The 57,671-nt window shown below is 60.4% G+C and carries 48 protein-coding genes and 5 pseudogenes (1 of these 53 running past the window's edge); 31 read left to right on the forward strand and 22 right to left on the reverse strand.

Going from position 1 to position 57,671, the window contains the following annotated elements; all coding sequences use genetic code 11:
* Positions 1-205: pseudogene (locus IEY43_RS02395) on the reverse strand (ISL3 family transposase); the annotation flags it as partial.
* Between the two features lie 179 nt (positions 206-384).
* Between IEY43_RS02395 and IEY43_RS02400 the strand changes: the two are divergent.
* The 4 genes from IEY43_RS02400 to IEY43_RS02415 all read left to right on the forward strand — a co-directional run bounded on the left by IEY43_RS02400 (position 385) and on the right by IEY43_RS02415 (position 4,546).
* Positions 385-1,449 (forward strand): nucleoside hydrolase, encoded by a 1,065-nt coding sequence (locus tag IEY43_RS02400; protein WP_188946986.1) that lies wholly within the window; start codon positions 385-387, stop codon positions 1,447-1,449.
* 133 nt (positions 1,450-1,582) lie between these two features.
* Positions 1,583-2,395: an ECF transporter S component gene (locus tag IEY43_RS02405; protein WP_188946987.1), complete on the forward strand. Its 813-nt coding sequence runs from the start codon at positions 1,583-1,585 to the stop codon at positions 2,393-2,395.
* A 4-nt stretch (positions 2,396-2,399) separates the two neighbouring features.
* Positions 2,400-3,131 (forward strand): energy-coupling factor transporter transmembrane component T family protein, encoded by a 732-nt coding sequence (locus IEY43_RS02410; protein ID WP_188946988.1) that lies wholly within the window; start codon positions 2,400-2,402, stop codon positions 3,129-3,131.
* Positions 3,128-4,546 (forward strand): ATP-binding cassette domain-containing protein, encoded by a 1,419-nt coding sequence (locus IEY43_RS02415; protein WP_188946989.1) that lies wholly within the window; start codon positions 3,128-3,130, stop codon positions 4,544-4,546. Before IEY43_RS02410 ends, IEY43_RS02415 begins: the two co-directional genes overlap by 4 nt.
* A gap of 104 nt (positions 4,547-4,650) precedes the next feature.
* On the opposite strand, the gene IEY43_RS02420 is transcribed toward IEY43_RS02415, so the two are convergent.
* Positions 4,651-5,883, reverse strand: a complete 1,233-nt coding sequence (locus IEY43_RS02420) for an MFS transporter (protein ID WP_188946990.1) — start codon at positions 5,881-5,883, stop codon at positions 4,651-4,653.
* Positions 5,884-7,153: 1,270 nt separating this feature from the next.
* Here IEY43_RS02420 and IEY43_RS02425 point away from each other — a divergent pair.
* Positions 7,154-7,697: pseudogene (locus tag IEY43_RS02425) on the forward strand (transposase); the annotation flags it as partial.
* A gap of 356 nt (positions 7,698-8,053) precedes the next feature.
* On the opposite strand, the gene IEY43_RS18535 reads toward IEY43_RS02425, so the two are convergent.
* Complete coding sequence (locus IEY43_RS18535; protein WP_188946991.1) at positions 8,054-8,680, reverse strand: helicase associated domain-containing protein; 627 nt, start codon at positions 8,678-8,680, stop codon at positions 8,054-8,056.
* A gap of 515 nt (positions 8,681-9,195) precedes the next feature.
* On the opposite strand from IEY43_RS18535, the gene IEY43_RS02435 reads away from it, so the two are divergent.
* The 6 genes from IEY43_RS02435 (at position 9,196) to IEY43_RS02460 (ending at position 17,211) form a co-directional block, all read left to right on the forward strand.
* Entirely contained in the window at positions 9,196-10,503 is a 1,308-nt protein-coding gene (locus IEY43_RS02435) for an ISL3 family transposase (RefSeq protein WP_188946992.1), read from the forward strand.
* A gap of 1,594 nt (positions 10,504-12,097) precedes the next feature.
* A complete protein-coding gene (locus IEY43_RS02440) occupies positions 12,098-13,186 on the forward strand; it encodes an adenine-specific methyltransferase EcoRI family protein (RefSeq protein ID WP_188946993.1) in 1,089 nt (362 codons plus the stop codon).
* A gap of 25 nt (positions 13,187-13,211) precedes the next feature.
* Positions 13,212-14,186 (forward strand): DNA adenine methylase, encoded by a 975-nt coding sequence (locus IEY43_RS02445; RefSeq protein ID WP_188946994.1) that lies wholly within the window; start codon positions 13,212-13,214, stop codon positions 14,184-14,186.
* Between the two features lie 2 nt (positions 14,187-14,188).
* Positions 14,189-14,740, forward strand: a complete 552-nt coding sequence (locus IEY43_RS02450; protein ID WP_188946995.1) for a hypothetical protein — start codon at positions 14,189-14,191, stop codon at positions 14,738-14,740.
* 9 nt (positions 14,741-14,749) lie between these two features.
* Positions 14,750-15,931: an AAA family ATPase gene (locus tag IEY43_RS02455; RefSeq protein WP_188946996.1), complete on the forward strand. Its 1,182-nt coding sequence runs from the start codon at positions 14,750-14,752 to the stop codon at positions 15,929-15,931.
* On the forward strand, positions 15,916-17,211 hold the full coding sequence (locus IEY43_RS02460; protein ID WP_188946997.1) for a 5-methylcytosine restriction system specificity protein McrC: 1,296 nt from the start codon (positions 15,916-15,918) through the stop codon (positions 17,209-17,211). Before IEY43_RS02455 ends, IEY43_RS02460 begins: the two co-directional genes overlap by 16 nt.
* Positions 17,212-17,495: 284 nt before the next feature.
* Here the strand turns inward: IEY43_RS02460 and IEY43_RS02465 are convergent, their stop codons facing one another.
* A complete protein-coding gene (locus tag IEY43_RS02465) occupies positions 17,496-18,932 on the reverse strand; it encodes an IS1380 family transposase (protein WP_188946998.1) in 1,437 nt (478 codons plus the stop codon).
* A gap of 236 nt (positions 18,933-19,168) precedes the next feature.
* Positions 19,169-19,507 (reverse strand): annotated as a pseudogene (locus IEY43_RS02470) (transposase); the annotation flags it as partial.
* A 100-nt stretch (positions 19,508-19,607) separates the two neighbouring features.
* Here IEY43_RS02470 and IEY43_RS02475 point away from each other — a divergent pair.
* Positions 19,608-21,057, forward strand: a pseudogene (locus IEY43_RS02475) (IS3 family transposase).
* 37 nt (positions 21,058-21,094) lie between these two features.
* Here the strand turns inward: IEY43_RS02475 and IEY43_RS02480 are convergent.
* Positions 21,095-21,786, reverse strand: a pseudogene (locus tag IEY43_RS02480) (IS110 family transposase); the annotation flags it as partial.
* An 823-nt stretch (positions 21,787-22,609) separates the two neighbouring features.
* Between IEY43_RS02480 and IEY43_RS02490 the strand changes: the two are divergent.
* From IEY43_RS02490 to IEY43_RS02510, 5 genes are read left to right on the forward strand one after another with little or no spacing between them, the layout of a single operon-like run.
* On the forward strand, positions 22,610-24,631 hold the full coding sequence (locus tag IEY43_RS02490; RefSeq protein ID WP_188947002.1) for an ATP-dependent nuclease: 2,022 nt from the start codon (positions 22,610-22,612) through the stop codon (positions 24,629-24,631).
* Positions 24,628-24,786 carry a hypothetical protein gene (locus tag IEY43_RS02495; RefSeq protein ID WP_188947003.1) on the forward strand — a complete coding sequence of 53 codons (159 nt, stop codon included), beginning with the start codon at positions 24,628-24,630 and terminating at the stop codon, positions 24,784-24,786. The genes IEY43_RS02490 and IEY43_RS02495 overlap by 4 nt, the downstream gene beginning before the upstream one ends.
* Positions 24,779-25,621 carry an SMODS domain-containing nucleotidyltransferase gene (locus IEY43_RS02500; protein ID WP_188947004.1) on the forward strand — a complete coding sequence of 281 codons (843 nt, stop codon included), beginning with the start codon at positions 24,779-24,781 and terminating at the stop codon, positions 25,619-25,621. The genes IEY43_RS02495 and IEY43_RS02500 overlap by 8 nt, the downstream gene beginning before the upstream one ends.
* A gap of 5 nt (positions 25,622-25,626) precedes the next feature.
* On the forward strand, positions 25,627-26,571 hold the full coding sequence (locus IEY43_RS02505) for an S-4TM family putative pore-forming effector (protein ID WP_188947005.1): 945 nt from the start codon (positions 25,627-25,629) through the stop codon (positions 26,569-26,571).
* Positions 26,568-27,440 (forward strand): SMODS domain-containing nucleotidyltransferase, encoded by an 873-nt coding sequence (locus IEY43_RS02510; protein WP_188947006.1) that lies wholly within the window; start codon positions 26,568-26,570, stop codon positions 27,438-27,440. Before IEY43_RS02505 ends, IEY43_RS02510 begins: the two co-directional genes overlap by 4 nt.
* A 140-nt stretch (positions 27,441-27,580) precedes the next feature.
* Here the strand turns inward: IEY43_RS02510 and IEY43_RS18315 are convergent, their stop codons facing one another.
* From IEY43_RS18315 to IEY43_RS02525, 4 genes are all read right to left on the reverse strand, one after another.
* Entirely contained in the window at positions 27,581-27,709 is a 129-nt protein-coding gene (locus IEY43_RS18315; RefSeq protein ID WP_268240050.1) for a hypothetical protein, read from the reverse strand.
* Positions 27,710-28,054: 345 nt separating this feature from the next.
* Complete coding sequence (locus IEY43_RS02515; protein ID WP_188947007.1) at positions 28,055-29,416, reverse strand: purine-cytosine permease family protein; 1,362 nt, start codon at positions 29,414-29,416, stop codon at positions 28,055-28,057.
* A gap of 283 nt (positions 29,417-29,699) precedes the next feature.
* Complete coding sequence (locus tag IEY43_RS02520) at positions 29,700-31,691, reverse strand: hydantoinase B/oxoprolinase family protein (RefSeq protein ID WP_229777234.1); 1,992 nt, start codon at positions 31,689-31,691, stop codon at positions 29,700-29,702.
* Position 31,692: 1 nt separating this feature from the next.
* Entirely contained in the window at positions 31,693-33,747 is a 2,055-nt protein-coding gene (locus IEY43_RS02525; RefSeq protein ID WP_188947008.1) for a hydantoinase/oxoprolinase family protein, read from the reverse strand.
* A 168-nt stretch (positions 33,748-33,915) separates the two neighbouring features.
* Here IEY43_RS02525 and IEY43_RS02530 point away from each other — a divergent pair, with 168 nt between their 5' ends.
* Entirely contained in the window at positions 33,916-35,499 is a 1,584-nt protein-coding gene (locus IEY43_RS02530; protein WP_229777235.1) for a helix-turn-helix domain-containing protein, read from the forward strand.
* Positions 35,500-35,649: 150 nt separating this feature from the next.
* Here the strand turns inward: IEY43_RS02530 and IEY43_RS02535 are convergent, their stop codons facing one another.
* Together IEY43_RS02535 and IEY43_RS02540 are read right to left on the reverse strand one after the other, a co-directional pair.
* Positions 35,650-36,126 carry a pyridoxamine 5'-phosphate oxidase family protein gene (locus tag IEY43_RS02535; RefSeq protein WP_188947009.1) on the reverse strand — a complete coding sequence of 159 codons (477 nt, stop codon included), beginning with the start codon at positions 36,124-36,126 and terminating at the stop codon, positions 35,650-35,652.
* Between the two features lie 663 nt (positions 36,127-36,789).
* A complete protein-coding gene (locus tag IEY43_RS02540) occupies positions 36,790-37,119 on the reverse strand; it encodes a hypothetical protein (protein WP_229777236.1) in 330 nt (109 codons plus the stop codon).
* A 750-nt stretch (positions 37,120-37,869) separates the two neighbouring features.
* Here IEY43_RS02540 and IEY43_RS02545 point away from each other — a divergent pair.
* Positions 37,870-38,526: a cyclodeaminase/cyclohydrolase family protein gene (locus IEY43_RS02545; RefSeq protein ID WP_188947011.1), complete on the forward strand. Its 657-nt coding sequence runs from the start codon at positions 37,870-37,872 to the stop codon at positions 38,524-38,526.
* Here IEY43_RS02545 and IEY43_RS02550 read toward each other — a convergent pair.
* Together IEY43_RS02550 and bcp are read right to left on the reverse strand one after the other, a co-directional pair.
* The gene (locus IEY43_RS02550) at positions 38,523-39,908 is read right to left on the reverse strand and encodes a cryptochrome/photolyase family protein (RefSeq protein WP_188947012.1); all 1,386 of its coding nucleotides are present in this window, start codon (positions 39,906-39,908) and stop codon (positions 38,523-38,525) included. The two genes, IEY43_RS02545 and IEY43_RS02550, sit on opposite strands and share 4 nt — an antisense overlap.
* Before the next feature lie 167 nt (positions 39,909-40,075).
* Positions 40,076-40,552 carry a thioredoxin-dependent thiol peroxidase gene (gene bcp / locus IEY43_RS02555; RefSeq protein WP_188947013.1) on the reverse strand — a complete coding sequence of 159 codons (477 nt, stop codon included), beginning with the start codon at positions 40,550-40,552 and terminating at the stop codon, positions 40,076-40,078.
* Between the two features lie 224 nt (positions 40,553-40,776).
* Here bcp and IEY43_RS02560 point away from each other — a divergent pair, with 224 nt between their 5' ends.
* The 4 genes from IEY43_RS02560 (at position 40,777) to IEY43_RS02575 (ending at position 45,471) form a co-directional block, all read left to right on the forward strand.
* Positions 40,777-41,832 (forward strand): acyl-CoA dehydrogenase family protein, encoded by a 1,056-nt coding sequence (locus tag IEY43_RS02560; RefSeq protein ID WP_229777237.1) that lies wholly within the window; start codon positions 40,777-40,779, stop codon positions 41,830-41,832.
* Complete coding sequence (locus tag IEY43_RS02565) at positions 41,826-43,199, forward strand: bifunctional PIG-L family deacetylase/class I SAM-dependent methyltransferase (protein ID WP_188947014.1); 1,374 nt, start codon at positions 41,826-41,828, stop codon at positions 43,197-43,199. Before IEY43_RS02560 ends, IEY43_RS02565 begins: the two co-directional genes overlap by 7 nt.
* Positions 43,192-43,935, forward strand: coding sequence for a glycosyltransferase family 2 protein (locus IEY43_RS02570; RefSeq protein ID WP_209550341.1), 744 nt, complete (start codon positions 43,192-43,194; stop codon positions 43,933-43,935). Before IEY43_RS02565 ends, IEY43_RS02570 begins: the two co-directional genes overlap by 8 nt.
* A 159-nt stretch (positions 43,936-44,094) precedes the next feature.
* Positions 44,095-45,471, forward strand: coding sequence for an NAD-dependent succinate-semialdehyde dehydrogenase (locus IEY43_RS02575; RefSeq protein WP_188947015.1), 1,377 nt, complete (start codon positions 44,095-44,097; stop codon positions 45,469-45,471).
* Positions 45,472-45,542: 71 nt separating this feature from the next.
* Here the strand turns inward: IEY43_RS02575 and IEY43_RS02580 are convergent, their stop codons facing one another.
* A complete protein-coding gene (locus IEY43_RS02580) occupies positions 45,543-45,800 on the reverse strand; it encodes a DUF4235 domain-containing protein (protein ID WP_188947016.1) in 258 nt (85 codons plus the stop codon).
* A gap of 39 nt (positions 45,801-45,839) precedes the next feature.
* Positions 45,840-48,296 carry an ATP-dependent DNA ligase gene (locus IEY43_RS02585; RefSeq protein WP_188947017.1) on the reverse strand — a complete coding sequence of 819 codons (2,457 nt, stop codon included), beginning with the start codon at positions 48,294-48,296 and terminating at the stop codon, positions 45,840-45,842.
* 175 nt (positions 48,297-48,471) lie between these two features.
* Between IEY43_RS02585 and ku the strand changes: the two genes are divergently transcribed.
* On the forward strand, positions 48,472-49,437 hold the full coding sequence (gene ku / locus IEY43_RS02590) for a non-homologous end joining protein Ku (protein WP_188947018.1): 966 nt from the start codon (positions 48,472-48,474) through the stop codon (positions 49,435-49,437).
* 8 nt (positions 49,438-49,445) lie between these two features.
* On the opposite strand, the gene IEY43_RS02595 is transcribed toward ku, so the two are convergent.
* Positions 49,446-50,618 carry a zinc-dependent alcohol dehydrogenase gene (locus tag IEY43_RS02595; RefSeq protein WP_188947019.1) on the reverse strand — a complete coding sequence of 391 codons (1,173 nt, stop codon included), beginning with the start codon at positions 50,616-50,618 and terminating at the stop codon, positions 49,446-49,448.
* Positions 50,619-51,118: 500 nt separating this feature from the next.
* Here IEY43_RS02595 and IEY43_RS02600 point away from each other — a divergent pair, with 500 nt between their 5' ends.
* Positions 51,119-52,180: a hypothetical protein gene (locus IEY43_RS02600; protein ID WP_188947020.1), complete on the forward strand. Its 1,062-nt coding sequence runs from the start codon at positions 51,119-51,121 to the stop codon at positions 52,178-52,180.
* Positions 52,181-52,244: 64 nt separating this feature from the next.
* On the opposite strand, the gene IEY43_RS02605 is transcribed toward IEY43_RS02600, so the two are convergent.
* Complete coding sequence (locus IEY43_RS02605; RefSeq protein ID WP_188947021.1) at positions 52,245-53,141, reverse strand: SDR family oxidoreductase; 897 nt, start codon at positions 53,139-53,141, stop codon at positions 52,245-52,247.
* A gap of 317 nt (positions 53,142-53,458) precedes the next feature.
* Between IEY43_RS02605 and IEY43_RS02610 the strand changes: the two genes are divergently transcribed.
* The gene (locus IEY43_RS02610) at positions 53,459-53,725 is read left to right on the forward strand and encodes a Rho termination factor N-terminal domain-containing protein (protein WP_047120290.1); all 267 of its coding nucleotides are present in this window, start codon (positions 53,459-53,461) and stop codon (positions 53,723-53,725) included.
* A gap of 18 nt (positions 53,726-53,743) precedes the next feature.
* The gene (locus IEY43_RS02615; protein WP_188947022.1) at positions 53,744-53,917 is read left to right on the forward strand and encodes a hypothetical protein; all 174 of its coding nucleotides are present in this window, start codon (positions 53,744-53,746) and stop codon (positions 53,915-53,917) included.
* A 276-nt stretch (positions 53,918-54,193) separates the two neighbouring features.
* Here IEY43_RS02615 and IEY43_RS18075 read toward each other — a convergent pair whose 3' ends face one another.
* Together IEY43_RS18075 and IEY43_RS18080 are read right to left on the reverse strand one after the other, a co-directional pair.
* Positions 54,194-54,430: a CBS domain-containing protein gene (locus IEY43_RS18075; protein WP_374189841.1), complete on the reverse strand. Its 237-nt coding sequence runs from the start codon at positions 54,428-54,430 to the stop codon at positions 54,194-54,196.
* A 6-nt stretch (positions 54,431-54,436) separates the two neighbouring features.
* Positions 54,437-54,583 (reverse strand): hypothetical protein, encoded by a 147-nt coding sequence (locus IEY43_RS18080; RefSeq protein WP_229777239.1) that lies wholly within the window; start codon positions 54,581-54,583, stop codon positions 54,437-54,439.
* Positions 54,584-54,724: 141 nt separating this feature from the next.
* Here IEY43_RS18080 and IEY43_RS02625 point away from each other — a divergent pair, with 141 nt between their 5' ends.
* From IEY43_RS02625 to IEY43_RS02635, 4 genes are read left to right on the forward strand one after another with little or no spacing between them, the layout of a single operon-like run.
* Positions 54,725-54,949, forward strand: coding sequence for a hypothetical protein (locus IEY43_RS02625; RefSeq protein ID WP_188947023.1), 225 nt, complete (start codon positions 54,725-54,727; stop codon positions 54,947-54,949).
* A gap of 47 nt (positions 54,950-54,996) precedes the next feature.
* Positions 54,997-55,203 carry a metallothionein gene (locus IEY43_RS18540; protein ID WP_082344863.1) on the forward strand — a complete coding sequence of 69 codons (207 nt, stop codon included), beginning with the start codon at positions 54,997-54,999 and terminating at the stop codon, positions 55,201-55,203.
* Positions 55,204-55,206: 3 nt separating this feature from the next.
* On the forward strand, positions 55,207-55,803 hold the full coding sequence (locus IEY43_RS02630; RefSeq protein ID WP_188947024.1) for a cysteine hydrolase family protein: 597 nt from the start codon (positions 55,207-55,209) through the stop codon (positions 55,801-55,803).
* Positions 55,804-55,813: 10 nt separating this feature from the next.
* On the forward strand, positions 55,814-56,146 hold the full coding sequence (locus tag IEY43_RS02635; protein ID WP_188947025.1) for a hypothetical protein: 333 nt from the start codon (positions 55,814-55,816) through the stop codon (positions 56,144-56,146).
* Between the two features lie 105 nt (positions 56,147-56,251).
* Here IEY43_RS02635 and IEY43_RS02640 read toward each other — a convergent pair whose 3' ends face one another.
* A complete protein-coding gene (locus IEY43_RS02640; RefSeq protein WP_188947026.1) occupies positions 56,252-57,568 on the reverse strand; it encodes an APC family permease in 1,317 nt (438 codons plus the stop codon).
* Positions 57,565-57,671, reverse strand: the 3' end of a protein-coding gene (locus IEY43_RS02645; protein WP_188947027.1) for a DUF421 domain-containing protein. Its footprint extends 349 nt past the window's final position; only the last 107 of its 456 coding nucleotides appear in the window; its start codon lies off the right edge, out of view; its stop codon occupies positions 57,565-57,567. Before IEY43_RS02645 ends, IEY43_RS02640 begins: the two co-directional genes overlap by 4 nt.

The raw sequence follows: 57,671 nt of genomic DNA on the forward strand, positions 1-57,671 counted from the left end.
AGGGTTGGTGGGCAAGTCTGCGGGTGACGGTATCCCTCGGTGTTCCTTCGCCCCCGCAGGTGCGGCGCCAGGGGTTCGGGGTGGTGACGTGGCAGAGGATCTCGGCTTTCGCTGCGCCCAGGTACTGCCCAATCGCGGTGAGTCCTAAGCCATCAAGTCCGGTGAAAGTGGTGAGGTCTGGTTCGGTGAAGGTAGAATTGAGCAACGTCGAGGTCTTTCAAGAATGTTTGTGTGGTAACTTCCATTCTTCTGGAAGACCTCGACTTTTTCGCGTTTTGGCGACATGCCCGGGGTCCCGGGTGTTGGTTTTAGGTGGCTACACTCTCAATCCTGAAGAGCCAGATTTCGGGTCATGCTGGCCATCCATGACGTAGGGTGACTCTGATGCAAAATAGGACTCAAAATCAAAAACAGATCCGCCTGTTAATCGACAATGACACAGGAATCGATGATGCGTTGGCGCTAGCGTACCTTTGCGCCTGTGACCACGTGGACATTGTTGCGGTCACCAGCACCCCGGGCAATGTGAGCGCTGACCAAGTAGCTGCCAACAACCGCGCACTGCTGACCCTCTGTGGCAAACCGGAAGTGCCAGTGCTGATCGGCGCGCGGAAGCCTTTGGAAATTCCGCTAGTCACCACGGAGGAGACCCATGGGCTCCAGGGCGTCGGTTATGCGACGTTGCCAGACGCCGGAGCGAGGGAAGGCGAAGACCGAGACGCTGTGGACTTCTGGATCAATGCTGCACGGGCGAACCCTGGCGAACTCACGGTGCTGTTGTGCGCACCATTGACCAATTTCGCCTTGGCGCTGCGTCGAGAACCTCGCTTGCCATGGTTGCTACGCAAGGTCGTGATCATGGGTGGGGCGTTCTACTACCAAGGAAATACAACCCCAACCGCCGAATGGAATACGCATGTGGACCCGCATGCCGCGACGGAAGTCTTTGCAGCCTACACCGCAGCCGCGGAGGCGGGGCTTCCAGAAGAACAGCTGCCGATTGTGTGTGCATTGGAAACAACCGAGCGATTTGAGATGCGACCGGGATTCGTCAACGACTTGGCCATGACCGCCGAGCTTGACGAAGAACATGTTCGGGAAACAGATCCAGAGGGTACCCGGAGTAAAGCGGAAAACCCGTTGATCCGGTATGTCTCCGATGCTTTGCGATTCTATTTTGAGTTCCATAGAAACTACGACCAAGGCTACATCGCCCACGTTCACGATTACTTCGCAGCAGGTGTTGCCGCAGGCACGTTGGAGTATCAAACCAAGCTTGCGACGGTGGATGTGGAAACCGAGTCCACGTTACTTTTTGGAACAACGGTCGCTGACTTCCGCGGACTGTGGGGAAAACCTGCAAACGCGAAGGTGGTCACGGAAAATAATCCGGCACGGGGGTTCGACGAGTTGCGCGAGAAGCTGGCCGATTTGGCCCTCCGAATGTAAAGAGAATCTTCGAGAAGACACTTCGTGAGCTAAACTCATGAACCGGGCCAAGGTGACATAGGTCCGGTAATCGGGCGTCCAGCAGTATCTGCGGGACGCGATCCATGCACTGCATCTGAGGATTCTCTTCACCATGTCACCCAATTTGCTCCTTGCCGACGAATCGACCGGCAGCAGGCTCCGTCGTAACCTCTTGGCTATTGCAGGCACACTCTTGCTCGTTACGACCTATACAGTCCTCGTGATTACCCAACCGACAGATCTCACCGGGGGGCTGGGCCAGGGCGTAGCCCTGGCAACGTTCGCCGCGTACCTGCTTTCTGCCTTGCTGCTCCTGGCGGCTGTCCTTCAGGACTTGCCTGTATCGACATTGACTTTGATTCCTGTAGCGCTCGCGTTGAATATCCTCTTGGGGCAGTTTGTCGGCTCGGTGATGGTGCCCCTGTATCTGGATTCGATGGGCACTGTGCTGGTCGGATTCCTGGCCGGGCGTCGCGCCGGTGCGGCAACTGGAGTCCTGGGAACCTTGATCTGGTCTTTGTTTGCCCCGACAGTACTTCCGTTCGCGGCAGGAGCGGCGCTCATTGGCTTCCTTGCAGGCACGGCAGCTCGTTTCGGTGCTGTTCGACGTGTATATCTGGCTCCTATTGCGGGTCTTGTCTCCGGTGTCCTCGTAGGGGCGATCTCTGCACCTGTGGCGGCATTTGTCTTCGGCGGGACCTCGGGTGTGGGCACCGGTGCTGTTGTAACTGTATTCCGTTCCATGGGCGACTCATTGTTGTCAGCGGTCACCAAGCAAGCGTTGCTCTCCGACCCAGGGGACAAGGCGATCGTTTTCCTCATTGCTGCGTTGCTCGTTTATGCCCTTCCCAACAGGATGTCCCAGAGCTATGAGTTCGTGCGTCGCTACCGGGTACTTGGACGGCGGGGCGGAGAACGAGATTAAGGGCATGAACTGGTTCCAACGGCTGCATCCGTTCACAGTTCTGGCGGTGGCTGCTGCCGTGGTGACCACTACGACAGCTGCTGGGCTCTGGTGGCTCAGCTGCACGGTGAATGCCGGCGCGTTGGTTGTGGCCTGGAGCGTTGGCAAGAGCAAAAAACTTATTGGCCTATCGAGCGCGATCGTGCTGCCAACTTTTGCCTCGCAGCTGATGATCCACGGGCTCGCCTCCAACGGGAGCTTCGGGCTGACACAAGCTGGCTTGCAGACAGCCGCAGAGCTGGGTCTGCGAACGGCTGTGCTGGTCGTGGTCGGGCTGCTGTGCTCCTTGGTCATTGACCGCCATCAATTGGTAGCGGCAATTGACCTATCGAAAGCACCTGCGCAACTTGGATATCTGGTGGCAGCGACACTCTTTCTGCTTCCCCAACTTGCTGAGCGGCAGCGAGTCATCAACGAAGCACAGATGCTGCGACAGGTGAAGTTTCGTCGTGGGCTACGAGGTTGGTTCCAAAAGGTCCGTCTGCAGGCCGTTCCCCTGGTGCTTTCGTCTTTGGAGGAAACGGCCAATCGGGCACCGCATTTGGCCGCCCGTGGCTTCCCTGCAACCCAGAGGATGACTCGTTTGCGGGAAGTCCCAGACTCCAATGGGCAACGTTGGATCCGCCATGTTTCAGTGCTTTGCGTGTTGCTATTGCCAGCTCTGCTGCTTGTTCCAAGCTGGATGGATTTCGCATGACCAGTGAATTGAGCATTGGAAACTTGAAAACGGGGTTAGGCCTCGACATTGATCTTAAGTACTTCAGGTATGCGCATGCTGAGGTCGACGTTCTCCAAGACATCAAGCTGAACATTAGTCCTGGGACCGTCACAGTTATTAGCGGTGGTTCAGGGTCAGGAAAATCTACGTTAGGTGCAATCCTGGCCGGAATATTGCCTAGAACTGGTTTGGACCAGTTTGAAGGCGCAATAACCGTTGGTGGCAGACGCATTGAATTCTCAGAGGACAAAAGGCCTCGAATCGATCCTTCTGGCTGGGCTCAGCACATTTCGTTCCTGCCGCAGGATGTCAATGACTATCTATCAGGAATCAGGGCAACTGTTGCTGAAGAGATGGCGTTCGCGCTGGAGAATCGCGGAGTGCCACGAGAGGACATGCTGACTCGTATACTTGCAATCGCTGACATGCTGGACATCAACCATCTGCTCGCGCAGGACGTTGGCAAACTATCTGGTGGACAAGCACGAATCGTTGCTTTAGGCGCACTTCTGGTCGATAACCCGCAAGTACTAGTCCTGGACGAGCCATTTTCAGGATTGGATAAGAACGCCCGAAAAATGGTGATATCCGCCACCCAGAAGTTGAAATTGCTGGGCAAAGCGATTGTCATCTTGGCCCGGAACTATGTACATGGCGCGGATCATGCCGACAAAGTCCTTAGGTTGGAACGCGGGGAACTATCATCGTTCGAGCGGAAATCTCTTCCATCGAATCAAGAACCAAGTCTAGACAAGAAGCCACCTCAACCCACTGGGAGAGAATGTTCATCGGTACTTCTGGAGCTTGCCGGAACAAATCTCGGCTATGGACCATCAACACCACCGACCATTAGTGGATTCAACTTCAAGCTTCACGCCGGTGAATGCGTGGGAGTCTTGGGACTCAACGGAGTAGGCAAAACGACCATCCTCAAAGCTGCCGTCGGATTGCTCAAACCAACAGCCGGAACAGTGCGCACGAGCGCAAAGCCGGGTCTCTTGCTGCAGAACCCGAATGACCAACTTTTCGAACGAACCGTGTTCAAAGAAGTCGGCTACGGACTTCGATCTGATGCTAAATCTCAACAGCAGGTGGCAGCGGTGCTTGACCGACTGGATCTGTGGGACAAAGCAGAAACGCACCCATACGAACTGTCCATGTCGGAACGCAAGCTAGTGGCTCTTGCTAGTGTTCTTGTGCATGAACCGGAGATCTTGCTGCTGGATGAACCAACAGAGGGGTTGGACGACAACGGAATAAAGGTACTTCGAGAAATAATCGAAGCCTGCACGTCAAAGGGCCATGGCATCTTGTTCACGAGCCACGACGATTCGTTCGTCGCTCAGGCAGCTAACCGAACAGTGCAACTGAACGCCAGTGAAAATGCGAGATAGATCAGTACAACCCCTCCACCCCATTCAAAATGAAGTCCAGAATCCTGCAGGGAATCAGCCTGGACGGTCTATAGGGATCTCCTCATTATGACTGTGCGCCCTCCTCAGCCTTGGTGGGAGTTCATCGCTTCGAACGGCGAATTCCGACGCGAAAGTCCGATGGTTAGGAGAATGCCGATCAAGGCGAATCCGCAGGTGATCCACCATGTCGAGTTCCATCCACCGGTGAGCGTTGCAGTGCCGGCTAGCAACATGGGGCCGGTGAAATTGCCGATGTTGAAGAGCTGCTGGATCAAGCCCATGGACGCTGGCGCAGAACCGCCGGCCGGGGCCAGATCGACGGCTACGCGGGTCATGGTGGTTGGAATGGTTGCCCCGCTGATCGAGAACAAACCGACGGCGATCATCTGGATCCACAAAAGATGCGTCGGGTAGCCGAAGACGAATGTCAGTGTTGACGTCACGGCCATCAGGATGAAGCCCACCAAGAGCATGGTTCTGCCGTTGGCACCCCTGTGCAGCAGCGAGCCGCTGATAATGGCGCCCACGGCGTTCAGGCCGCCGACCACTGCGGTGACCAGACCACCGGTGACGGGGGAGAGACCGAAGCCTTCGTAGATGGTGGGAAGGAATCCCACTACCGCCATCCACTGCACGGTGTAGCAGCCGAAGATCAGACCGCTGACCCAGACGCGTCCGGATTTGGCTGTGATGCCGATGCGGCGGGCGGCATCGCGCATTCCAGAGGCACCCGCTGGGACATCGGGAGCCACGAACTTCAGCACCAGTGGAATCGGCAGCAACGTTATTCCTGCCAAGATCCACCACCAGGTGCTCCATGACATGTACTGCAAGACCAGAGCCGTGCTGAAGACCCCGAGGAACGTCGCCATGCCCATGTAGGCTGCCCACCAGCCGACAGCCATGTTCAGGTTCTTCAACGGCGCGTGCAAGCGAACCAGCCCCGGGCCCATCACTGTCGTCATGATGACTCCGGCGCCTTCGATGATGCGGGTTGTCAGAAGGACATTGGCATCTTGGGAAGCTCCGCCGAGGGCTGAGCCGAGGAAGAGCAAGAGAAGTCCGAGCAGCAACGTCCTGCGCTGGGAAATGAACTCCGAAAGCAGCGATACCGCCAGGCCTCCAATCATGCCGGCTACCTGGACCACGCCAAGCAGGATGCCGGAAAACAGCAGGGAAAAGCCCAACTGCTCCTGGATCATGGGTAGGGCCGGGGCCAACTTCCAAATGTGCAGGCCAGCCACGACGCCGGAAGCCATGATGATGATCCAAGCGGCATCGGTGCGCTGGAGGGCTTGGTGCGGGGCTGCGGACATCTGCGGAGTTCCTCCTTCATTCGGGTCTACCGTCGAATTCTGCGGCGTGATAACCCCATGGGATTGTTCCATGCAATGACCGCGGCCTCTACCAATGTGTCATTGAACGATAAATATCGATCAGCATGGAGAACAGTGCATGAGCGCTAGCATTTCGGTATGTCCGCGGTAGGTAATTGCCACCGCACCTCTGGTGAATTACGAACCAAACGGGCGGCGGGCCAGGAGACACGAGCGGGAAGCTTCGGAACGGATCCAGTTATTGATTGGCGATGACACCGACACTGATGACACATTGGCCCCAGCGTATCTTTGTGCCTGTGACCATGTGAATATCGTCGCATCCACCACTACTCTGTCAAGCCCCGGGTTTGCTAGAGTCTCCTTATCTTGATTTTTCTTCGCGGTTTCCGAGACCGTGCCATTCTGTTCGGTCCATTGTTGATGGATCTGAGCCGGTGATCTGTATTCGAGTGCTGGATACAGCTTCTTCATGATGCATCAGCCAACCCGCCGGGAGGTCTCTGCCATGACTCCGACATGCCCTGACCACACATGTCGATCGATCGGCTCCGCCTTGTAGACCGAATCTAGAGCTTCGGCTATGGCCTTGTCGAGCGAATCGCCCTTTGAACCTATAGAGGTGACAACCGTGTACTCAGCCAAGGTTTTTCCACATCTGATGAAACGGAATTGGGCGGATTCAGCAGGTCCATGGCCCGCACGGTGTACTTGGTGCAGATCGTGGTCACGGTATGCTGGCCCGAGGCCAGTCCGTTCATTCCAGCGTCACGCATCGGCCGGTTCGCATTAGAGGACTTCCAGCATCGGTTTTTCAGTCTTGGGAGCGGGCTGCTGCCGGGCGTGCGGGACGTTGTGGATCTGAGCGTCGGTAATGTTCCTTGAGGCTGCTTGGCGTTGCTTCCAGCCTTGGTTAGTACGTGAAGAGACCTGCAGGCCTGATGCCGCCAGAGTTTGGAAGAACGCGCACGGCTTCGTAGCCGCACTCGTGTTGCGGGTTGATGAACTTGGTAGCTAATGCCGTCGCGGGGCGAGCTCCCCAAACTCAAGAAAGTTGATGACTGCCTGAAAATTTTGTTGGATTCTTTCGGTTCCCTGACCTGCTTTCTGCGTTTTGATTTCAGCGAGTCCCTCGTTGTTGGGCTCCGGGTACGGTCCGCGGCATCGACGTGGGTTGGGAAGACCCAAAGACGCAGTGCCACGGCGCTGATGCTCAACTTTGGGTCGCGGCCTTGGCATGCCCGAAGTGTTCCATTTAGTTAAACCGGGTTCCGAGGCCGGGATCAAACCCGACAGCGAGTCCAGTGCGAACAACATGGCCGGAGAGGACGTAGAGATGACCTGTTGTATAAATGCCGTCGGACCTTGACTACGGGGTTGTCCTTGGCCGCAGAGAAGCAGAAAACCAAGCTCGTGGACGTGTTCGAGGCGCCGGAGTACGAGCCAGTTCAACTGGTTTGGGGCGTGTCATAATAGATGGTTGGTGCCTGCCGGCAGCCGAAACCCGAAGTTGGAAGGTGGACGTTGGAGCAACTGATCGGTGAAATTGGTACGAAGATACCTCAGGGTTGACGGAGCTGAAGAAGCTCGGCGGGACCCTGCGGCGAAGGAAGACTGACGTCCTGAAGTATTTTGACCATGCGGACAGCTTGAATAGGTCTACCGAAGCTTTCAATGGCCGTTTGGAACACCTGCGAGGTATCGCGATAGGGTCTATGAATCGGGCGCAGTATGTCGCACGGTGGTTGTTGGAGATTGGCGGGTTTAGACGTCGATTACATCCTGAATCCTGAAGAGTCAGAAAACCGTTCGTGGAGGGCAACTTGTTTTCTAGTCACGCGTAGAAAGGGTCGGCTTGGCTAGCAGGCGTCCGCACATGCTATCCCAGGTTGTCGCGCCGCCGCTGGCAAAGAAAATTTCGGCTGCAGATGGCTACGTCAGCGGCACTGGTCATCATCGGCGATGACTGATCTGCAGATTCTTGTCCAGGAATTAGAGGCATCCACCAATGTATAATAGGTGCTATTCGACCGATGCATCACTGCTGCTGCTTCGGTATACAGGTGGTTTCAGATGCTTCTGTTGAACAGTCAGCGGACCGAATCCGGTGGGCGCCCCGGGGCATTACACCAGTGTATCGGATTCAGCCCTACATTTTACTTGTCCAACCCGGAATTGCCGCGTTGAGTGCTTCAAGTCGCCAATCCTGCAATTTTAGTTCGGTTCGCCTTTGATGCTGATTATGTAACCAAACCCCAAGCGAATGTTCGCGTTCAGAAGCGAAGGTCTTGTACCGGGGCATGGCTCCAAATTCAGACACGAAATCTTTCAGAGCAATTAGTTTCGCATTCCAACGTTCATCAAGTTCTTGTCGATGCAAGTCTGTCGTCCAATCGGCGACGTCGCCGAGCAGCGCTACCTTGGATTTAGACATGCCCCCTTGAGTGAATGACCGTCGCTGGACGGCTATCCACCGAAAAAGTCGTTGTTCCTGAGAATCTCCGTCGTTCCTTGGCAAACGCCCATGGATCGATTGGAACTGAATTATCTCATCAAGACACTTACGCCATTTGGTTGATGGGCGATCGGGACCTCGACCATTCAATGCAATGTCATGAGCAGAGCGTAGGCCTGGCTGATACTTTTCACGTACTTGCAAGTGTAATTGGACGGTGGCGACGTTTTGGTTGCAACGGTCAGCGATTTCCCGTACCGTCAATCCTGCTCTGTACATCATGTCCCATTCAGGGTGCCTCGACACGTCCCAGCTAGTCATGTCGAGAACGGTAGTACATGTTGCCGAGAATCGGAAGACCGAGCAATCCAAAACTTATTCCTAAAATTGTGTATCAATAGCTCCTTTTCTGATCTCACAATGAAAAAATGTGAATATTATCTTTAGTTGCGGCAATACTGCTTTTCATTCTCGACTGGTTATCATCCCAGTATTCGGTTTGAAGTTCTTTGGACTTCTTTCAAACTTAGGCTGAGTGATAGGAACGCGGCGCCTTGCGTCATGTCAATATGCTCGCCGAAATTACTCTTCGAGCCTGTCAGGTTGATTGTGTAAGACCCCTAGTCAATTGATAGAAAGAGACTAGGAAAAACACGATATGACCATCAAGAAAGACCAGGCCGAACAGAGCATGGAAAACGGGCTCTTCAGGATTGAGAGTGTAGCCACCTAAAACCAACACCCCGGATCCCGGGCGTGTCACCAATGCAGCAAAAAGTCGAGGCCTTCGCGAAGAATGGAAGTTACCACACAAACATTCTTGAAAGACCTCGACAGTGCACGAGTCTACCTTTACCGCACCGGATCTCACGACCTTCACCCGCCTCGACGGCTTGGGCCTCACCGCGATCGGTCAGCACCTCACCGCGGCGAAAGCCGAAATCCTCTGCCATGTGACCGCACCGGATCCGTGGTGCACCCGCTGCGGATCCGAAGGCGCCCCACGCGATACGGTCACCCGCCGGCTCGCCCACGCACCGTTCGGGTGGCGGCCCACCGTCTTGGTCATCAGGCACCGCCGCTACCGATGCCCCTCCTGCCGGCACGTGTGGCGCGAGGACCTCTCCAAAGCGATGGCACCACGCCAGAAGATCAGCCGCACCGGCCTGGCCTGGGCCCTGAACGGGCTGGTCTGCCAGCACCTGTCCGTCTCCCGCATCGCCGAATCTCTGGGCGTCACGTGGAATACCGCCAATGACGCGGTGCTGGCCGAAGGCCAACGGGTCCTGATCAGCGATTCGTCCCGGTTTGACGGGGTCAAGGTCCTCGGTGTCGACGAGCATGTCTGGCGGCATACCCGCACCGGAGACAAATACGTGACGGTGATCGTGGACCTGACCGCGGTCCGCGACGGCACCGGCACCGCCCGCCTGCTGGACATGATCCCGGGCCGGTCCAAGGCGGTATTCAAGACCTGGCTGACCGAACGCGAGGACCAGTGGAAGCAGGGCATTGAAGTGGTCGCGATGGGCGGGTTCACCGGCTTCAAAACCGCGGCCGTCGAGGAACTTCCTGAGGCGGTTCAGGTGCTGGACCCATTTCATGTGGTCAAGCTCGGATCGGACGCGTTGGATCGCACCCGGCAGCGGGTGCAACGCGAGCAGCACGGACGGCGCGGGTTGAAAGACGACCCGCTCTACAAGGCTCGCAGGACACTGACCGTGGGATTGGATCTGGCGATCGAGAAGCAGAAAGCCAAGCTGGAGGACCTGTTCACCGAGCCGGCGTATGAGCCGGTGCAGCTGGTGTGGAGCGTGTATCAGCGGATGGTCGATGCCTATCGGCAGCCAAAAGTCGAGGTCGGCAAGTGGGCCTTATCGACGCTGATTGACGAGATCGGAGCAAAGGTGCCTGCGGGATTACCGGAGCTGAAACGGTTGGGCACCACGCTGAAACGTCGCAAGAATGACATCCTGGCCTACTTCGATCACGTGGGCAGCTCGAACGGCCCCACCGAGGCCTTAAATGGGAGACTGGAGCATTTACGGGGTATCGCGTTGGGGTTCAGGAATCTGACGCACTATATCGCACGGTCATTGCTGGAGACCGGCGGGTTCAGGCCACGTTTACACCCTGAATCCTGAAGGGCCACTTTAGTTGTCGATCCAGAGGGCAACCACTGCACCGGTGTTGGTCCCGGATGACTCGTGGTCGTCGCGCCCGACGCGGACGCCCGACGTTTCCCCAACTGACTAGCGCCGTTTGGTTGTGATCGATTCAAACTAAAGCTGGAGGTGTTGCACTGTAGCGTCAACGACGTGCGTGGATCTCATCGCAACGGCAACCGCCACCGAGAACCCACTCACGATCCGCACCAGTGAGAAGTCGGGCTAACTTCTCGGCCCGTTCCCCTATGAACTTGTCGCCACTCTGGAGCCTGCGGTATTCAGCCAATCTTGCAAGGGATATCTCCCGGGCACTACCAGGTATCCGGATCAGCACTTCCATGTCGTCGGAACAGCACTACCCACTGACGCTGTTTTGCAAGGCCTGTGCCTCGTATATTTTTGCTCGCGAAATTTCTAACATCGATGTTTCATGAGTTAGTCCGACTGGCGATGCATTATCCCACACCGCTGAATGAACCAGGCCTGCGGTCGGCCCCTACCAGATACGACTAAGGCCCGGCCATTGGGCTGGGTGATCTAGTTGATGTTCTTCCACCGAACACCGGGATACGGTTTACTGGTATTTCCCAACTTGCAGAGGGCGGATGCGGTCTAAAACCCGGGCGTCCCGGTGGAGGACCTCAGTGTACGCCGCGCGTTCGCCTGCCCGAAGCGCGGCGTCCTAAGCATCCTCCCCTCTATGCCGATCTCCGTTGAAAGCTTTTGCGAACGCGACGTGAAATGTCGATCCGGAGCATGAGAGTCGAAGGATGACTTCACCCACCACGATCATTGAAAGCGCACTCCACCACCTGTTCGCTCTCGGTTCTCAGAAGGAGGTGTTCTGCAAGGGAACACCCTGGACCGATCGGCTGCGGCCTTCGCCATGCCGTGGACCCGCTCGACCTCTTCAGAAAGTGACTGCACTTCGGCCTGCCCTGCTGCATTACCTGGTTGGAGGAGGCGACCTGGCATGGCATGAAGGTGTCTCCGGGCTCCTCGACGTAGCCCGCGGCAAAGAGCAGGCGCACCGTATGTCTGCCGCTCATGAGAGGATGACACGAGGACTGCCCGCACCAGCGTCGCATAGCACCACCTCTACCAGCGCTCTAGCGACCTCCTGCCGTATTGCGGAACGACCCCGGGACTCGACGAGATCACGGGAAGCTGGCATGCTGGGCACGAGCGCGATCTGCTCATGAGTTGCGACTTATTCGGCTTGCCTTGCTGCGTCACGTGTCTGTCGCCGGTGGCTTCAAGCCGCTGATTCTCCGGGACAAGGAATGCGGCGTAGAGGTGTGTGCGGTGCTCGCTTTACGAGTTGGCACCGACGAATCCTATCGCGTTGATGCGTGTCGCGTCGGGAGCTCACGATCCATGCGAGCGACAGACGCTACTAGCAGGCTTCGGATAGGTCGCCCGGTGTGCTAAACAGCACAGCCTGTGCTCGCGGCGCGCAGCCGGAGGATCCCGAGGGCCTAGAGTGCTCGACGGTAGCATGGAAGCAAGTCGCGCGGAGATATTTCGTCGCGTGCCAGAAGCGCGAAATGACAAATGGCGAAGGAACAGCATGGCAAAGAGTGCGAGGAATCGTGACTTCCACGACGCCCGACAGGCGAAGAAGGACGAGTTCTACACTCAACTGTCGGACATCGAAAAAGAACTTGCGCACTACACCGATCACTTTCAGGACAAAGTTGTATATCTGAATTGCGACGATCCTAGGGTGAGCAATTTCTTCCGCTACTTCACGTCGAACTTCGAGAAGCTCGGCCTCAAGAAACTGATCGCTACGTGCTACAGGAACAGCGACCCCGGGGCCTTCAGCAGCGGTGAGTCCGAGAGCGCTGTATGGCTCGAGTATATTGGCGACAATAACAGCAACGGCGTACCCGATGCTGACGAGATTGGCGTGCGCCCACTCGCTGGGGACGGCGATTTCCGCTCTGAAGAGAGCATCGCTTTGCTCCAGCAGGCGGACATTGTGGTGACAAATCCACCGTTCTCACTGTTCCGTGAGTACATGGCGCAATTGATAGAGCATGACAAGAAGTTCATCGTGTTGGGCAATATGAATGCGTTGACGTATAAGGAGATCTTCCCGCTCTTCCAGAATGACCAGGTGTGGTACGGACCCAGCATTCGAAGCGGTGATCGCGAATTCCGTGTTCCAGAGGATTACTCTCTGGATGCAGCCGGCACCCGCGTCGACAATGAGGGTAATCGCTACATCCGTGTAAAGGGCGTGCGTTGGTTTACGAACCTGGACTACCAGGATCGGCACCAAGATCTGGAACTCACAAAGGAGTTCTGCCCTGAAGAGTACCCGGTGTACGCAAATTTTGACGCGATAGAGGTGGGCCGCACTGCTGATATCCCGCGCGACTATGCAGGACTCATGGGAGTGCCGATCACGTTCATCGACAAGTACAACCCTGATCAGTTCGAGATTGTGGGGTCGAGTAAGACGATGGGGCGGCCAATGTCAGAAGTCGCGGCGAAGGGCACCTACCAGCAAGGTGGGCCGCGGTTCTACCTGCCGGTTGGTAAAGATGGTTATAGACGCATGTACGACAGGATCGTCGTGAGGAACAAGCGACTGGCGTCGTCTTCCGAAGAACGGAGCTCCGACGGCCATGTCGTATCGATACCTCGGTAACAAGACGAAGCTCACTGACTGGATCGTGAGCGAGATCTCCGATGTCCTATCTGACGGGGCGTCCATCGCCGACCCGATGTGCGGCACTGCGTCAGTAGCAATTGCGCTTGCACGCGTCGGTTTCGATGTAGTGGCCTCTGACGCACTGACGTTCCCGGTTGTGCACGCACGGGCTCGCCTCCTAGCCAAGGAAGCGCCAGAGTTTGCCGCACTGGGCGGCTACCAGGGAGCCCTGACATGGATGCGGGAAATCGAACCCGTACAGGGCTACTTCTACAAAGAGTTCGGCGCTGAAGGAGCACCCGCGAATGGCCGAGCACCGCGGCTCTACTTCTCCGCGGAGAATGCGGCTCGTATCGACGGTCTACGCGTTGGGATCGCCTCGCTGCGAGCGACCGAGACGATTACTGAGCTTGAGCACAGTATCTTGCTGCAACATCTCCTGCTCTCGACGAACAAGGTGGCCAACATCAGCGGCACCTACGGCTACTTCCGGAAGGTGCTGTCGCGCCCTGCACTGCGTCCTATCGAGTTCGAGCCGCTGGAGTTTGAGTGGACGCCTGGCCAGCACCGTGTGTTACAGGGCGCGGTGGAGAACCTCGCTCCTACTCTCGGAACGAGCGCCGTATACCTCGATCCGCCGTACACGAAGCGGCAGTACGCAGGCAACTACCACGTGCTGGAGACGCTCGCGCGGGGTGATGAGCCGGTAGCGGCTGGCGACGGCGGCCTGCGACCGTGGATGGATCAGGCATCGGACTTCTGTTACCGGCGAAGCGCAGGACAGGCGTTCCGCCGGACGCTGGAACACCTCGATGCCGATCATGTCTTCATCTCGTACAGCGAGGACGGCCAGGTTTCGCATGATGCGCTGATGGCTATCCTGGAGGAATTCGGCAGAGTTTCCTTACATGAGCAGCCTCATGCGCGGTATCGGAGCAATGGTCGAGTGAAGGATGGATCAGTGCTCGAACGATTGTACCACGTGGAGGTTGTGTAAATATGAGTCAGCAGATCGATATTGAAAGCATTTGGTGGCGAAATGTTCCGGTTGGGGAGTTCTACAACGTCGAACGCCATCCAAACGTGACTCAGGGTGGCCAAGGCTCGCTTTATTTCGAGATCCCTAAGTCGCTGGTCGACAGAACACTGGACTTTCTCGGACTGCCGAGCACTGGCTCTCTGCCCTTCACGATCCAAGCCGGAGCAATTGGCGTTTCGGCCGCATCCGGGCCCATTGAGTTCCAGAGAAAAGCAGGAGGCCGGATGCGTATTGTCCGGCAAAATCGCCAGATGGCTGGCGGCCAGCGCCATCCGGCGTGGAAGGTGGACCGTGGTTTCCCGACCGCGCCCGATGATGTCCAAAGCAAGGAAGAAGCGGAGCCCTACTTCCCCGACGGCGGCCTCCGTATATACATCGCAAAGACTTTTGACGGTGAGTTTTACGCGGGCTTCACAACGGGCAGGCGTCCGGCCGCCATGGACAAAAACAACCCCGCGTGGGATCTATATACGCAAGGCAGAATAGTCGGCGACGTTATTTACGCAGGTTGAGGTAGACATATGGTTAGCAAAATCGACGATATTTTCTCCTCTTGGGGCGAGGGTAGAAACGTGTTGCTCTACGGCCCTCCGGCGACAGGTAAGACGCGACTGATCAGCGAACTATTTCAGGCGCTTCAGCAACCGCCACAAGCCAAACGCGGCATCCAATTGAACGCGGCCAATGCTGTGCAGCCGTTCAGTCGTCCCGCGTTACCTATCACGATCCCTATGCCAGCAAAGGTCGTGTGGACCACATTCCATCAGTCGTATGGCTATGAGGACTTCGTCCTTGGTCTTAGGCCGAAAATGAACGCGACAGGAACGAGCCTCGAACCATGGGCGGGCGTATTTCTCGATGCTGCCCTTGAGCTTGATGACCCGCACTCTCAGTACAAGTCTGTAGTGATCTTCATTGACGAGATCAATCGTGGCAACGCGGCGCGGATCTTCGGTGAGTTCATGACATTCTTGGACTTCGATTATCGGGCGGACGGTAAGGTCCCGCTACCGGTTCCGCTCCGTCAATTGGCCTTCAGCGGTGGCGTCAGTGAGGAGATCCACAGACCGGGTGGCGACTCCTCAACGATCGCAGAGGGGTTCGTTTTCCCCAAGGATGTCTATATCGTCGCGACAATGAATAGTGTAGATCGCGCAGCCGTGCCGATCGACAGTGCTCTGGCGCGTCGCTTCGACAGGATCGAGATGCGCCCAGACCTCGACGCGCTGGCCGAGCACTGGGAGCTCGATCCTGCAACGGTGCCGGTTCCAGACGACAGCAACTGGATGGGGCTCGAGCCACTTGAAGCAGGCTATCTTTTGCTGGACCGGCTCAATGTGGCGATCGCGTCCGATCTTGGTCCGGAGTTCGAACTCGGCCATGGCTTGCTGACCCCGATCTTGGCATCGCTCGTGGACGCGTCCGGTACGGTTCAAGCCAGGTCTGAAGACGATCTCTGGAAGAGCCTGGCGAAGACCTGGGATGATGTGCTGTTCCCGCAGTTGGAAGATCGCTACTCGGGTCGGCCAGAGCAGCTCATGGGCCTACTCCACGTTGACTCTCCACCGGCTTCCGGCGACTACGCGTGGCGACTCAGATCAGCTAAGAGCGCCTCGGCGTCGGCGCGAACTCTGTCTCCGGTCCGAGTGAGTAATCTGGATCTCGACATCATCAAGCGGTCGTTCAAGTGGTTGACGCGCTGACCGAGGTCCGGCGCATCCCCCTCCAAGAGTATGGTCCGCCGGTCATACGGAACGTCGATGAGATCGACCTCCAGGCATTGAACGAAGCAAATTCGCGCTGGCGGCGCGCCCTCAGCCTAGGCGACAACCCGATCCGTGCTGAAGATCTAGGCAATGGACAGATCCAACTGCGAGCCGAAGGCGTCACCGGAGTCGTGAGGGTCGGCGACACCGACATAGAGATCGCGCCGAAGTTCTTAAGCAATGCCGTAGGCAGCTGGCAGTCTGTGCTGTGGCGCATACTCTCAGTTGTCGAGGGCGGGTACGTCGATGATCACTTCACGACGGCCAACGAGATCAACTCGCTCTCAATGCCGGATTTGCTCGCTGAGATGTTCCTGGCCTCGTATGCGAAGGGCGGCGCGAGAGGGCTACCTCGTGGATATCTCGCCGAATGTGGTTCGGGTGCGACGCTCCGTGGTGCACTGGACACAACACGTCTCGGCGAATGGGCGGCGAAACCATGGAACGTTCCGTACGTCGCGGACACGCTCACTGACGACACACCTCTGGCCCGATTAATTCGCTGGACAGCCACCTGCCTCGCGACGACGGTGAAAGCGCCCGGACGCGCACGTGCTCTGCGCGAGATTGCAGCTGGCTTGTCCCATGTCAGAGGCCAGCCGCCGCAGGCTTTTGACGCTCAACGGATCGAGTTGGGCATACAGCACCGTGGACTCGAAGCAGCAAAAGTGGTCGGGCTGCTTCTCCTCGACGGCTCAGGAGTACACCACGCCGCCGGAATGCACGCTCTGTCGGGGTTTCTATGGAAATCCGATACGATCTATGAGAACTACGTCTACTGGCTGTGCGGACGCGCAGCGCAACGACGGGGCGAGCGGGTCAGCAAGCACTCGATTAAGTTTGGCGAGCTGATAGTCGGGAAAGGACGATTGCTGGAAACCGTGCCGGACGTAGTGTTCCGTGATACTGATGGAAAGGCAGTTGCCGTAACCGACTCGAAGTATAAGGTATTGGGCACGCGCCCAAAATCCACCGATACCTACCAGGTGCTCACTGCTGGGCATGTGCTCGGCTGTCGCCGCGTCTCGCTCACGTATCCTGTAGCTCAGTATCAAGACCCCACAACCTGGAGGGTTGCTTCAGAGCTCGGTGGACACGACATTGAGCTGACGGCACTTCCCCTGAATCTCATGGCGTTGACCGCTGCCACCGGGCAAGAACGCCTGATCGACTCAATCAGTGAATGGCTTACACGGCCGCTACCCGCGACTCCCTGAACATATCGCAATTCCGCACTCATCTCTTTGGCATACTGTCACTCTAGGTACGGCTGCGAGGTGCGCAATAACAGTGACGCACTTGTCACAGGTGTGGGTATTACGCTAGCCCAACTTTTTCATGATGGCTTGGAAACCCACCTACGACTGGCGTAAGCCACGCACTGGTGGGTTTCCCCGTTCCAGGGCACGACGAAGAGCGCCACCCGCTGGCGCACGCGCCGGCCACCACCCACCGAAAAAAGTATTGCTGTTGAAGGAACCAAGAACTGAACCCCAGCGGCTCAGGCTGCCAAATGCCCGTCCGGCCACCTGCCAGCCAGCCTGCTGATCCGCTCCTGCAGCAACAGCACCAGCCCTGCTTCAGGTGCGTCTTGGTTGACCAGTATTCGCGGCCTTCGGCTGCCGGTGACCAGTTTCCCGGCCAGCGCCCACACCCGATACCGCCACCGCTTCAAATCCCAACTGACGGTCGCATGCTCTGCCGGCAACACCGCCAGCTGCAGCCATGTCACCAGGTTCAAAGCGAACATCGCCAGATTCGCCCAGGCCTGGTTCGCACCGAACGCGAAAAACGGCAACTTGCCCAACCCGGCAGCCTTCAACGACTTGATCCGATTCTCGCAACGGCCCCGCGCCCGATGCCGCACGTCCAAGAACGCCGGATCAAACCGAGGAGCATTGGTCAAAAACGCAGTCACCCGATTCCCATCCGTATCGAACAAACTGGCCTTCGCCCCGGGATGCAAGGGCTCGGCCCGCAAATAGATCCTGGTGCTCGGAGGATAGCCCTTCAGCCCCAAGATCTTGGTCGCATCGATCACCCACGCGTCCTCACGTTGCTGCCCGTTCGCGGTGAGCGCCGGCTCCCAATACTTCTTCTCGTTGATCCACCCGATGAACCGCTCATTGATCACCGGCAGCGCGTACGAGGTGGAGAACTGCAAACCCAGGGCATGCAGGAGGTGCAAAAATTCGCGGGACGCCCCAGCTGAATCGGTGCGGACCAGGATCTTCTCACCGATCAGGCACCCGTCCTGGTCATAGAAATCATCGGGCAGCTGGGCCAGGGCCTCAGCCAGAATGCTGATGTGGTCAGCCGCGGAATTCGCTCCCTTATTGCCCGGGCGCATCCTCACCGCCAGCACCTCGCCCGTGCCATGGCCCTGGCCGTAATCAGCCATGGCGATCATCGGAGCGAACCCGTACCCGCGCTTGTAGGTGCCTTTGGCGCCTTCCTTGTCGGAGTGCACATGCACCAACGAGGCATCGATATCCAAGATGAGCGGATTGGCGCGGGTGGCCCGCACGGCCGGGCTGCGCCGGCCAGCAGCGGCCCAGAGCCGGGAACGGACCTCCCTTTGCATGGTCGCGAAGGCGTAGTCGAACGCGCCGGGATGCGCGGCGAGGCGGGTGAAGAAGCGGCTGAACGTTGATTCGGAGGCCACCGGCCCGAACACGCTTTGGGCAAGGCGTAGCTGGTCGGTGTCGGTGACGTGCTCCCCGCCAGCGGCGAGGGTCAGCACCAGGTCGCTGATCATTTTGCCTGGACGGTGGGTCGCGGTGGCGGGGACGAACTGGCCGAGCCGGTCCTCGGCCAGTTGCCGGAAGCCGAGGCTATTGAGCAGGCTGGTCAGCGTGGACAGCCCAGCATGGGACACCAGATTCTGGGATGTGGTCACGGTTGGGAGCTGCGGGTAAAGACCGGTATGATTATTCACTGAAAGAGTGATCCTTGAACTCATGGAATTTTGGCTTAGACACCTTTATTTTCCCAGTTCAGATCACTCTTTCGTCTTTAATGACAGTTAATTACGGCACCCATCATGAAACACCCGGGCTAGACATGTTTATCAACGCACAGCGCCCTGCTTCTGTGGAGATTAGACGAATCTCCAATGAGCAGGCGCAGGCCTCCGGCAATTCGTCAGACTGACAGACCCTTCTATGACCTTTGTCAAGCCATAATCACCTGCAACTGACGATAGATGCTCCGAGCGATATAGCGCTTGAGAATCCGTCTGATTTCCTTCGGGCTCAAATCGTCGGCCGTACGTTTCTCAACATAGCGTTTCGTCGTCTCATCATGTCCCATCCTCGTCCGCGCGACCACGTCCAACGCCTTGTTCACCTGCCGGTCTCCATGACGGTTCAACCGGTGACGTTCGTGGTTTCCGGAGGAAGCTTGTAACGGAGCAACGCCAGCCAGCGCAGCAAACGCGGCTTCAGAACGAACACGCCCATGGTGGGAATAGGCCATGAGAATCCATGCTGTGCTCACAGGCCCCAGACCAAAGACTTGCTGCAATTCCCCTGTCTGTCAGGGTTGAGTGAGACCACCGATTCATAGCAAGTTATCCTCCCCAGACAGGGCGAGAACAGGACCAACCTCCACCATGAGCATCGCCTCCATCCACCCAGCCACCGGGACCATGCCGGAGAATGGAACCATGGATTCCACCCAGCCCCGCCCGGACCAGCCACGCCGGCGCACCATCACCGCGGCGCAGAAACTCGCCTACCTGCAAGGCTACGAGCACGCGATCCAAACCGGCGAGGGCCGCGGCTACCTGCGCGCCAACGGGCTGCATTCCTCCCAGATCGTCGAGTGGCGCAGTCTGCGCGACGCGGGAATCCTCGGCGGGAACAACCCCGCCAGCACCAGCAGCAGCACCGGGAGCAGTAAGGGCAAGCTGGGCAAGGAGCAAGCGGAAATCGCCCGGCTGAAGAAGCAGCTGGCGGCCAGCGAGCAGAAGCTGCCCACCACGCAGACCGCCCTGGAAATCATAGGAAAAGCACACGCGCTCTTGGAACAAATCTGAAAAGAGCGCGGATTCCAAGTAGACGTCCGCAGCCTGCTCGCCGGCACCTACCTGCAGCTGCTCGACGGCGGGGTGCCCACCCGGCAGGCCAGCGCCCTGGCAGGGGTCAGCCGGGCCCCGCAGCCAGCGTCCCCGGGTCCCCGCCCGGCGCCGGCGAACAAGCTCACCACCCAGGAAGAAGCCCTGATCCTGGAAACCCTGAACAGCGAGCGGTTCGTGGACCAGGCTCCCGAGCAGATCTACGCGGTCCTGCTGTCCGAGGGGACGTACCTGTTCTCGGTGTCGGCCATGTACCGGTTGCTGCGTCGTGAGAAGCAGATGGCCGAGCGCCGCCGGCAGGCCCGCCAGCAGCCCGGAAAATCCCGGAACTGGTCGCGCACCAGCCCGGAGAGGTGTTCACCTGGGACATCACGAAACTCGCTGGGCCGGCCAAGGGGACCTACTTTGACGCGTACGTGATGATCGATATCTATTCGCGCTACATCGTCGGTTGCCAGGTCCATGCCCGTGAATCAGGAGAACTGGCGCGTGAGTTCATCGCGCAGGTATTCGCCACCGACCAGATCCCCAAGGTGGTGCACGCCGACCGGGGACCTCGATGACCTCGAAGCCGGTCGCCGCATTGCTGGCAGATTTGGACGTGCTCAAATCGCATTCCAGGCCGAAGGTCAGCAACGACAATCCGTATTCGGAGAGCTGGTTCAAGACCTTGAAGTATCTTCCGGTGTTTCCCGAGCGGTTCGGTTCGCTGGCCGATGCCCGGGAATTCATGGACCGGTTCGTGAAGGCGTACAACGGTCAGCACCGGCATTCGGGGATCGGGTTCCACACTCCTGCGGACGTGCATTTCGGGATGACCGGGCATGTTGAGGACCAGCGGCTGGTGGCGTTGCAGAAGGCATGGGACGCGCATCTCGAACGGTTCGGTCAGCGTCGCATGCCGAAGAAACTACAGATGCCTGAGGCCGCGTGGATCAACGAACCGGTGAAGCAGGAAGAAGGTGAAGAAATGCAGGCTGCTTAGCACCCTTTGGTCTCACTTGACTTGAAAATTTCCGTTCCGGAGCCAGTTGCTCATCGAGCTCAGACCTCGCTCGGCTGTTCTCCTTCAGCATCTGATCAGCAGCCATGATGCTTGTCGCCAAGAACTTCGCTTCGTCCCGGGCGAGCTTTTGATCGATCGTGTCAGCTTCATGCTCTCTCCACCTGCTGACCTGCTTGATCGGACGGACGCTCAAAGGCTTACGGGCATCCATTCCCAGATCGTAGGTACGCAGCAGCGCTGAGAGCGCGTTGCGGTTCACGGTTCGTTGGGCATCGATCCGTGCGCGACTGGCCGAGAGGATGCTCAATGCCGCTCTTGCGCCTTCATCACGTGGTTGCAGCAGCTTGGTAATGTCTTTCGGCAACAGGCTCATGGCCGCGGCGGTCGCGTCGATAGTGTCGGATTTTCCTCGGCCGGCCTGGTCTTTTCTCCGTGGCGGTTTCGCCTCGACGACTGCTACCTGGTGCTCGGTCAGGGCGTGGGTGATCGTCGCCCCGTAGGATCGGGTTCCTTCGACTGCGGCGATGCATTGCCCTTGGGTGTTGCGCTGGATCCAGGCGACGGCCCTGTTCATCCCCGGGGACTGACGGGGAAGGTTTGGCAAGCTTTCCTGCTGCCGGTTCGGGTGTTGATGATGGCGTAGGTGTGGGTTCGCGCGTGGGTGTCGATTCCGATGACGTAATCGTATTTTTCTGCAACGATGGTCATGACGGTTTCGCCTCCTTCTCCGGTGTGTGGCCGTTACGGTTGGCACCGGTCCGGGAGAAGTACTTGGCAGGCGGATCTCTAATGAGTCACACGCCCAGCCAGGGTGTGGACGACCTTCTATGAAGCCATATCAAGTGGCCGGATTGGTGCCACCCACCATGACGGACAGGTCATGTCCAAGTCATCCACTCACATGTGAAGACAATGTTGTGATGAGTCACATCGTGGTGGGTGGCATCTATCTTGCCAGCGGGTCCCAGACCTGCCAAGAACCATTAGAGAAGTTGCGAGATTACACACCAACTCGCCGGAACATTAGTACCTTCAACACCTATTCGGCAAGCGGGTCGGGCAGGCCTGGTTCTTAGCTTGCCAGCTGATCCCAGACCAGCCACTACAAGACTCACAGTTTCTAATTTCCGCTGGTCGTTATCATTGAGATGAAGCTCAGGTTTTCGGAGTTTAGATAGCTGATGAACTCGTTGACCCGTGCGTTGGTATCTCCGAAGATTTTTGACGGTGGTTCGATAAACCTCGCCAGGTGCCACGGATTCCACACTGGGACTCTGGCGTCCCATTTTGTGAGGTCGACACCCGCGGCACGCTTGGGGGCGATACCTCCTGTGGCCTGCTTCTTCCAACACAATGCTGCTTGGTAGTGCTGATGGTCCGTCTGGGAGGTTAACTCGCGTTGAATCGGTGGTCTTACTTAACTCTGACAGGCAGATTCTTAATGCTAGTTGCTGAACCAGTTTATGTCGGAACAATATGCCATACTGAGGCAAAGTAGCGCTAAGGAAGGCGCGGAATTGGGGGGGGAGAGATGAAGATTAGCCAAGTCAAGATCAAGAACTATCGTAGTCTCAAGGATCTGGATCTTAAGGTTGACGACTACACCGCTCTGATTGGATCCAACGGCTCCGGTAAGTCGTCCGTACTTTATGCGCTTAGTTGGTTTTTTAGCGGTAAGGGACTGGAGCAAACGGATGTCCATGAAGTCATGGAATCGAGTAGCGCCGACGAGAAAGCTGCCAATTCATTAGTCTCTGTCTCGGTATCATTCTCAGATCTGACGGATGCGGATCGACAGCGGTTGGCGGAGTACGGGCGGGGTAAGTCTGTGACGTTCACTCGATCTTGGTCCGCCAGCGATGGAAAGTCGAAGGTCGTCGGTAACGCGTTGGCCGGACCAGGATTTGCTCATATCCGACAGCTCAAACTAATCAAAGAAATTCGGGACGCCTACAATGGCCTGCGGGTGGCGGGCGTGGAACTTCCAGACTTAGGCGCCAAAGCGGCCAAAGATGCGATGCTCCAAGCTTTGGTGGATTGGGAAGACGAGCCAGCGAACAGTTCTCAGCTTGAACTTGTTGATGGCGCCGATGCAAATCATATGTTTGGAATCAATGGTGCAAATGTCATCAATGAATGTGTCCGGATCGTGCTTGTCCCAGCCGCCACCGACATCTCTAGCCAGGTGGGCGACACCGGTAAAGGCTCGACGCTAGCCGATCTGATCGGTGGTCTTATGGCCAATGCGGGCGCGGCGGCTCGAAGTGAATGGCAGGTAAAGAATGCCAAGCAGATTGAGGAGCTCAACGCCGCGGTGAGGACCAGTGTCGAGCAGTCAACAGGCCTGCAGGCGAAGCGGATAAACGCCCGATTGGCTAGCCTCATCCCCACCGCCAAGGTTGAATTCACTCCGACGGTGCCTGACTGGTCACCGAAAGGCGAAGCATCAGTTTTAACGAATGTCAGCATTGATGGCTTAACAAACGACGTGAGTCGTCAGGGGCACGGCGTGCAACGTGCTGTCATGATCGCTATGTTCCAATCCCTTGTTCCAGACGCTGAGCTGATGTTGGCCAGTCACGAACGACAAGAAGACGAATCTGAAGATGAAGCGCAGCTTAGGCTCGCGGAAGAACTTGAAAAGTTGCCCTGTCTTATTGTTGCCATCGAAGAACCGGAAATTTATCAGCATCCGATTCGTGCGCGCGCTTTCGCACGGGTGCTGGCTGAACTATCTGCTCAGTTCAACGTCCAAGTCTTGGTTGCGACACATAGCCCGTACTTCGTCAGGCCTGACCAGTTTGAATCCCTCCGGCGATTCACTTTGGCCAAGGGCGTCTCAGAAGTGAATACTGCGACGCTTTCAAGGTTGGCGGTAGCAGCAGGCTGTGACGAGGCTCGGGCACAAAAGACAATTCAGCTCAATCTGCCGACTGCTTTTTCGGAGGGTTTTTTTGCCGACTCTGTTGTGCTGGTCGAAGGCGAGACAGACAAAGTGGTTCTGGAGTCCCTTGCCGAACTGTTGAATTCACCACTCGACGGACTAGGTATTTCGGTTCTGGATATGTCGAGCAAAGACGCAATTCAGGTACCATTTGCCATGCTTTCGAAGGAATTGGGCGTTCCGGCGTACGTCATGGTTGACGGCGATGCATTGGGCGCGGCTCGGAAGCATTCAGATCCCGCAAAAGCGGCAAACGCCCGGAATAGCCACAAGAAGTCGACGGAGACGATTTGTGGATGGCTTCCCGATGCGACTGCCTGTTATGGAACTCTTCCGTACACCTTTGGCTCCCCAACAGTTGTGACCGACAATTACACGATCTGGGAGGACGACATTGAGGAGGAGCTTGCCAAGTGGCCATCATTTCTCACCGTGCTGCAGGCCAACGGCGGAGCCCTCCGCGAAAAGAATGTCTTAGCTTATCGGGCGGCTCTCCTTGCTTCAGACGTGGATGAAATGCCAGCTTCGCTAAAAGAGAGCTTGGCTGCGATCATCCGGTTCAGGGAGAGTGCCCTCGAACTCGATTTCGTCGAAGGAGTAGCGTCATGAGCCGGGCTGACCAAACTCAAACAGAGAAGCCTATGAACAAGATCGTCTACCTCAATGAAGATTCGGCATCTGGATACTTAGATGTGCTATCTGACAGTCGAGAAGCGAAAATTGTTGGAAATTTAAACTTTGCGAAGGAGCCGATTGATGGCTGAGACTGTCTCCTCTTGGTTTGCCAGTCTGAACTCGCTCTATACGCCTCTATCGAGTCACTTCGATGCGGCGAAGAGTCACAAAGACTCGGTCGAAGCCCGACTGAATTACGTGATTGGTGTTTACCGCATGTTTGAGATTGGGTCGCTCCGGCATGGAACGGGTATCTGGCGACACAGTGACGCGGACTACCTTGCTTCCTTAAAAGGTGGCCGACCTCAATCGTCAACGACGATGCTGAATAAGGTTCGTGACGCTTTGATTGGTCGTTTTCTGAACACCACAATCTCTGTTCGGAGTCCCGCAGTCGTTTGCAGGTTCTCGGATTGTGAGGTTGAAGTTGTCCCGGGATACGTGGCTGATACAACTAATGGACCTGGGTATTGGATTGCCGACCCGGCGTCAACCGGTGGATGGATGAAAACCTACCCCGAAGCGCACAACGACTTTGTGAATAGCGTGAACAAGAAAGTTGGTGGTGGGGCAAAAACGCTCGCTCGTCAGCTCAAGGTCTGGAAGTACGAGCGGGATGTGCCGGTCTCTTCTTGCTACCTTGAGATGCGAGCAGCCAAATATATGGAGGGGCAGCAATCGTATGTGTCGATCTTTGACTTATACCTTTCTTTGAGTAGCATCTATTCGGCTAATTTGGCTGCGATGAACGACCCAACCGGGCTCGGCTCGAGGTTTACGGCTTGCTCTTCGGACGCTGCTAAAACTGTCGCTCTGTCGAAGCTTTCGACTGCGGTGAGCCGGTCTTACAGGGCCTTCGATCACTACCAGGCGGGCGACCATGCTAAATCCATTGGGCAGTTGAAGCTGCTCTTCAACAGGTAGGCGAAATGACGGAGTTAGCTTATCAGCCCCCATCGGCAGAGGACGTTGCGAAGGCTCAGAACACTGACGCCAACTTGAAATTGTTGCTCGCCCAGCGGCGACTTTATTCGAGGGCAAAGGTCTGGACTAGTATTCGTGGCACAGGGGTCGGAGTGGTCGCAATAGCAGCTCCGATCCTCACTGCTATTTGGCCAGGGGCTGCAGTCCCTGTGGCGACCACTGCTGCAGTCTGGTACGTCTTTAATCACGTCTTATTCAAGTTCTTGGAACGCAGGGGTGCGACTCGTGCAGCAACTGTTCAGGAGCAATTCGACACAAAGATCTTCGGAATGCCGACGATCGTAGTGCGAGAATTTCGGGTGTCTCCCGAAGACATCTCGCAACTCACTGGTGCCGGAACAGGCGTAAGAGCGGGCAGGCGCCATGCCTACGCTGTAGAAAAGCTCCGCGACTGGTACTCGATCCAGGAGAACGTTCCTGGAGCTGTTGCCATCGCGATCGCGCAACGCGGGAATGTCGCGTATTCACGGCGACTCCTCGATCGGAACGCTGCACTATGGCTCAGCTTGTTGGTTGCGTGGTCTGCTATGTCGGTGACGATATCCGTCGTCAATGGTTTCAGTTTGGCAACTTTCTTGTTGGTTGCTGCCATCCCGGTCCTGCCGCCTCTAGTGGATGCTTGGGACGAGTTTCGAAAAGTTCGTGCCGCTGGACGTGAGCGGGAAGCGCTTGCTAATGAGATGCAGGACGCCATTCTAGCCAATAGCACTACACCGATTCAGCCGGAGCAACTCGTCGCATGGCAATCCCAGCTCTTTGCACTTCGGAGAGATGCTCCACTCGTCCCTGACTGGCTCTACCAGCTACTGCGTAATCGGAACGAAGCGGAAATGTCAGAGGCGGCCCAAGCAATTGGGATAAGCGTCCAACAAGATATAGGAGAAGGATGACTCGTACAACCGCACAGGCACTTGCTCAGTTCCTCGGCGATGTCTCAGCCACCGATTACCACAAAAATACGCTGATTCCAGCCCGTAAGAGCAGCGTAGATGAGAAGTTGCTGGAGAAGTTCCCATCGACCTCGGACATGCCCTTCTGGAAAGGCATTCTGATGGGATCAGCTTCGAAATCAACTATCATCCGGCCAATCGACGACGTGGACTTCCTCGCTGTATTCTCAAACGAGAACAAGGCCTGGGATAAGTATGCTTACGACTCAAAAAGTTTCATCTACCGCATCCGAGATGCCTACAACGGGATATCCGTCCAGCAGGTAGGTACCCGCGGACAAGCCGTTCGCGTATTCTACAAAAATGGTGGTCACGTCGATGTAGCGCCGGTCTTTCACATAGGAAACGATGTTTATAACCTTCCCAACGGTTCCGGTGGGTGGATCAGCACGGCTCCTACTATTGCCAATAGATGGTTTGCCGAACGCAATTCGAAGCTCGGATACCACCTTGCTCCCATGGTTCGGTTACTCGAATCGTGGAACCGTGCCCACTCAAAGCGCATGCGTTCCTTCCACCTGGAAACTGTGACAGGCCATGTATTTTCATCTCTCGGCGGCAACTATCGCGACGCTTTACATAAGTTCTTCCTCTGGGCTCCGAACTATTTGGACGTCTTTGACCCCGGAAGTCAGGGAGGAAGCCTCAGTTCATACCTCACGTGGGATGGCCGGCAAGGTCTACTAACAGCTCTCGCTTCGGCAGAAAATCGCTCACAACTAGCTTTAGATGCGGAGGCTCGTGGAGATCACGCTGAAGCAAAGCGGCTTTGGCGCATTATTCTTGGCAACGACTTCCCAGTCTCGTGATGGGGCGACTTAAAACTTGATGAGATGGTCGTAGGAACTCCACATTGCCACCCGAGTTTCTAATAATCGTGACCGTACCATCTGGAGCTGACACCCATCCTTTTACCGATCGTTGCCAGTGAATCGCCCTGCTCGTAGAACTAGACCGCTTCGGCGATCTGTCGCTGGTCCAGGTCGACTTTGCGTGGCTTGATCGCCTCTCGGCGCAGGCGCTTGCTGCTGGCTTCACCGCTGATTCCGTACTTGGCTGCCAGGTCTTTGACGCGCATTCTTACTTAGTACTCGGTCGCCATCATCTTGGGTTGCTCGTCACTGATTTGAATGATGCAGCGGGGGATTAGCTACTTCGGTCAAACCTCCTGGGACTTCGCTCAGATATTATTCATCAAGCAACGAACCTTGACGGGTTGGCCACTTGCCGTCGAATGGCGTGTAGGAGACCCGCCAGTGCGAAGAGTCGAGAGTTCTTTAGCCAAAAGCCACAATCTGAATATTGGATCTGTTGTGCAATCTCGAACGGCTGCACGGCGAAACGGGCTTTGCCACCAGCTGAACTGCCGGTGGCAAGGCCTAAATCGTCCCAGAGCCGCTCAGTTGGTAACCTGCGCGGATTATTACATCTGCTCTGCTGATGCCAGCGCATCATGGTGCCGCTTGGCGCGGGCGCCTGGATTCCAGATCGCGTAGATCGTCGCGGCCAGGACCGGGGTGATGAAGACGCCGAGGTTTGCGCCCCATGCACTTCCCGACTGAACCATGGCGATGCCCACCGCTGCGGAGATCACCCAGGCGCTGACGCCTGCGGCGTTGAATGCCGGGAATGCGCGGTCGGGCAGGCTCGGGCTGTCCGGCTGGAGCGAGAACTTCTTCTCGTAGCGGATATGCACCAGGGCGATGGCGACCCAGCCGGTGACCAGCGCACCCTGCCAGGACAGTGCCAACAACAGGTACTGCACGACAGGCAGCAACATGAGCAGGTAGATGATGACCGCACCGATGAATACCCAGGCCAGGCTCGGCAGCTTCAGTCCCAGCGCCCGGGAGCCGAATTCCTTCAGGTTGGAGATGCCCAGGGCGTAGTTCGCGGTGTTGATGCGAGTCTGGGAAACGAAGATGACCAGCAGGCCCAGCGGTCCCATGAGCTGCACCAGAGCGCCGGCGACTCCGGTCTCGGTGGCTTCTGCACCTGGGATGGTGAAGGTCAGGTAGATGCCGATCAGCGAGTTGGCGCCGAAGGCCAGGGTGTAGAAGAGCCAGCCGAAGGTGTAGCGCTGGTGGACTTTGACGTCCTTGGCGCGTCCCAGCGAGGCGAAGTCCACGGTGTACATCATCAGGATCCATACGCCCATGAAGGCGGCGCAGGTGGCCAGCCAGCCGGGGCCGCCGGCGGTGAAGGGCAGGGGACCGGTGGAGTGGGTCAGCCAGGAGCTGCCGCCCGGGTGGGCAATCGACGCCCAGATGACCGCGGTGAGCAGGCCGCCCCAGTAGATCGGCAGTAGCCAGCCGTTGATCTTGTCCAGCCAGCGCTGGATGCCTCCGGCAATCAACGGGAGCGTGTAGAGCACCACGAGCGCGTACCAGAGCTGGATCGGGCCGCCGAACTGCGCCTGGAAGGCGTAGCCCAGGATGGCTCCTTCGAAGACCGCATAGTAGATGGCGGTGGCTGCGAAGATCAGGGTGGCCAGGACCGCGCCCTTGCGGCCCAGCAGCGTGCGGGAGAACTGCGCGACGGTCAGCCCGCTGCGCAGCGCGTAGCCGGCCAGGATCCGGTTGATGGCGCCGTAGATGACAATGGTGATGGCCAGGCCGATGAGTGTATCGATGGTGCCGTAGGCCTGGGCGAGCGAGGCCCCGATGTAGATGAAGAACATGGCCGATACCAGGCCGTACCAGGCCATGGACAGCGAGCCTGCGCTCATCTTCTCCCCGGTGGGCTGCTCCACCTCGGGCAGATCGGTGGACGAGTTTGTTGACATGGAACTTCTCCTTTGAATATGGCGCGAGCCATCACATCCCGAAGCGAGTGCGCGGGTATGGCCTGGGCCTGATGTGGGTGATGCAAGGAAGAACTGCCGGGGCCGCGGGGAACCAGGAATGTCCGGGCGGGGTGGCCGGGTGAAGCGTGTCGAACGGTGTGCCGCGAGTGTCGGCGGGTGTTTGAGGCGGTGAGGGGAATGATCTTCGTGGGATCTTCCCCGCACCGCCTCGGCTGCACCTAATGGTGCAATGGGTGGTGCAATGTTGCGGATTCAGCTGAGGCTAGGCGTCCCAGTGGGCGGCCGAGCGGCGCTGCATCAGCTGGCGGTACTGGGTGGTGGAGTTCTCCAGCAGTTCGCCGGTGCCCCAGTGCAGGATCACGCCGTGGCGGCGGATGACATCCAGCATGTCCACGGTGCCTTCGCGGTAGCGGGCGGCCACCGCTTCGGCGTCCTCTTCCAGCCAGCCGCGGCGGCTGGCGCGGATCTGGGTGCGCAGCGCCTCGGTGTCCTCGGCCAGGATGCGGTAGTCATCCAGCTCTGCGTCCACTTCCTCGATGACCACGCCGTAGTCGGCCGCGGCGCGGTCGATGGAGACATAGCCGTCAATGATGTCCTCCAGCACTTCCTCCGGGGTGCGCTCCAGCGGGTCGCCGAAGCCTCCACCGCCGGCGGACGGGCGGGTGAAGACGTCCCCTGGCTGGATCGGGACCGAGGAGAAGATGGAGCCCAGGAAGCGCTCGTCCTCGGTGCCCTGGTTCAGCCACACGCCGTGCGGGATGGAAGGCAGGCCGCCCTCGATGCCCCAGGTGATGGAGCGCGAGCGGTCGCAGCAGTAGCTCATGACGGTGGAGTGCGCATCGGTGAGCATGCCGCCCTTTTCGATGCCCAGTCCGCCGCGGAAGCGTCCCGGTCCGGCCGAGTCGATGGCGATCTCGTGCTTGGTGGTCAGCACGGGGGACAGGCGCTCCTGGCCTTCCACCGGCTGCACCGCCAGGCCCGGGCCGAAGACCGGCGCGGTGGCGGACGAGCCGTCCTTGGAGGAGCGTCCGCCCCAGCCGCCGGCCATCCAGTCGTACCACATGAAGTAGTTCTCCTCGCTGGTGCGGGCATCGCGGCCGCCCACCAGCAGGTATTCCAGGTTGAACGCGCAGGCCATGGCGCGCTCCGGCATGATCTGGCTCCACAGCTCGAAGATGCCGTTCATGATCTTCTCGTACGGGCCCGAGCAGAAGCCGGTCACCGCGTGCGGCCAGCCGGCGTTCACCACCGAGCCCTCCTCGCCGATCTCCGCCTGCACCGCGGCGTAGAAGCCGGAGTTCAGCGGCACCTCGGGGAAGAAGGTCTTGGTTCCCGCGTAGATGGCCGAGTGACTGGTGCCGTAGCCGGAGTTCAGGAAGGTCGCCACCGCCGGGGCGGAGTCGGACAGGTCGTAGTGGATGCCCGTGCCGTCCAGGGTCAGCTTGATCTTGATGGGCACCAGGCCTTCGCCCTTGCCCGGGTCCACGTCCAGGTAGTCGGTGGTCTCCCAGGTGCCGCGCGGCAGGTCCTCCAGCTGGCGCAGCACGATGCGCTCCACGTAGTCCTGGGTTTCCTGCATCGCGGTGACCACGGTGTCCTTGCCGTACTTCTCCACCAGGCGCAGGATCTCGCGCTCGCAGACCGCGGTGGCCTCCGACTGCGCGTGCAGGTCTCCCATGGCCTGTTCCGGGGCGCGGGTGTTGGAGACCAGCAGCTGCGCCACGTCGTGCAGGAACACGTGCTTGGAGTAGACGCGCACCGGGGTGATGCGCAGGCCCTCGCCGAAGTGCTCCTTGGCGTTCACGTCGAAGGAACCCGGCACGTTGCCGCCGATATCAGCCCAGTGCCCCTTGTTCTGGGCGAAGCCGATGATTTCCCCCTGGGAGAAGATCGGGCGGATGAAGGAGACGTCGTTGAAGTGGGTGCCGCCGCGGTACGGGTCGTTGATCGCGAAGACGTCCCCGTCGTGGATGTCGGTGCCGAACTGCTCCAGCACTGCCTTGCACTGGAAGTGCAGGGTGCCCACGTGCACCGCGATGTCGCCCGAACCCTGCATCACCGTGTTGCCCTGCGCGTCGCACAGCGCGGAGGAGAAGTCGCGGGAGTAGATCACGAACGAGTAGCAGGTGCGCAGGATCTGTTCGCTCATCAGGTCCACGGAGGTGGCGAACGCGTTCTTCAGCACCTCGAAGGTGACCGGGTCCAGCGCCGGACCGGTGCTGCGGACATCTGGGGTCTGGATTATCTGAGTCACTTTAACCCTCCGAAGAATTTTCTAGGTTGTGCAGGTGGATGCGGATGTTGCCCCAGCCGTCGATTTCCGCGGTGGTGTTCGGTGGAACCACGGTGGTGGAGTCGAGCTGGTCGATGATGGCCGGGCCCAGGAAGGTGGCGCCGGCGGGAAGCAGGCTGCGCTCGTAGACAGGGGTATCCACCCAGCCCTCGGCGCCGAAGTACACTTCGCGGCGCGAGGCCGGTGCGCCCGGATCTGCGTTCAGCTCGGTGGCCGGCACGAAGCCCGGCTTGGGGGTCTTGCCGATGGCGCTCAGGCCCAGCTGGTAGATCTCCACCGGCTGGTCTTCCTGGCTGAAGGCGAATTCCTTCTCATGCTGCTGGTGGAAGGTTTCCACGGCCTGCGCCAGGGCGCCGGGGCCCTGGCCCATCGGCACCGCGAGCGAACGCCACTGGCCGGCGTAGCGCATGGAGATCTCGCGCTGCAGCAGGGCGTCCTCGTCCGCCACGCCCTCGTGGCGCAGTCGGGCGGAGGCTTCCTTCTCCAGGGCGGCGAATTCGGCTTCCACGTCCTTCGGGTCGACCTGGTTGGCCGGGGCGTTGAACATCAGCGACAGGTCGTGGCGGATGTCCACCAGCAGGCAGCCCAGCGCCGAGGTGACACCCGGGTTGGCCGGGACCACAACGGTCGGGATGGACAGCTCGCGGGCCACCTCCGCGCCGTGCAGCGCGCCGGCGCCGCCGAAGGCGATCAGGGCGAAGTCGCGCGGGTCGTAGCCGCGGCGGATGGAGACCAGGCGGACCGCGTCGGCCATGTTGGCGTTGGCGACCTGGACGATGGCGTGCGCGGCCTGCGCGGTGCTCATCTCCAGCGGCTTGCCGATGACCCGGTCGATGGCTTCCAGCGACAGCGAGCGGTCCAGCTCGCGGGCGCCGCCGGCCAAGGTGGTGCCCAGGCGGTTCATCGCCACGTTGGCGTCGCAGTTGGTCGGCTGGTCTCCGCCGGTGTTGTAGCAGGCCGGGCCCGGGGCGGCGCCCGCGGACTGCGGGCCGTTGCGCAGCGAGCCTGCGATGTCCAGGTGGGCCAGCGAGCCGCCGCCGGCGCCGATGGTCAGCACCTCGATGGACGGGAAAACGATCGGGTGGCCGTATTCGACCTGCCATTCCTTGGTGATGCGCAGCTCGCCGCCGGAGACCAGGCAGATGTCGGTGGAGGTGCCGCCCATGTCCAAGCCCACCGCGTTCTCGAAGCCGCACTGGGCCGCGACGTGCTTGGCGGCGATGGCGCCGGCCGCGATGCCGGAGGCCGCCAGGCGGACCGGGTAGCGCTTGACCATGCGCGGGGTCATGGAGCCGCCGCCGGAGTGTAGCAGCAGCAGGTCGCCCTGGTAGCCGCCGGCCTTCAGCTCGGTGGCCAGGCGGTCCACGTAGCCGGTGACCAGCGGGGCCAGCACGGCGTTGGAGACGGTGGTGTTGAAGCGGTCGTGCTCGAAGATCTCCGGGAGGATCTCCGCGGAGGCGGAGACCGCGGTGTCCGGCAGCTCCTCTTCGAGGATCTCGCGCATGCGGATTTCGTTGGCCGGGTTGGCGTAGGAGTTCAGGAAGCAGACCGCCACGGTGGTGACCCCGCGCTTGCGCAGCAGGGCGGCCAGCTGGCGGGCCTCGGTTTCATCCAGTTCGGTCAGGACGTTGCCGGCGTAGTCGGTGCGCTCGGTGATCTCGAAGCGGTCGCGGCGGCGGATGTACGGGCCGGTGACGTCGTGGTAGGCGTCCCACAGGTCGTCCTTGGTGCCGTCGCCGATTTCAATGGCGTCGCGGAAGCCGCGGGTGGTGACCATGGCGGCCTTCGGGAAGCGGCGGGTGATCAGCGCGTTGGTGGCGACCGTGGTGCCGTGCGAGAACAGCGAGACGTCGGCCAGGTTGACCTCGGCGCGGCGCACGCCGCTCATCACCGCTTCCATCGGATCATGCGGGGTGGAGGGAACCTTGGTGACGCGCATGCTCTGGGTTTCATCATCAAAGATGCAGACGTCGGTGAAGGTTCCTCCAACATCTACGGCGACTCTTAGGTTGGCCATGATCTCTCCTCTGGGTGACGCTTGGAACGTGTGCTATCCACTGTGGGGTGTGACGCGCATCTCTGTCATTGGTGGAATTCAAAGCTCGGCACGCGTAGATTGTAATTTCTACAACAGCCCCGGAGCGCCGGGAATCCGAAGAGTCTGAACGACGAGAAAGTTGGTGCGGTGGGCGAGCGCGAACCCCTGACGGTGCAGGAATTGCTGGATGTCAGGTCGCTGGGGCTGCAAGCGGTGGTGCTCCCGCATCCCGAGATCGAGGTCAGCGGCGCGCACACCAGCGAGATCCACGAGCCGGGGCGCTGGTTTGATCCGGGGAACATCATGCTCACCACCGGACTGCGCCTGGAGGCCGAGCAGGGCCGCGACCAGGTGGTCGCGGATCTGGCCGCGGCGGTGCGCCGGGCGCGGGTCTCCGCGCTGTGCTTCGGGCTGGGGATCTACTTCGAGCAGGTGCCGCAGGAGCTCGTCGAGGCCTGCCGGGACGCGGAGGTCAACCTGCTCACGGTGGCCCGGGACGTGCCCTTCACCCACGTGGAAAAGTACGTGAATGCGCTGGGGCCGGTGGCCGAGGACTACGGCATGAAGCGGGCCATGTGGCTGACCAACGACCTGCTGGATTCCATCGCCTCGGACCAGCCCATCGCCTCGCTGATCCAGCGGGTGGCCGCCAATTGCCGCGGCGCGGCGATGCTCTACGAGGACACCGGCAAGCTGGTGGAATCCAGCGGGGACGGGCCGGTGCATCTGGTGCTGCAGGCGATCACGAACCACGGGGTGCACTACGAGAAGATCGCCATCGGGCGCTGGCAGGTCATGTACCGCACCATCGTGATGCGCGGGCGCGGCTACCACCTGGCCATCGCCAGCCGCAACGAGCAGGTGCTCGCAGAGGTGGGGGACGTGCTGCTGGACACCACGCAGAAGATGCTCGGCGCCATCAAGGGCCTGCAGCACCTTGACGCCTCGCGTCGCCGGCATGAGAATTCGCAGCTGCTCACCAGCCTGCAGGACGGCATCGAGGTCTCCCGGGAACTGCGCTACTGGGAGCTGGTCAAGCCCTTCGGCTTCGAGGCCTACCAGCCGGTGCGCAGCGTCGCGGCCGTGGTGCTGCATGACGGCAGCCTGGGTCCGCGACGCGTGGACATGATTCTCGCCTCGGCCCAGCGCGCCGGGGTACCGCTGCTGTTCGCGGAGAACGGGCGTAGCAACGACATCCGCGCGGGTTTCAACGCGCTGATCCCTGACACCCGCCAGTGCATCGCCTGGCTTGGGGAGCAGTGCGAGAACCTTGCCGTAGGGCTGGGCGAGGCCTCGGGCTCGCTGTCGCGGATCCCGGAGCTGCTGCGCGGGGCGGAGCTGGCGGCGAAGGTGGCGCTGCGCGACACCGAGCACCAGCCGGGAGGCGAAGGACTGCTGCTGCGGGCTGATGACCTGGACCCGGCCACTTGGATGCTCGCGCGCATCGACAGCCCGCTGGACCGGCAGCGGCTGGTGCGCTTCATTGCGCCGCTGCGCGAAGAGCCGGAGCTGGAGGACACGCTCGTTGCCTACCTGGCGCTGGACCAGGATATTTCCAGGACCGCGAGCCAGCTGTTCGTCCACCAGAACACCGTACGCTATCGGATCAAGAAGGCCGCCGAGCTCCTGGGCGGAAACATGGCCGAAGCGCGACTTGTGGCCGGCCTGTATTTGTCCTACGAACGGCGGATCATCGATATCCGCAATCGCCAGCGCACTGGCTCCAACTGAAACGGGCCGTGCTCGGTAGCTATGGCGAGGTGCCCCGGGGAAGCGATCCGCGGGACATGCTGCACGGGGCAGCGGCCCGGGTGAATGACCCGGACCGCTGGATCTGCGAGGTGGACAGGTACCTCACCCTGAAGGTGGAACCCGCCAAGGTTAGAGGTCAACCACCCCTGACTTGCCTGGATGGGCCTGTTCCCCGGTCAGTTTGTGCTTTACCCAGCTGGCCGCCAAGCTGACCGGCCCGCCAGGGTTCTCCCAGTACTCAGCCGATTCAGAACTTACATGAAGCAGCGCGACGCTGGGCGACTTGGCGCCGCCCCGGGCAAAGGCCTCCACCGCGGGGTTCCACAGTTCTTCCTTCTTGCCGACATCCCGCACGACCTCTGCGGTGCCGCGCACCGAGACCCAACTTGTCTTGTCGGAGAAGGAGACATTGATGTTCTCGTCCTTCGCGACTTCCTGGGCGATCTCGGATTCGGTGGCGATGAAGAACCACAGGTCGCCGTCGTCGGTGACCTGCACCGCGGTTAAGGGCCGGCTGAGCAGGTTCTGGCCCGACCGGGTGGTCAGCATACCCACTTTGATGTCCTCGATGATCTTGACGACTTTGGCTACGTTGTTGGTGCTCATATATCCCTCCAAGAAAATTGTTGAGTGGAAGTTTTGGTGACGGGCTCGCGATGCCGGGTAGATCGCGATTCGTTGCGTCCCGTGCTTTCGACCTGTTTTCCCTCCTGTAGGAAGAAGATTGGTCGTGGCCAGCAATGGTTTCTGAAGTTTCTTGCCGGCGCCCGCACGGTGCATTTCGTGGCTTTCGATTAAAACCCTGGCAACCGACTTGCGCCGGAGCGCATCGGCGTAAGGTCGAACCCATGACCAACCGCTGAACTTACAGGACCTCGTGATGAACCCCCGACACCGTAAAGATCTGCATCTGTCTCTCTCCGACGACCAATTCGATGATCTTCTCAGCGCCTTGGAGAGCCATCGGAATTATCTCCAGAGGTTGGCCGAGGAAGCGGCCAACGGGTTCGGGCTAGGCGCACCTTATTGGGGCGGCCGCGTTAACGAAGTCCAAGAGCTGATCGTCATGGTCCAGCACCTCGGCAGCGGGGACGAAACGCGCTAAGCCGACACGTGGTTGGGGCTTCATTGAAACGGGGATCCGCGGCGGCCCTGTTCTTCCGATCAGGGCCGCGTCGGCATGTTCCCAGGTGCCGGCATGGCTGAGCTGCCGAATACTGGCTTCTGCCCAGCAACCAAACACCGGGAACATCCCGCGCGGAAGCATCTTTAGTTGCCGAATCGCTGAGCGTAGCCCTGTGCCACGGGAGCCCCGCTGAACGCGGGAATTGGGTGCGTTACTGTGCTGGACTCCCAGTACTTCGATCGGAAAGTCACCAGACCGTTCAGTTCCGCGCGCTGGAAGAGGCTCGAAATCAGCTCAGAGTCCTTCTCGCAGGCGACGGTTTCAAGGGCCGGGTTAGGCATGGCGACATAGAGGAACTTCAGCTCGTCCGTCACGGGTTCGATCATGGCGACAAGGACCGACCGGCCATGCATACTCACCAGCCCCATCACGTCGTTGACGGATTCAGTCGACACCGTCATGACAATGGGCATGCCTTGCACCCATCCATACTCTGACAAGTGCTTGCGGCCCTCGCGAGATCCGAGAAGTTCCGAGACCCGCTCGGCCGTTTTCGTCCTGACAATACGTCCTGGCATCTGTTTTACCTCCACCTTGTTCGTACACGTCGGGGTGATCCCGTACTCCTTGGAACACAATGCAGTCTCAACATGAGTCCATAGTTGGGCCCAGCCCACTACACCTCGAATTCACTGCATTTAAGTCACATGAAAGTTCTAACCTATTTGGAGCGGGTTGTCTCGGAACCTGAGGAAAAATTCGGATTCGCTGGTAGCCGCCCAAAAACTGCGCCGCTGATTTGCTGTTTCCGGGGACCTGTGATTTCGGTTAGCAGTTGAAAATCCCCTAGTCATTTCGGTGAATTCAATTTCATGATCACCTTTCCACGCTTGATATTGAATCCTTAGGACTTTGGCAAGGCCTCCCGGGATATTGTGAGATTCGGTGTTGCCTGAGTCACGCCAGCTCGAGTCCATGTCTTCCCAGCGGGGCAAGCGTGTAGGGTTTCCGGGAGGAGCCGGGTGGATGCCAGATTCTTGGTCGTGATCGGTACTGGCAGCGGATTGGGCTGCCGTAGTTCTCCAGATTTCCCATCTAGGGGCGTGAATGGTCCGCCGGCACCTGCATCCTTCCCGACCAGCAGATCGAATCACTGCCTGACCGGAACCCAGCCTTCGTTCAGGGTGCGGCTTACGTCAGGGGATTGTGCGCACACTGGTGGCATGGAAAATCAAGAGTACGTATCCACGGATCGCCTGACAGTCGCGCAGTGGACGCAGAAGCTTGCGCAGGCCACTGGGCGGCCCGGCGGCGGGGCGGGAAGCGGCGTCATGCTGTCCATGGCGGCTGCACTGACCTCCATGGTGGCGGGCTACAGCGAAAGCGCTGACTCCGGTGGCGAAACAGAGCGGATCAAACTGCGCGCGGAAGTTCTCCGCGGGCAGTCGTTGCGCCTGGCTGATGAGGACGCAGCCTGTTCGAAAGCATTCGGGGAAGCCTTCAGCACTCCGCAGGGACCTGCTCGGTCGGCGGCGATCCGCGAGGCGGCGCTCACCGCCGCCGAGTCCTCTGCCGCCATAGGCGAGAAGGCGGCGGAGGTGATTCCCGATCTCCAATGGCTTGCGGAACATGGAAACCCGGCGCTGGTTGCTGACATTGTTGTCGCTCTCGGGGCATTGCGGGCTGCGGTCTCAGGTACCCGCGCCAACGTCCGCTATGATCTGTCGATCGTGCGGGCGCATCGGACCGCAGCGCAGGGCGCGGATGAAAGTGCGGACCTTCTCGAGGCCATTGAGCGTTTCGATAGTTCCCTGCGTCGGATCGACGCACTGTCCGCCGAAATCGACACGCGGATCGTCAACAGGCTCTCAGGCGACTAGCCTTTCTGGCGGGCCTTCATGTGGTCGTAGGATTCCAGCGCCTGGGTGCGAGACTCTTTCAGGTCGACGATGGGTTCATGAGCCACCGGAGCGAACCGCGCCGCATAGGACCCCTGCGGATCGAATTTCTTGGCCTGCAGTTCCGGGTTGAAGACGCGGAAATACGGCGCTGCATCCGCCCCGCTGCCGGCAACCCATTGCCAATTGGCGCTGTTGCTGGCCAGGTCGGCGTCCACCAAGGTGTCCCAGAACCATTGCTCTCCCACGCTCCAGTGCACCCCGAGGTTCTTGACCAAAAGGCTGGCTGTCACCATGCGCACGCGGTTGTGCATCCATCCGGTCTGCCACAGTTGCTGCATGCCTGCGTCCACTAGGCGGAAACCGGTTTCGCCGCGTTGCCACGCACGAACATGCGCCGCAGTTTGTTGGTCTTGCTCCGGCCACGACCAGTCGAACCCATCGAATTCGGCGCGCAGGTTCTTGATGGGCAGAGAAGGATGGTGGTACAGCAGGTGCCAGCAAAAATCCCGCCAGGCCAGCTGGCGTTGTACCGCGGCGGCACCCTCTGACGCGCCCGGGGATGAAGCAGCATGCCGGCCCAGGGCTTCCCAGACCTGATGGGGACTCAGGTGCCCCCAGCGCAGGGCGGGGGACAAGGCGCTGGTTCCGTCCAGATCAGGCCGGTCGTGATGCTCCGGGTAGCCCGCGGCGATGGATTCCACCACCTCTTGGAGCCGTGCCTGCGCTTCGGTTTCTCCGGGCGTCCACCGCTGCGCCAAACCACCTGACCAGTCCGGCGAGGTGGGCAACAGGTGCCAGCTTTCCAGGTCCTCGCTGTCCAAGTCGCAGCGCACGACATCCTGCGCTTCGGGGGCCGGCAAGACCGGGCGCAGCTCGAGGTCGCGCAGCTTGTTGTAAAAAGGGGTGAAGACCTTGTAGGAATTGCCCTCTTGGGTTTGCAGCTGCCACGGCTCGTGCAGCAATGCGCCGGCATAGCTGTGCGCTTCGCGCCCCGCGCCCTGCAGCTGCTGCTTGGCCAGTGTGTCGACTTCCCGTTCGGCTTCGCCATAGCGCCGCATCCAGTGGATGCCCCGGGCGTTGCTTTGTTCGGCCACGGCGGCCACCGTTGCAGAGCCCGGCCCGCTGCGCAGGATCAGCGGAACTCCCAGTTGCGAGAGCGACTCGTGGAGGTCGAGCAATGCATGGTGAAGCCACCATCGTGCGGCACCACCGACGGCTCGAAGACCCGGGGACTGCTCGTCGAAAATGTAGACGGCAATGGTCGGGCCTGCCGACAGCGCGGCCGTCAGTGCTGGGTGATCTGCGGTGCGCAAGTCATCGCGGAACCAGACCAGCTGAGGCGAATCGGTGGTGCGTGGCATGCGGGTCCTTTGCAGTGGAAATAATGTTAGCTTAGCTAAATTTTAGCTGAGCTGCGATATTCCTTGGGCATGCGCAGGCGGAACCGTTGGTGCGCACCGCAATGGCGCGGGGCCCCCATCCCCGCGCCATCGCCGGGCAGTTCCCCCGCGCTTCGGCCGCGCGTGGCTTAAGCGCCCAGCTTGTCACGCAGGCGGGCCACATGGCCCTTGGCGTCCACGCCGTACTCCGCATGGCTGATCCGGCCCTCTGGATCCACGACGACCGTCGAACGCAAGGTGCCCACGAAGATCTTGTCACCGAAGGTTTTCTCGCCGAAGGATCCATAGGCCTTGGCGACGGCATGGTCCGGATCCGAGAGCAGCGGGAAGTTCAGCGACTCGTCTGAGGCGAACTGGCTGATGGCCTCCGGTTCATCCGGTGAAATGCCCAGGACCGAGTAGCCTGCCGAGCGCAGGGAATTGAGGTTGTCGCGGAAATCGCAGGCTTCGGTGGTGCAGCCGGGGGTCGCCGCCTTCGGATAGAAGTAGACAATGACATTCTTGCCGGCGTAGTCGGACAGCGAAACGATCTCGGAATCAGCGTTGCGCAGGGAGAAATCGGGGGCCTTCTGGCCCGCGGTCAAGGCAGTGGAGTGCTCAGTCATGATCTCTACTTTCGTATTGCGGTAATTTCTTTTCATTCTATGCACCTCCTTCTGCTCCCGCTAGCGGAAGTCCGGAAGAATTTCATTGTTTCGTGCTCGACAGAAGCGGGGAAGGGCGCGGCGCGGACTTCACGACAGGGTTCGGCATTGCGGAAATTTTCAGGTTGACCAGAGATCGCATGAAGCTCGCCTACACTGATCGGCAAAGACGGAGAGGAGCAGCTATGGAACCGTCGCTGGTCGTTTTCCCCCAGAGCGGGATCGACTCGGACCAGGCACCAGATGGAGGGGACTGGCCAGATGCATCCCGCCTCCTGCGCGCGGCCGCCGAATGCCAGGGGCATCCCGGCCCGATCCTCCGTGCCTTGGAACAGGCCGAAGAAGCACTGCCGGTTCCAGGTGCCGGGGCAACAAAGCAACTGTGGGAATTCTTCGCCTCGATTGCCGCGGTGGACCTGGTGGCGGCGCGCACCCTTGAACCGCACTTCGACGCCGCCGCCATTTTGCAGCAGGCCTCCATGCCCTGGCCTGCGGCCTCGACCTGGGGTGTTTTCGCCGCGGAGGGCCCCGGAACGCGGATGGAAGCCAGCCAGGTCGCGGGGCAGTGGAGCTTGACGGGGACCAAGCCGTGGTGCTCCCTGGCCGGGCAGCTGACCCATGCCTTGATCAGCGCCCACACGGAGCAGGGGCGGCGGTTGTTCATGATCGAGCTGGGGCATCCGAGCGCTGAAGTCGTCGACGCCGAGTGGGCCAGCCGGGGCTTGAGCCAGGTGCCCAGCGGGCCGCTGCACTGCCAGCAGACGCCAGCCCAACCCGTCGGAGACGCCGGCTGGTACCTGGAACGCCCCGGCTTCGCCGTGGGAGGAGTCGGCGTGGCCGCCTGCTGGTTCGGGGGCGCGGTCGGGCTGTTCCGCCATCTGCTCGCCTCGGCGCGCAGGCGGGAGCCGGACCAGCTGGCCCTAGCCTGGCTGGGGGAGGCCGACCGTTTGCTGGCCTCCGGCGCCAGCCTGCTCGGCTGGGCGGCGGGGCTATCGGATCGGGAGGAACTGGGGCCGCGCGAGGCCGCGCAAACCCGGGGAGAAATCGCCCGGATTTGCGATCGCCTGATCCAACTCAGCGGGCACGCCACCGGTCCCGGCCCGCTGGCCATGGATGACGAGCACGCGCGCCGGGTGGCCGACCTGTCGATCTACATCCGCCAGCACCACGCGGCCCGCGATGATGCGGCACTTGGCCGCATGATCCTGGAGAACCACAGCAAGGAGTACGCACCATGGTGACTTTCAGCCATCGCCAGCAGGGGACTTCCGCCCGTACCTGGCGTGACTGCGGCATCGGGGATTTGGAACCCCTGCCGCTGGACCAGCTGTTCGGCTCCGCGCAACGGCTGCTGGTGCTTGCCGCCCACCCCGATGACGAGACGCTCGGCGCCGCGGGAATCATGCTGGAGGCGCTGCGGCGCAATATCCCGGTCGACGTGGTTCTGTGCACCGATGGGGAAGCATCGCACCCGGACTCGCCAACCCATGCTCCCGCGCAGCTCGCCCGCCTGCGCGAGGAAGAAGTCGACCAGGCCATGCGGCAGCTGCACCGGAACGCCGGAACCGCTGCCGAGATCACGGTGGACCGGCTGCATTTGCCGGACGGCCGATTGGCCGAGCATCGGGAAGAACTGCGCGAGCTCCTGCTCGAACGTGCCCGCCGGTCGCGGTGCGTGCTGGCCAGCACTTACCGCGGCGATGCCCACGGGGACCACGACGTCCTCGGGCTCATTGCCGCGGGCATCGCCCACCAGCTCTCGCTCTTCCACCTGGAATTCCCCATTTGGTACTGGCATTGGGCATCACCGCTCGAAGACGGACGCTGGTGGCATTGGAACAAGCTGGAACTGGACGAAGCCTCTCTGGACGCCAAACGCACGGCCCTGTCTGAACACCGCTCGCAGACGCAGCCGCTCTCCGAAAAACCCGGCGACGAGGCGATGCTCAGCGCGGAAGTCATGGAGCTCTTCCTGCAACCGCAGGAAGTCTTCCGGCTGACCCGCCCGGGGGAGAAGGACACCGCGATGTCCGCCGCGGTCTTCGAGGATCTCTACCTCGAACGCCCCGATCCGTGGAATTACCGGGACAGCGGATACGAGGAGCGCAAACGCCGGATCCTGCTCAGCTCGCTCACCCGGGAACGCTATGGCACGGTGCTGGAACTGGGATGCTCCATCGGCATCCAGACCGCGGCACTGGCCGAGCGCTGCGACTCCCTGCTGGCCATCGACTCAAGCCGGACCGCGCTGGAGCAAGCCGCACGGGAAACCGCGCGCTTCGAGCATGTGCGGCTGGAACAGCTCCTGCTGCCGGGACAATGGCCGCAGCTCGGCCAGGGCACGGTGGACCTGGTGGTGATCAGCGAAATCGGCTACTTCCTGGCCGCCGACGAACTTGAGGAATTGCTGGGCCTGTGCGCCGCCGCACTGGCCCCCGGCGGCGAACTGCTGCTGTGCCATTGGCTCCACCCCATTGAAGGATGGCCCCTGGACGGCCGCACCGTGCACCGGATTGCGCACCGCCGCCCGTGGGAACGCGCGGTCATGCACGAAGAGCGGGACTTCCTGCTGGAAATCCTGGGCAAGCCCGGAACGACCCATGGATAGGAAACTGCGGGGCATGCTGGTCGTGATCCCCGCCCACGACGAGGAGGAATACCTGCTCGGCTGCCTGCACGCCGTGGAGCGCTCCAAGGCGAGCCTGCACGCCTCCCATCCCGAGATCACCGTGCACGTCATGGTGGTGCTCGATGCCTGCACCGACCGGACCGCCCAGCTGGCCAACGGCTTCAGCGCCGAGCACCCGGGCTATTCAGTGCTCCAGGTGCCGTTCGGCAATGTCGGCCGAAGCCGCGCGTTCGGGGTTGCGCAGGGGCTCGCGCAGCTGCCCGCTTCCTGTTCTCCCGCCACCACCTGGATCGCCTGCACCGACGCGGATACCAGGGTGCCGGAACAATGGCTGGAGGAATTCGCCGCGGCCTACCGTGCGGGGGCGGATGCCGTGACGGGCACGGTGGAACCCGACCGCACCGAACTGCCTGCGCAGCTGTACCGGCGCTGGCGCCAGCGGTACCTGCTGGCGCCCCACCACCCGCACATCCACGGTGCCAACCTCGGGATCTGCGCCGAGGCCTACCTCCGGGTTGGAGGATTCAAGGCATTGGCCGCGCACGAGGACGTCGATCTTGTCGACAGAACCCGCCACGCCGGATACCGGGTGGAAGCTACCGATCGATTGCACGCACTGACCTCGGGGCGCTTGGAAGGCCGATTGAGCTCCGGCTTCGCAGACTATCTTTCCGCGCTCGCCGGCGAAGGGGCAACTGCGCCGGCAGCCCGCTGAGCGCCAGCCGCGCCGGCTGCGGCACAGACGGGATTTCATTGGTTGCGAACACGACCTCCGATTCGCCCGAAACTCTGTCTCTTCGTGGCTGAACATGGAACGCTGGTGGGGGAGCACGGCTCGGGAATCCGAGCGCAGCCAACGTCAGCAAGGAGCATCATGAGCCAGTATGCAGTGACCAACCCGGCGACCGGAGTTGTCGAGGCAACCTACCCCACCGCCACCGACGGGCAGATCCAGGAAGCGCTGGCCGCCGCGGATGCGGCCTATGCGCACTGGTCGCGGTCCGCGGTGGAACAGCGTGTGGCGCTGCTGGAAAAGGTCGCGGACCTCTACGAGGAGCGCGCCGCGGAGCTGGCCGACATCATCACCCGTGAAATGGGCAAGCCCGTCAGCCAGTCCCTGGGCGAAATCGGGCTGGTCGTTTCCATCTACCGCTACTACGCCAAGAACGGCCCGAAATTCCTGGAAGACGAGGAACTGGAGGTCGCCAGCGGCGGCACCGCCGTGGTCCGCAAGGAAGCGGTCGGTGTGCTGCTGGGCATCATGCCATGGAACTTCCCGTACTACCAGGTGGCCCGGCTCGCGGCTCCCAACCTGATGATCGGCAACACCATCCTGCTCAAGCACGCTCCGCAATGCCCGGAGTCTGCCCTCGCCATGGAGCAGCTCTTCAAGGACGCCGGCGCCGCCCAAGGCCTGTACGTCAACATCTTCGCCACGAATGACCAGGTTGCAGACGTCATTGCCGACCGCCGCGTGCAGGGTGTCTCGCTGACCGGCTCGGAACGCGCGGGCTCCGCCGTGGCGGAAATCGCCGGCCGCAACCTGAAGAAGGTTGTGCTGGAACTCGGCGGTTCGGATCCTTTCATCGTGCTTCCGGATGCCGACATCGCGCGCACCGCCAAGCTGGGCCTGCGGGCCCGCTTCGGCAACACCGGCCAGGCCTGCAACGCGGCCAAGCGGTTCATTGTCGATTCCTCGGTCTACGACCAGTTTGCCCAGGCGCTGACCGAGCAGGTCGCCGGCATCAAGCCGGGGGACCCGACGCAGAAGGACACCTTCCTGGGTCCCTTGTCCTCGGCGGCAGCGCAGTCCGGGCTGGCGTCCCAGGTCGATGACGCCATTGCCAAGGGAGCGACGGTGCTGGCCGGCGGCAAGCCGGTGGCCGGCGGCGGCGCCTACTTCGAGCCGACCATCCTGGCAGATGTCACACCTCAGATGCGTGCCTTTTCCGAAGAACTCTTCGGCCCGGTTGCGGTGCTCTACAAGGTGGACGGCGAAGAGGAAGCGATTGCCTTGGCCAACAACAGCGACTACGGCCTAGGCGCCTCGGTGCACACCCGGGACCTGGAACGCGCCCACCGCATTGCCGCGCAGCTGCAAGCCGGCATGGTGTCCATCAATGAACCGTCGGGGTCGGCCGCCGAGCTGCCGTTTGGCGGCGTCAAACGTTCGGGGATCGGACGCGAGCTGGGCAAGTACGGGATGGAGGAATTCATCAACCGCAAGCTGGTGAAGGTTTCCAACCGGTAGCCCGATTTTCGTCCATTCATGAAGACGGTGGCGTTTCCGGACCGGAAACGCCACCGTCTTTTACCCGTACGCTAATGCCGCCGAACCTTGTCCTCCAGCCCCCGCGTCCAGCGTTTGGTCACGGCCTGGATCACTGCGGCGCTGGCGCCGGAGACCACGGCAAAGGTGAGCACCTTGCCCAGCTTTTCCTGCTGCTGCTGCTCGGGGTTGGCCAGAGTCGGAGGAAGATCCCCGGTGGCCTTTTTCCAGATGGTGCTCACCAACTTGGTGCCGACCCAGCCGGCGGCCAGGGAAACTGCCGTACCGAAGAGCTTGACCAGGATGTTCATAATTTTTTACCTTTCGTTGTCATGCATTGCTTGTGACGATTATTTGAATGGCGCGCCAGGTCCTTCCCAGCGCACCTCGGCGGGGTCCTTGTCCTCGCGCCAGCCGCGCCAGACCGGATGCCTGAGCCGCCCGTCTTGCGTCAGTTCGCTGTAGCGGACCTCTGCCACGTACTTGGGGGTGACCCAGCGGGCATTTCGCTGGAACTGGGCCGGAATGTGCTTAACCGGCGGGGTTTTGCGCTCGGCCTTCTCCATACGCTCCCGGACTTCCCCCAGCTGCAGATCCGAGAATCCCGTTCCGACCCGGCCGATGAACTCCAAGCCGTCGCCGACCGGGACGGCCAGCAGCAGCGAACCGACGCTCGCTGCGCGGCTACCCTGCCCCTTGCTCCAGCCAACGACCACGGCTTCTTGATCCAGCACGTGCTTGATCTTGATCCAGCTGCCGCTGCGCCGGCCTGGTTCATAGTCGCCGGTGCATTCCTTGGCCACGACGCCTTCCAAGCCCAGCTCAAGGCTTGTTTTCAGCGCTTCTTTGAGCGTGGGGCCGGTATGGGGAGGTGGTATTTTGACGTACTGTCCTTCCGTGACGGCATCTTCCAGGTATTTGCGGCGCTCGACGTACGGCTCGGGAATCAGGTTCCTGAGTTTTCCGTCCTTGCCATAGGGAAGCTGAAGAGCATCAAAAAGCATGAAATTGAGGTTGATGGCCTGCGCCTGCCGCGGGCGTTTCTTGCGGCGGTGCGACACCCGCTGTTGCAGCAGTGAAAAGCTCGGCCGTGCCGAACCTTCGAGGGCGACGATCTCGCCGTCGAGAATGGAGCCCTCCGGTGCCAGCACGGCAAGTTCCTGCAGCTCGGGGAAATCCTCGGTCATGTCCTTGCCGTTGCGGCTGACCAACTTCACCCTGCCATGCTTTACCGCGGCCAAGGCCCGGTAGCCGTCCCACTTCATTTCAAAACACCAGTCGGCTCCCTCGATGAGGTCCTCAGGGACCCCGGGGTTGGCCAGCATGGGTTGAGGAAGCTCGTCTACAAGGCCGGCAGCAGGGCTGTGTGCAGGGACCGCCGAGCCACCGGCTGGCTGCTCCTTGGTCAGTTGTAACAACCAGTGGTCCTGGTCTGACATACCGCGGGCTTGGATCAGCACGAAGCGGCGGGGAATGCCGCCGAGCCCTCCGTCTTCGCGCCCGGAGAGTACCGCAATGATCTCCTTGCCGTCCCGCCATTTTTCAATGACGCATTCGCCGGCATCCCAGATCGACACTTCGCCGGCGCCGTACTGGCCCTTGGGAATCGTTCCCTCAAACGTTCCGTAATCCATGGGGTGGTCTTCAGTCATGACAGCCAGCCGCTGGATTCCCCTTTGCAGCGGCGGACCTTTCGGCACAGCCCACGAGACGAGAACCCCGTCATGCTCCAGCCTGAAATCCCAGTGCAGTCTGCGGGCATGGTGTTTCTGGATCACGAAAGATACGGATTCTGTTATGCCGGAAGCCGCGGGGCGCGGGGTTTTTACGGCACGGGCTGGTTCCGGGACAGGTTCCGGCGTCAGCTTCGCATCGCGTTTGGAGCGGTAGACCGAGAGGCGGTCCGTTCCCAGCTCTGCAGAGGGTGCTAGGCCACTGAGCGGCTCAAGACCGTCGGACAGCCGTTCCAATACCTCGTGGAAGTCCAGCTGCTCGAGATGAGGGGACTCGATCTCTTTCCATGTGCGAGGTGCGGCCACCATTGGATGCGGGCGTCCGCGCAGCGAATACGGGCAGACCGTAGTTTTCGCGGCGCTATTCTGGCTCCAATCCACCAATACCTTGTTTTCCCGCAGGGCTTTCTTCATATTTGCGACAACGAGCCGGGGATACTTGCGCTCCAAGGAGGACGCCAGTTCCTTTGCCATCGCAGTCACTTGGTTGGAGCTTGCAGTACCGTCGAGTCCGGCATAGAGGTGGATTCCCTTGGATCCGGAAGTCACAGGGAAAGGCTCTAGATCCATGCCCTCAAGGATTTCGCGGCATAGCAAGGCCACTTCGGCGCAGTGGGCAAGGCCTGCTCCGGGTCCGGGATCCAAATCCAGCACCAGCCGGTCGGGATGTTGTTGTTCCAGAGTGGTGTCGAAACGCCATTGGGGAACATGGATCTCCAAGGCTGCGACTTGGCCGAACCACGCCAACACCGCCGCATCGTTGGCCAGCGGATACGTGTTGGAATGGGCTTTGTGTTCCAAAGGGGCTCTGGGAATCCAGTTGGGCGCGGAATCTTCAAGGTCTTTCCGGAAAAATACGGTGCCCGGGTTCTCCGCTGTCCCAACGCCGTCCACCCAGCGCTTCCTGGTGGCAGGGCGCCACGCCGCATGCGGCAGCAGGGCCGGAGCCACCCGTTGAAGGTAGTCGATGATTTCGCCCTTGGTCGTCCCGGTCTCCGGGTACAGCACCTTGTCCAAATTGCTGACCTTCAGGGTGCGGCCATCAACGGTAACCGTTTGTTCCCTGCGAGCCATGTCCACCCCTTCCGTAGGCTTTGACCACAACTTTCCCTGCCAACGGCCCTCGAATCTACCTTTCCTAGGGAGCTTTGCGTTTGAGGGGTATTAACTGCCAACGATGACCTTAAACGGGGCTGGCAAGCTGGGGTGCGCTCTATGCCCAAAGCTGCAACGATGCTTGACTGGGGCAATGAGAGCTATATGGACTGGATCAATTGCCTTCGGGCTGGTGAATGTACCGGTGAAAGCCTACGGCGCGACGGAAGACCACGATATTTCCCTGCACCAGGTTCACGCCACTGATGGAGGGCGGATCAAATACGAACGCCGCTGCGAGATCTGCGGCAAGAAGATCAAGTACAAGGACATCGACAAGGCCTTCGACGATGGCGAACGCACCGTGGTTCTGACTGATGACGATATGGACGCGCTGCCCGCGGAGAAAAGCCGTGAGATCGAAGTAGTCCAATTCATCCAGGCTGACCAGTTGGATCCGCTGATGCTGGAGAAAAGCTACTATCTCCAGCCCGATTCGAAATCGCCCAAAGCTTACGAGCTCTTGCGGCGAACCCTGGAAGATACCGACAAACTGGCCGTGGTGCGCTTCGCCTTGCGCCAGAAGACCCGGCTGGGCGTGCTGCGAGTGCGGTCCAAGGCCTTGGTGCTCCAGTCGATCATGTGGGCCGACGAACTGCGGGATGCGGAGTTCGCCGAACCGGAGAAAACCGCCCGCATCAGCGCGCAGGAGCTGAAGATGTCCGCCACGCTGGTGGAGTCCTACAGCGGGGACTTCTCGCCGGAAGACTTCAGCGATGACTACCAGACCCAATTGCGGCAGCTGATTGATGCAAAAATCGAGCAGGGCGAGGACCTGGACACCGAGGCGACCTTTGGGGCGACATCTGAGGGGGAAGGCGAGGAAGGCGTCGTGGATCTGATGGAAGCGCTCAAGCGCAGCATCGCCGGCATCGAAAAGTCCTCCGGTGGCAAGGGAGGCACGGATAAATCGGCACGGGGCTCCACGGGGGCCAAGACCACGAACCAGTCAACGGGCGCTTCCACAAAGGAACGGCGATCCGCGACAGCGAAAAAGAAGAAAACCTCCTCCTCGGCAAGCAAGAAGAAGGCTTCCCCGGGCTCCGAGAAGTCTGCATGAGGCAGCTTCTAGGGTTGCAGGACCACCTTGATGCAGCCGTCCTGCTTCTTCTGGAACGTGCTGTACATCTCGGGTCCTTCGGACAGGGGTTTGGTATGCGTGACCAAGTCATCCAGTCCGATGGGATCCTTCGCATCCTCGGCCAGCGGCAGCAGCTGATCGGTCCACGCCCTCACGTTGCACTGTCCCTGGCGGATCTGGATCTGCTTGTCGAACAGCTTGACCATCGGCATCGGGGTCGCCGCTCCGGCGTAGACACCGCTGATGGAGATCGTCCCGCCACGCCGCACTGCATCCGTCGCGGCGGTCAACACGATGTTGCGGTCCATGGAAGCGGTTTGCATGACCTGCTGCGCTGCAGGATCCGGTAACAAGCCGGTGACCTGCTGAAGCAGGGCAGCAGTGGTGGAGCCATGCGCTTCCATCCCCACGGCATCGAGCACCGCGTCGGGGCCGCGGGAGGTCAAATCGCGCAGCTCCGTAACTGTCTCCTTGGTGAAGTCCAGGGTTTCAATGCCATGGCGGGCTGCCATGGCGCGCCGTTCGGGAACCGGATCAACGCCCAGTACGCGGTACCCCAGATGTCTGCCGATGCGGGCAGCGAGCTGGCCTACCGGACCCAAGCCGAAAACGGCCAGCGAGCCTTCCTCGGGGACATCGGCGTACCGCACGCCCTGCCAAGCAGTAGGAAGGATATCGGAAAGAAAGAGGTAGCGGTGATCCGGTAGGTCCGAGCCCACCTTGATCGCGCCGTAGTCCCCATGCGGGACGCGGAGATATTCAGCCTGTCCGCCGGGAACCCGGCCGTATAATTCCGAGTAGCCCAGGAAAGCTGCACCCTTGCCATGGCTGCGAACCTGCGTGGTTTCACACTGTGATTGCAAGCCACGCGTGCACATCCAACAATGGCCGCAAGAAATGTTAAACGGGATCACAACACGGTCTCCTGGCTGCACGGAGGTGACCGCGGCGCCGACCTCTTCCACGATTCCCATGGTTTCATGCCCCAAGACGTCGCCGGAGTGCATGAAAGGGCCAAGAAGCTCATACAGATGCAGGTCGGAGCCGCAGATCGCGGTAGAGGTGACCTTGATGACGATGTCGGTGGGTTCCTGAATCCGGGGATCCGGAACCTCGCTGACCTCCACTTTTCGTTTGCCTTGCCAAGTAAGTGCCTTCATTGTCCCTCCCGGGTTCTGTGGTTCCGGTGTGCTTGAATACCGGAAGCATGATCATTTCAGTCGGTGTTGAACTGGGCCGTCTCGTCCTGAATCGGTTCTTCCTGCCCGGCCTCCTCCTGCCGGAAACGTGGCTGAGAGGCGGATTGCGCGTCTTCCGCGGCTAGTGCTTGACCCTGCGGCGGTTCGCCAGCGTTCAGCGTGGGCCCGAGTGGCTCATAGCTGTTCCTTCCGTGGAAAACATGGCGGGGATCATTGCGCACCTGACCATTCCACACACGCTGCGGTTCTTCAAGAGTTGGCGCGTAGGCGTTTGCTGGGAACGGCGTAGCCCCGGAATTCTGCGGTTATCCAGCGTTCCGAGGTCCTGGATCCTGCAAGCAAGCTGAACACAGGTTGGATGGGCAGTCTTGACTGCTTACGGTGAGGCGAAAGACCGGATGCAATCTATGGGAGGGTGGCGCGTGGAAAAGCAAAGAGAGGCACACTCTAGACCTTCCAGAGTGGTCGGACTTATTGCCGACCCGGGGATCGCCCAGAACTTGGCTAACAAGGTCCACCAGAGGCTGGAGAAAAAGCTCAATAGCGATGAGCAGCGGCAGTTCAACTGGCAAATCATGATCGATCCACTGAGCCTGCCCCTGAGCGAATCGGGCAGCGTGATCCTGAACGAGAATGTCCCGCGGCTGAGGGAGAAATACACGTGGGACTACATCATCTACCTGACCGACGCACCCCACTACGAACATGACCGGCCGGTGCGATCGGTGCTCAGCCCGGAACAGGGCACGGCAACCTTGAGCCTGCCGAGTCTCGGACTGGTGACCGCGGGAACAGTTGCGCGGGCGCTCCACGAGGTCCTAACCGAACTGGCCACCGGGAATCTGCCGGACACGCCGCCATCTCCACTCGGAAAGGCCTTGAGCGTGCGGGGCAGCATGCACGGCGACGAGGATATCCCCTCGCGCATCGAAAGCATCGAGGGATTCCGTGGCCGGGTACTGCTGACCTTGGGGATGATCCGCATCAACCGGCCCTGGCGTTTGGTTCCGCAACTGTCCTCCGCGATGGCTGGTGCGGCTGCCACCGGTGCCTTCGGCGTCTTCTACACGAGTATTTGGTCGATGGCCGACTATCTGACCAGTTCGAGGCTCGCGTTCATCACCTTGGCCAGCATCCTCATGCTTTCCTTGTGGTTGCTTTTCCACAACAGGCTGTGGGAAAAACCTCGTGGACACCGGCGCAAGGAGCGCATGATCATCTATAACGTAGCCACGGTGCTGACGGTGACCTCGGCCGCAGCCGCTATGTATGTCCTTCTGTTCTTGGCGCTGCTCGTAGCGTCCCTGGTGGTGATCGACCAGGAGTTCCTTGCCTCCCAGCTCGGCCACGAGGTGTCGATGGCCGAATACCTGAATCTTGCCTGGCTCGCGGCGTCGCTGGGTACTCTGGGCGGCGCCATCGGATCGAGCTTCGATGACGTCCAGTCGGTGCAGCGGGCGACCTTCAGCCAACGCGAATACGAACGTCGCAATCTCAGCTTGGATGATGCGGAGGACCTGTAAGCGGGGAAAACAGTGCGGGTGCCAGCCTATCCGCTGGCACCCGCACTGCGTCTTCAGGGCTTCCCTAGGGCTGGTTCTTGCCGCCGTTGACGTGCACGGTGGAACCCAACACGTAGGAGGCGTCGTCGCTGGCGAGGAAAACGTACGCCGGAGCGACCTCTACTGGTTGGCCGGCGCGACCCAGCCAGGTGTCGTGCCCGAACTCGGGCAGCGCCTCGATGGGCTGGCCATCCGAAGGCTGCAAGGGGGTCCAGATGGGCCCGGGAGCCACGGCGTTGACCCTGATGCCACGCGAGGCAGCCTGTTCGGCCAGCGACTTCGTGAAGTTGCTAATGGCCGCCTTGGTGGCCGCGTAGTCCATGAGGTGCGCCGACGGCTCGAACGCCTGGATGGAGGTCGTGTTGATGATTGTGCCTCCCTCTCCCATCACCTGCAGCGCGGCCCGGCTGAGGGCGAACATCGCAAAGATATTCACGTCGAAGGTGGCCTCGACCTGGTCATCGCTCAATTCCTCCAGCGAGTCCACGCTGATCTGCTTGCCCGCATTGTTCACCAGGATGTCCAGCCCGCCCAGCGCGGAGGCGGCTTCGTGGACCAGGTTGCCGCGATATTCGCGGTCGCGCAGGTCGCCGGGCAGATGATGCACTTGCACCCCGGCGTCCTCCAGAACCGAGGCAATGGTCACGGCATCGCTTTTCTCTGCCGGCAAATAAGCAAGGGCCACATCGGCTCCCTCGCGGGCGAAGGCGATGGCCACGGCGGCGCCGATCCCGGAATCGCCGCCGGTAATCAGCGCGCGCTTGCCCTCCAGCCGGCCGCGACCCTGATAGCTGCGCTCGCCGTGATCGGCCTGCGGCTTCAGCTTGCTGTCCAGCCCCGGCTCGGGCTGGCGCTGCTCGGGAGGACTGATGCGCTCCTTGTTCACAGGTTCAGTGTGTTCTGGCTGAGATTTCTCGGTCATGAAGATTCCTTCCAGAGTTCCAAGACACCCGGACCAGTCCAGGTCGGGCGTCGCGCGGTACAAGCCCAGTGTTCGACCAGACGCAATGTCGATAAACCTTCGCAGAAGTTTTAGCGGTGGGAACCAGCATTTTCACGGATTCGACTCAGCAACCGCCGGTGCTGGAGGGATATGTGCTAAAGCTCGAAGTCTGGGTTTTCCCGCAAAGCGGGAATCAGTTCCTTTCGGTCCTTGGCCCAGGCGGCTAGCGTGGGCTGAACAGCCGGATGCCATCCGCAACGCATCCGGGGATCGAGACTCGGAAACGGAGGATTTTCATGGCTGAGAAATCTAGCAGTCGTATCAAGGATGAAGAGCTGTACGAAGAGCTCCGCGAAGAAGGCAATTCCAAGCAGAAGTCCGCGCGTATCGCCAACGCGGCGGCCAGAGATGGGCGCAAGGCTGTTGGCAAGCGCGGCGGCAAGTCGGGAAGCTACGAGGACTGGAGCGTCAGCGAACTGATGGAAAAAGCCCGTGAAGTCGGTATCAATGGGCGCTCCAAGATGCGCAAGAGCGAGCTCATCGAAGCCCTGCGCAATTCGTAGTCTCTTAAGGAGATCAAGATGACCCAGAAACGAAGCCGCGACGAATCGGCACGCACTACTCAACCGGACCAGGAAACAGAGGCCCGGGAGCACACCGAGGACGAGCAGGTAGCCCAGCGGGGCCGGATTTCGCAGACCACCTCGACCTCGGAAAGCCACGATGAGGATGACGAACGATTCGACGCAGGGTAACTAGCACGTATCAAGGATCAACAAGGAGGTCCCCATGTCCTATGGTCAAGCAGCACCACGCAAGAAACGGCCAGGAATCTGGCTCATGCTCATCGGCGGATTGTTAGCGGTGGGATTTGCCCTCTTCGCGCTTCTCGCCTCTCCCAACAGTTCACCCGGTCCCTTGTGGATCGTTGTGGGTTGGGGTGTCCTGGTTTTCCTTTACGGACTGTACCGGGCCGTGAAGGGACCCAGCAGCCTGGACCACCGGCGCGGTGGAACGGACGCCAACGGGCGCTAGCCAGGTTTTCCGCACGAAATGCGCAATGGCCGTCTCCGGCAAGGAGGCGGCCATCTGCTGGATGCACGGCAAGCAGTTAGCGCTCGGAAATTTCCGAGACCATCTCGCCGGGGCGGTGCGGTGCGGTGCTCGTCGGCGTGCCGGGCGGTGTCGGCCTGCGACAGCATTCCCACGAGGTTGTGGCCGTCGATCACGGGCAGGCGGCGAACCTGATGCCGCTGCATAATTCGGATTGCCTCTTAGAGGGTATCGTCCGCGCCGATGACGATCGGCTCGCCTTGGGCATGCTCCGCGACCTTGGCCTTGGACGTTTCCACGCCGCTGGCCACCGCGTCTACGACGAATCGGGCCCTTTCCCCACTGTCTGCATTGCCGCTGGCGCTCAAGCGTTCCCAGCGACCTCAAAGGTCCGGTGGCAAGCATCCTGACAGGTCCCGATTAATCCTGTACTCACGTTGGCGCCAAGTGATAATCGGTAGAACCGAGGACGTTGCCAACTGGCGACGGCAACCGAAAGGAGCAGCACCATGGGTTTTCTGGACAAGGCCAAGGATGCCATCAGCCACGCCGCCGAGCGTATCAAGGACCCGGACAAGGACGTTGTTGAGAACAACTGGCCGGCAGGTGAAACACCCGAGGACCTGGGGATCGGAGAAGAGGCTGTCACCGATCCAGAGCTGGATCTCGATCCCATCCAGGGCACCGATCCGGAACTGGACAACTCAATCGACGACCAATACGACAAGGACTAGGCAGCACAACTTAGCGCGCAGGCCATCGAGCGGAAGGAAGTTGAACAATGCAGAACTGCAATACTTGCGGAGCACCGGCGCAACGCCCTATCAGCGTGGACTTCGAAGGCAAGTCGGGAGTCTATGACAGCTTTGAGTGCGCCATTCATGATGTGGCCGAGCGTTGCTCGCACTGCGACTGCGTGATCCTGGGCCATGCCGTATATGCGGGAGAAGCGCCGTACTGCTGCGAACACTGCTCGGGACGCAGCTGAGCCATGGACGCGACAGGATCCCTTCAAAGCCCAGCGCTGCTGCTGATCGACATGCAGGAGGGATTTTTCGAAACCGAGGACTTGGCGCAGCACCGCGCCCGGCTGGCATCCGCGTGCAACAAGCTCGCCGTGGCGGCGCGCAAGGCCGAGGTGCCGGTCATTGCGGTGCGCACCGTGCACAAGAAAGACAAGTCCACCTGGACGTTGAAGATGCTGGAGGACGACCAGGGCTACCTTTTCGAGGGGACCGGCCAAGCGCGGATCCTGCCAGAGCTGGATCTGGCGGGAAGCATCGAGCTGATCAAGCGGCGCGACAGCGCCTTCTGGGCCACGGAGCTGCTGACGCTGCTCTTGCAGCACCGGGTTGCCTCCCTCATCCTGGCCGGGGTCTCCTCGGAAACCTGCATTGCCGCCACCGCGACCGACGCCTTCAGCGCCAATTTGCCGGTGTTCCTTGCCGGAGACGCCTTGGCGTCCGCGGACCCGGACTTCGAGGATGTGACCTTGAAGTTCCTGGAGGAGCACTACCGCCAGCGGATCCTCAGCAGCGAACAACTGATAGCACAGCTTCCTGGCGGTGCCGCCGCCACGAAGAATTAAGGAGAAGGACATGACCTTGAATAATGCCGAATTCGACGATGTGCGACGCGACGAGGACGCGGATGAGCCATTCGACGGCCGCGACAGCCAGCCTGCCGCAGGTTCCTCGGACGCTCCGCAGTCGCTGGATGCCGAGGATCCGTTGCGGGGGCCGGACCGGATCCTGGATGAAAGCGACGCCGATCCCCTGCAGCTGAATCCGGAAACGCTGCTTCCCGAGCCGCTGGATGAAGATCGCGCGGTCGAGCCCGACGACGAAGCCGATGACGCAGTGGATATCGGTCTTGACGATGAGCGCCGGGTGAACCTCCCGGACCAGCGTGAAAGTCCCGACCAGCTCTGAACATGACCTCAAGCGGCCGCGGGCCTTGCGGATGGCAATCCATCCGCAAGGCCCGCGGCTTTCCTCGACGTTCCGCGAGGCTGCCGCCCGTGGCTGCAACGCGGCCTAGGAGGGGCGCTTCCCAGACCGGGAGGTGATCCAGCGGGTTACGAAATACAGGACCGCACCCAAGGCGAGCAACGCGAGCCCGCGTAGCCAGATCCCGCCATCCTGCTGGACGAGCAGCACAGCGCAGGAAGCCAGCGCGAGATACGGAATGATGATCGGAGCCCGGAAATGCCGGTGCTCCACGCGGTCCCGCCGCAGCACGATGACGGCAAGGTTGGTGCTGGTGAACACGAAGAGCAGCAGCAGGACCACCGTCTTGGCCAAGGTGGCCAAATCACCGGTGAGCGTCAACAGCATGGCGATCAACGTGGTTCCAATGATCGCCACCCACGGGGTGCGGCGATGCGGCAGGACGCGCCCCAGAACAGGCGGCAGCAGTCCCTGCTCTGCCATCCCGAAGGCCAGCCGGCTGGACATGATCATGGTGAGCAGCGCGCCATTGGCCACTGCGACCAGAGCCACCAGACTGAACAGCCAGCTGGGGATACCAGCCCCGGTGGCCTGCACGACATCCAGCAACGGGCTGGAGGAGCCTGCCAGATCCTTGGGATCCATGGCGATCGAGGTGAGCACGCCGAGCGCCAGATAGACCACGCCGGCCGTGAGCAGCGCAGCGAATAGCGCTCGGGGGTAGACCCGGGGCACGTCAATGACTTCCTCCGCCACGTTGGCTGAGACCTCGAAGCCGACGAAGGAATAGTACGCCAGCAACGACCCCGCGAAGATCGCTGCGACCGGCGTGGTGTCGTCGGGGAACTGGGTCAGCCGTGAAGCATCGCCGTTGCCGCCGCCTAGGAACAGGGCTGCTACGACAATCACCAGCAGCAATCCCGACAGCTCGATGGCCGTCATGCCTACGTTCGCGCGCACGGATTCCTTAATGCCGCGGGCATTCAACAGGGCGACCAAACCCAAGAACGCTATCGCCACAGGGATGGTGGGAGCTTCGAAGAACACCGAAAGGTAGTCCCCTGCGAACGCAATGCTCAAGCCGGCCGCGCTGGTGACGCCGGCCGCCAGCATGGAAAACCCGACGAGGAAGGACACCACGGGTTTCTTGAAGGCTCGCTCTGCAAAGATGGCCGCGCCCCCGGCTTTGGGGTACTTAGTGACCAGCTCCGCATAGGAAGTAGCGGTGAGCAGGGCCAGGATCAAGGCGACGAAGAGCGGAGCCCAAATGGCCCCGCCGGCTTCCGACGCGACTTCGCCTACCAGCGCGTAGACGCCGGCACCCAAGATGTCACCGAGGATGAACAGATAGAGCAGGGGACCGGTGATCCCCTTCTTCAGTTTGCTCTCGGTATTTACGCTCATGGCTTGGCCTCCGCTTCCTTGGTGAAGAAGGAAACCTTTCCGCTGGACTCCAAGATAGCGAGCCGGATCGAGCTATATTCCTCGATCCCCGCTTGGCGTGCAA

This window comes from Glutamicibacter protophormiae (assembly GCF_014647495.1).
GTDB lineage: Bacteria > Actinomycetota > Actinomycetes > Actinomycetales > Micrococcaceae > Glutamicibacter > Glutamicibacter protophormiae.

Excerpts from the sequence above, each read along its gene's own strand:
- IEY43_RS02400 (WP_188946986.1), top strand. The coding sequence starts at position 385 with ATGCAAAATAGGACTCAAAATCAAAAACAGATCCGCCTGTTAATCGAC.
- IEY43_RS02405 (WP_188946987.1), top strand. The coding sequence starts at position 1,583 with ATGTCACCCAATTTGCTCCTTGCCGACGAATCGACCGGCAGCAGGCTC.
- IEY43_RS02410 (WP_188946988.1), top strand. The coding sequence starts at position 2,400 with ATGAACTGGTTCCAACGGCTGCATCCGTTCACAGTTCTGGCGGTGGCT.
- IEY43_RS02415 (WP_188946989.1), top strand. The coding sequence starts at position 3,128 with ATGACCAGTGAATTGAGCATTGGAAACTTGAAAACGGGGTTAGGCCTC.
- IEY43_RS02420 (WP_188946990.1), bottom strand. The coding sequence starts at position 5,883 with ATGTCCGCAGCCCCGCACCAAGCCCTCCAGCGCACCGATGCCGCTTGG.
- IEY43_RS18535 (WP_188946991.1), bottom strand. The coding sequence starts at position 8,680 with ATGACTAGCTGGGACGTGTCGAGGCACCCTGAATGGGACATGATGTAC.
- IEY43_RS02440 (WP_188946993.1), top strand. The coding sequence starts at position 12,098 with ATGGCAAAGAGTGCGAGGAATCGTGACTTCCACGACGCCCGACAGGCG.
- IEY43_RS02450 (WP_188946995.1), top strand. The coding sequence starts at position 14,189 with ATGAGTCAGCAGATCGATATTGAAAGCATTTGGTGGCGAAATGTTCCG.
- IEY43_RS02455 (WP_188946996.1), top strand. The coding sequence starts at position 14,750 with ATGGTTAGCAAAATCGACGATATTTTCTCCTCTTGGGGCGAGGGTAGA.
- IEY43_RS02490 (WP_188947002.1), top strand. The coding sequence starts at position 22,610 with ATGAAGATTAGCCAAGTCAAGATCAAGAACTATCGTAGTCTCAAGGAT.
- IEY43_RS02495 (WP_188947003.1), top strand. The coding sequence starts at position 24,628 with ATGAGCCGGGCTGACCAAACTCAAACAGAGAAGCCTATGAACAAGATC.
- IEY43_RS02500 (WP_188947004.1), top strand. The coding sequence starts at position 24,779 with ATGGCTGAGACTGTCTCCTCTTGGTTTGCCAGTCTGAACTCGCTCTAT.
- IEY43_RS02505 (WP_188947005.1), top strand. The coding sequence starts at position 25,627 with ATGACGGAGTTAGCTTATCAGCCCCCATCGGCAGAGGACGTTGCGAAG.
- IEY43_RS02510 (WP_188947006.1), top strand. The coding sequence starts at position 26,568 with ATGACTCGTACAACCGCACAGGCACTTGCTCAGTTCCTCGGCGATGTC.
- IEY43_RS18315 (WP_268240050.1), bottom strand. The coding sequence starts at position 27,709 with ATGCGCGTCAAAGACCTGGCAGCCAAGTACGGAATCAGCGGTGAAGCC.
- IEY43_RS02515 (WP_188947007.1), bottom strand. The coding sequence starts at position 29,416 with ATGTCAACAAACTCGTCCACCGATCTGCCCGAGGTGGAGCAGCCCACC.
- IEY43_RS02525 (WP_188947008.1), bottom strand. The coding sequence starts at position 33,747 with ATGGCCAACCTAAGAGTCGCCGTAGATGTTGGAGGAACCTTCACCGAC.
- IEY43_RS02535 (WP_188947009.1), bottom strand. The coding sequence starts at position 36,126 with ATGAGCACCAACAACGTAGCCAAAGTCGTCAAGATCATCGAGGACATC.
- IEY43_RS02540 (WP_229777236.1), bottom strand. The coding sequence starts at position 37,119 with ATGCCCATTGTCATGACGGTGTCGACTGAATCCGTCAACGACGTGATG.
- IEY43_RS02545 (WP_188947011.1), top strand. The coding sequence starts at position 37,870 with ATGGAAAATCAAGAGTACGTATCCACGGATCGCCTGACAGTCGCGCAG.
- IEY43_RS02550 (WP_188947012.1), bottom strand. The coding sequence starts at position 39,908 with ATGCCACGCACCACCGATTCGCCTCAGCTGGTCTGGTTCCGCGATGAC.
- bcp (WP_188947013.1), bottom strand. The coding sequence starts at position 40,552 with ATGACTGAGCACTCCACTGCCTTGACCGCGGGCCAGAAGGCCCCCGAT.
- IEY43_RS02560 (WP_229777237.1), top strand. The coding sequence starts at position 40,777 with ATGGAACCGTCGCTGGTCGTTTTCCCCCAGAGCGGGATCGACTCGGAC.
- IEY43_RS02565 (WP_188947014.1), top strand. The coding sequence starts at position 41,826 with ATGGTGACTTTCAGCCATCGCCAGCAGGGGACTTCCGCCCGTACCTGG.
- IEY43_RS02570 (WP_209550341.1), top strand. The coding sequence starts at position 43,192 with ATGGATAGGAAACTGCGGGGCATGCTGGTCGTGATCCCCGCCCACGAC.
- IEY43_RS02575 (WP_188947015.1), top strand. The coding sequence starts at position 44,095 with ATGAGCCAGTATGCAGTGACCAACCCGGCGACCGGAGTTGTCGAGGCA.
- IEY43_RS02580 (WP_188947016.1), bottom strand. The coding sequence starts at position 45,800 with ATGAACATCCTGGTCAAGCTCTTCGGTACGGCAGTTTCCCTGGCCGCC.
- IEY43_RS02585 (WP_188947017.1), bottom strand. The coding sequence starts at position 48,296 with ATGGCTCGCAGGGAACAAACGGTTACCGTTGATGGCCGCACCCTGAAG.
- ku (WP_188947018.1), top strand. The coding sequence starts at position 48,472 with ATGAGAGCTATATGGACTGGATCAATTGCCTTCGGGCTGGTGAATGTA.
- IEY43_RS02595 (WP_188947019.1), bottom strand. The coding sequence starts at position 50,618 with ATGAAGGCACTTACTTGGCAAGGCAAACGAAAAGTGGAGGTCAGCGAG.
- IEY43_RS02605 (WP_188947021.1), bottom strand. The coding sequence starts at position 53,141 with ATGACCGAGAAATCTCAGCCAGAACACACTGAACCTGTGAACAAGGAG.
- IEY43_RS02610 (WP_047120290.1), top strand. The coding sequence starts at position 53,459 with ATGGCTGAGAAATCTAGCAGTCGTATCAAGGATGAAGAGCTGTACGAA.
- IEY43_RS02615 (WP_188947022.1), top strand. The coding sequence starts at position 53,744 with ATGACCCAGAAACGAAGCCGCGACGAATCGGCACGCACTACTCAACCG.
- IEY43_RS02625 (WP_188947023.1), top strand. The coding sequence starts at position 54,725 with ATGGGTTTTCTGGACAAGGCCAAGGATGCCATCAGCCACGCCGCCGAG.
- IEY43_RS18540 (WP_082344863.1), top strand. The coding sequence starts at position 54,997 with ATGCAGAACTGCAATACTTGCGGAGCACCGGCGCAACGCCCTATCAGC.
- IEY43_RS02630 (WP_188947024.1), top strand. The coding sequence starts at position 55,207 with ATGGACGCGACAGGATCCCTTCAAAGCCCAGCGCTGCTGCTGATCGAC.
- IEY43_RS02635 (WP_188947025.1), top strand. The coding sequence starts at position 55,814 with ATGACCTTGAATAATGCCGAATTCGACGATGTGCGACGCGACGAGGAC.
- IEY43_RS02640 (WP_188947026.1), bottom strand. The coding sequence starts at position 57,568 with ATGAGCGTAAATACCGAGAGCAAACTGAAGAAGGGGATCACCGGTCCC.